Annotated in this window: 44 protein-coding genes, 1 tRNA gene, 1 other RNA gene and 2 pseudogenes; 19 read left to right on the top strand and 29 right to left on the bottom strand. The window is 47.2% G+C overall.

Annotated elements, in window-relative coordinates; all coding sequences use genetic code 11:
* Positions 1 to 413 precede the first annotated feature (413 nt).
* The gene (locus tag V2I46_02790) at positions 414 to 3506 is read right to left on the bottom strand and encodes a hypothetical protein (GenBank protein ID MEE4176416.1); all 3093 of its coding nucleotides are present in this window, start codon (positions 3504 to 3506) and stop codon (positions 414 to 416) included.
* Positions 3507 to 3777: 271 nt separating this feature from the next.
* Between V2I46_02790 and V2I46_02795 the strand changes: the two genes are divergently transcribed.
* Complete coding sequence (locus V2I46_02795; protein ID MEE4176417.1) at positions 3778 to 5253, top strand: aminotransferase class V-fold PLP-dependent enzyme; 1476 nt, start codon at positions 3778 to 3780, stop codon at positions 5251 to 5253.
* Between the two features lie 20 nt (positions 5254 to 5273).
* Here V2I46_02795 and V2I46_02800 read toward each other — a convergent pair whose 3' ends face one another.
* Positions 5274 to 5657, bottom strand: a complete 384-nt coding sequence (locus V2I46_02800) for an START-like domain-containing protein (protein ID MEE4176418.1) — start codon at positions 5655 to 5657, stop codon at positions 5274 to 5276.
* Between the two features lie 175 nt (positions 5658 to 5832).
* Between V2I46_02800 and V2I46_02805 the strand changes: the two genes are divergently transcribed.
* The 4 genes from V2I46_02805 (at position 5833) to V2I46_02820 (ending at position 9977) form a co-directional block, all read left to right on the top strand.
* Positions 5833 to 6747 (top strand): DMT family transporter, encoded by a 915-nt coding sequence (locus V2I46_02805; protein MEE4176419.1) that lies wholly within the window; start codon positions 5833 to 5835, stop codon positions 6745 to 6747.
* A gap of 80 nt (positions 6748 to 6827) precedes the next feature.
* Positions 6828 to 6901, top strand: a tRNA-Met gene (locus V2I46_02810).
* A 649-nt stretch (positions 6902 to 7550) separates the two neighbouring features.
* Positions 7551 to 8273: a hypothetical protein gene (locus V2I46_02815; protein ID MEE4176420.1), complete on the top strand. Its 723-nt coding sequence runs from the start codon at positions 7551 to 7553 to the stop codon at positions 8271 to 8273.
* Positions 8274 to 8360: 87 nt separating this feature from the next.
* The gene (locus tag V2I46_02820) at positions 8361 to 9977 is read left to right on the top strand and encodes a Smr/MutS family protein (GenBank protein MEE4176421.1); all 1617 of its coding nucleotides are present in this window, start codon (positions 8361 to 8363) and stop codon (positions 9975 to 9977) included.
* A gap of 11 nt (positions 9978 to 9988) precedes the next feature.
* Here V2I46_02820 and V2I46_02825 read toward each other — a convergent pair whose 3' ends face one another.
* Together V2I46_02825 and V2I46_02830 are read right to left on the bottom strand one after the other, a co-directional pair.
* Positions 9989 to 10249: a hypothetical protein gene (locus V2I46_02825; protein ID MEE4176422.1), complete on the bottom strand. Its 261-nt coding sequence runs from the start codon at positions 10247 to 10249 to the stop codon at positions 9989 to 9991.
* A 4-nt stretch (positions 10250 to 10253) separates the two neighbouring features.
* The gene (locus V2I46_02830) at positions 10254 to 11333 is read right to left on the bottom strand and encodes an endonuclease/exonuclease/phosphatase family protein (GenBank protein ID MEE4176423.1); all 1080 of its coding nucleotides are present in this window, start codon (positions 11331 to 11333) and stop codon (positions 10254 to 10256) included.
* A gap of 264 nt (positions 11334 to 11597) precedes the next feature.
* On the opposite strand from V2I46_02830, the gene V2I46_02835 reads away from it, so the two are divergent.
* Genes V2I46_02835 through V2I46_02845 form a run of 3 tightly spaced genes read left to right on the top strand, consistent with a single transcriptional unit; the run spans position 11598 to position 17205 of the window.
* The gene (locus V2I46_02835) at positions 11598 to 14171 is read left to right on the top strand and encodes a TonB-dependent receptor plug domain-containing protein (protein ID MEE4176424.1); all 2574 of its coding nucleotides are present in this window, start codon (positions 11598 to 11600) and stop codon (positions 14169 to 14171) included.
* A 26-nt stretch (positions 14172 to 14197) separates the two neighbouring features.
* Positions 14198 to 15559 (top strand): DUF5689 domain-containing protein, encoded by a 1362-nt coding sequence (locus V2I46_02840; GenBank protein ID MEE4176425.1) that lies wholly within the window; start codon positions 14198 to 14200, stop codon positions 15557 to 15559.
* A gap of 11 nt (positions 15560 to 15570) precedes the next feature.
* Positions 15571 to 17205: a DUF5689 domain-containing protein gene (locus V2I46_02845; GenBank protein MEE4176426.1), complete on the top strand. Its 1635-nt coding sequence runs from the start codon at positions 15571 to 15573 to the stop codon at positions 17203 to 17205.
* Between the two features lie 27 nt (positions 17206 to 17232).
* Here V2I46_02845 and V2I46_02850 read toward each other — a convergent pair whose 3' ends face one another.
* Complete coding sequence (locus V2I46_02850; protein ID MEE4176427.1) at positions 17233 to 18369, bottom strand: cysteine desulfurase family protein; 1137 nt, start codon at positions 18367 to 18369, stop codon at positions 17233 to 17235.
* A 186-nt stretch (positions 18370 to 18555) separates the two neighbouring features.
* Between V2I46_02850 and V2I46_02855 the strand changes: the two genes are divergently transcribed.
* The 3 genes from V2I46_02855 to V2I46_02865 are packed head-to-tail and all read left to right on the top strand — an operon-like array spanning position 18556 to position 21215.
* Positions 18556 to 19293 carry a polyprenol monophosphomannose synthase gene (locus V2I46_02855; protein MEE4176428.1) on the top strand — a complete coding sequence of 246 codons (738 nt, stop codon included), beginning with the start codon at positions 18556 to 18558 and terminating at the stop codon, positions 19291 to 19293.
* A gap of 43 nt (positions 19294 to 19336) precedes the next feature.
* Entirely contained in the window at positions 19337 to 20689 is a 1353-nt protein-coding gene (locus V2I46_02860) for a dihydroorotase (protein MEE4176429.1), read from the top strand.
* A gap of 55 nt (positions 20690 to 20744) precedes the next feature.
* The gene (locus tag V2I46_02865) at positions 20745 to 21215 is read left to right on the top strand and encodes a DUF4296 domain-containing protein (protein ID MEE4176430.1); all 471 of its coding nucleotides are present in this window, start codon (positions 20745 to 20747) and stop codon (positions 21213 to 21215) included.
* A gap of 9 nt (positions 21216 to 21224) precedes the next feature.
* Here V2I46_02865 and V2I46_02870 read toward each other — a convergent pair whose 3' ends face one another.
* From V2I46_02870 to V2I46_02945, 16 genes and pseudogenes are all read right to left on the bottom strand, one after another.
* On the bottom strand, positions 21225 to 21647 hold the full coding sequence (locus V2I46_02870) for a hypothetical protein (GenBank protein MEE4176431.1): 423 nt from the start codon (positions 21645 to 21647) through the stop codon (positions 21225 to 21227).
* Between the two features lie 56 nt (positions 21648 to 21703).
* Positions 21704 to 23716 (bottom strand): annotated as a pseudogene (locus tag V2I46_02875) (urocanate hydratase).
* Between the two features lie 69 nt (positions 23717 to 23785).
* Positions 23786 to 24205: a hypothetical protein gene (locus V2I46_02880; GenBank protein ID MEE4176432.1), complete on the bottom strand. Its 420-nt coding sequence runs from the start codon at positions 24203 to 24205 to the stop codon at positions 23786 to 23788.
* A 491-nt stretch (positions 24206 to 24696) separates the two neighbouring features.
* A complete protein-coding gene (locus V2I46_02885; GenBank protein ID MEE4176433.1) occupies positions 24697 to 25437 on the bottom strand; it encodes a hypothetical protein in 741 nt (246 codons plus the stop codon).
* A gap of 94 nt (positions 25438 to 25531) precedes the next feature.
* The gene (locus V2I46_02890) at positions 25532 to 26770 is read right to left on the bottom strand and encodes a hypothetical protein (GenBank protein MEE4176434.1); all 1239 of its coding nucleotides are present in this window, start codon (positions 26768 to 26770) and stop codon (positions 25532 to 25534) included.
* On the bottom strand, positions 26767 to 27324 hold the full coding sequence (locus tag V2I46_02895) for an RNA polymerase sigma factor (protein MEE4176435.1): 558 nt from the start codon (positions 27322 to 27324) through the stop codon (positions 26767 to 26769). Before V2I46_02895 ends, V2I46_02890 begins: the two co-directional genes overlap by 4 nt.
* A gap of 11 nt (positions 27325 to 27335) precedes the next feature.
* A complete protein-coding gene (locus V2I46_02900; GenBank protein ID MEE4176436.1) occupies positions 27336 to 28151 on the bottom strand; it encodes a hypothetical protein in 816 nt (271 codons plus the stop codon).
* 188 nt (positions 28152 to 28339) lie between these two features.
* Entirely contained in the window at positions 28340 to 28930 is a 591-nt protein-coding gene (locus tag V2I46_02905) for a DUF998 domain-containing protein (GenBank protein ID MEE4176437.1), read from the bottom strand.
* 19 nt (positions 28931 to 28949) lie between these two features.
* A complete protein-coding gene (locus tag V2I46_02910; GenBank protein ID MEE4176438.1) occupies positions 28950 to 30224 on the bottom strand; it encodes a cation:proton antiporter in 1275 nt (424 codons plus the stop codon).
* Between the two features lie 84 nt (positions 30225 to 30308).
* On the bottom strand, positions 30309 to 31016 hold the full coding sequence (locus tag V2I46_02915; protein MEE4176439.1) for an RluA family pseudouridine synthase: 708 nt from the start codon (positions 31014 to 31016) through the stop codon (positions 30309 to 30311).
* 80 nt (positions 31017 to 31096) lie between these two features.
* Positions 31097 to 32065 (bottom strand): nitroreductase family protein, encoded by a 969-nt coding sequence (locus V2I46_02920; GenBank protein ID MEE4176440.1) that lies wholly within the window; start codon positions 32063 to 32065, stop codon positions 31097 to 31099.
* Positions 32066 to 32433: 368 nt separating this feature from the next.
* Positions 32434 to 33708: a hypothetical protein gene (locus V2I46_02925; protein MEE4176441.1), complete on the bottom strand. Its 1275-nt coding sequence runs from the start codon at positions 33706 to 33708 to the stop codon at positions 32434 to 32436.
* A gap of 263 nt (positions 33709 to 33971) precedes the next feature.
* A complete protein-coding gene (locus V2I46_02930) occupies positions 33972 to 34757 on the bottom strand; it encodes a 2-oxo acid dehydrogenase subunit E2 (GenBank protein MEE4176442.1) in 786 nt (261 codons plus the stop codon).
* Positions 34758 to 35008: 251 nt separating this feature from the next.
* Entirely contained in the window at positions 35009 to 36073 is a 1065-nt protein-coding gene (locus V2I46_02935) for a CNNM domain-containing protein (protein ID MEE4176443.1), read from the bottom strand.
* A 572-nt stretch (positions 36074 to 36645) separates the two neighbouring features.
* Complete coding sequence (locus V2I46_02940; GenBank protein ID MEE4176444.1) at positions 36646 to 37251, bottom strand: sigma-70 family RNA polymerase sigma factor; 606 nt, start codon at positions 37249 to 37251, stop codon at positions 36646 to 36648.
* Positions 37242 to 38384 carry a glycosyltransferase gene (locus V2I46_02945; GenBank protein MEE4176445.1) on the bottom strand — a complete coding sequence of 381 codons (1143 nt, stop codon included), beginning with the start codon at positions 38382 to 38384 and terminating at the stop codon, positions 37242 to 37244. Before V2I46_02945 ends, V2I46_02940 begins: the two co-directional genes overlap by 10 nt.
* An 87-nt stretch (positions 38385 to 38471) precedes the next feature.
* Here V2I46_02945 and tgt point away from each other — a divergent pair, with 87 nt between their 5' ends.
* Both tgt and V2I46_02955 read left to right on the top strand, forming a co-directional pair.
* Positions 38472 to 39602 carry a tRNA guanosine(34) transglycosylase Tgt gene (tgt, locus tag V2I46_02950; protein ID MEE4176446.1) on the top strand — a complete coding sequence of 377 codons (1131 nt, stop codon included), beginning with the start codon at positions 38472 to 38474 and terminating at the stop codon, positions 39600 to 39602.
* A 69-nt stretch (positions 39603 to 39671) separates the two neighbouring features.
* Positions 39672 to 40748: an LptF/LptG family permease gene (locus tag V2I46_02955; GenBank protein ID MEE4176447.1), complete on the top strand. Its 1077-nt coding sequence runs from the start codon at positions 39672 to 39674 to the stop codon at positions 40746 to 40748.
* 11 nt (positions 40749 to 40759) lie between these two features.
* Here V2I46_02955 and V2I46_02960 read toward each other — a convergent pair whose 3' ends face one another.
* The 3 genes and pseudogenes from V2I46_02960 to trxA (V2I46_02970) all read right to left on the bottom strand — a co-directional run bounded on the left by V2I46_02960 (position 40760) and on the right by trxA (V2I46_02970) (position 41943).
* Complete coding sequence (locus tag V2I46_02960) at positions 40760 to 41020, bottom strand: hypothetical protein (GenBank protein MEE4176448.1); 261 nt, start codon at positions 41018 to 41020, stop codon at positions 40760 to 40762.
* A gap of 67 nt (positions 41021 to 41087) precedes the next feature.
* Positions 41088 to 41411 (bottom strand): annotated as a pseudogene (trxA, locus tag V2I46_02965) (thioredoxin).
* Positions 41412 to 41478: 67 nt separating this feature from the next.
* Complete coding sequence (gene trxA, locus V2I46_02970) at positions 41479 to 41943, bottom strand: thioredoxin (protein MEE4176449.1); 465 nt, start codon at positions 41941 to 41943, stop codon at positions 41479 to 41481.
* 244 nt (positions 41944 to 42187) lie between these two features.
* Between trxA (V2I46_02970) and V2I46_02975 the strand changes: the two genes are divergently transcribed.
* Positions 42188 to 42907 (top strand): DUF4197 domain-containing protein, encoded by a 720-nt coding sequence (locus V2I46_02975; protein MEE4176450.1) that lies wholly within the window; start codon positions 42188 to 42190, stop codon positions 42905 to 42907.
* A gap of 65 nt (positions 42908 to 42972) precedes the next feature.
* Here V2I46_02975 and V2I46_02980 read toward each other — a convergent pair whose 3' ends face one another.
* A complete protein-coding gene (locus tag V2I46_02980; protein ID MEE4176451.1) occupies positions 42973 to 43959 on the bottom strand; it encodes a dihydroorotate dehydrogenase-like protein in 987 nt (328 codons plus the stop codon).
* 229 nt (positions 43960 to 44188) lie between these two features.
* Here V2I46_02980 and V2I46_02985 point away from each other — a divergent pair, with 229 nt between their 5' ends.
* Positions 44189 to 45712, top strand: coding sequence for a hypothetical protein (locus V2I46_02985; protein ID MEE4176452.1), 1524 nt, complete (start codon positions 44189 to 44191; stop codon positions 45710 to 45712).
* A 23-nt stretch (positions 45713 to 45735) separates the two neighbouring features.
* Positions 45736 to 46293 (top strand): hypothetical protein, encoded by a 558-nt coding sequence (locus tag V2I46_02990; GenBank protein ID MEE4176453.1) that lies wholly within the window; start codon positions 45736 to 45738, stop codon positions 46291 to 46293.
* Between the two features lie 3 nt (positions 46294 to 46296).
* On the opposite strand, the gene V2I46_02995 is transcribed toward V2I46_02990, so the two are convergent.
* The 4 genes from V2I46_02995 to V2I46_03010 form a co-directional block, all read right to left on the bottom strand.
* Complete coding sequence (locus V2I46_02995) at positions 46297 to 47046, bottom strand: NADPH-dependent oxidoreductase (protein MEE4176454.1); 750 nt, start codon at positions 47044 to 47046, stop codon at positions 46297 to 46299.
* A gap of 90 nt (positions 47047 to 47136) precedes the next feature.
* Positions 47137 to 48579, bottom strand: a complete 1443-nt coding sequence (locus tag V2I46_03000) for an O-antigen ligase family protein (GenBank protein MEE4176455.1) — start codon at positions 48577 to 48579, stop codon at positions 47137 to 47139.
* A 1-nt stretch (position 48580) separates the two neighbouring features.
* Entirely contained in the window at positions 48581 to 49627 is a 1047-nt protein-coding gene (locus tag V2I46_03005) for a hypothetical protein (protein ID MEE4176456.1), read from the bottom strand.
* Between the two features lie 106 nt (positions 49628 to 49733).
* Entirely contained in the window at positions 49734 to 51236 is a 1503-nt protein-coding gene (locus V2I46_03010; protein MEE4176457.1) for an oligosaccharide flippase family protein, read from the bottom strand.
* 293 nt (positions 51237 to 51529) lie between these two features.
* On the opposite strand from V2I46_03010, the gene V2I46_03015 reads away from it, so the two are divergent.
* The 3 genes from V2I46_03015 to V2I46_03025 all read left to right on the top strand — a co-directional run.
* Positions 51530 to 52597: a DUF2027 domain-containing protein gene (locus tag V2I46_03015; GenBank protein ID MEE4176458.1), complete on the top strand. Its 1068-nt coding sequence runs from the start codon at positions 51530 to 51532 to the stop codon at positions 52595 to 52597.
* A 126-nt stretch (positions 52598 to 52723) separates the two neighbouring features.
* Positions 52724 to 53102, top strand: an RNA gene (gene rnpB, locus V2I46_03020) — RNase P RNA component class A.
* 55 nt (positions 53103 to 53157) lie between these two features.
* Positions 53158 to 54611, top strand: a 1454-nt coding sequence (locus V2I46_03025) for a tetratricopeptide repeat protein (protein MEE4176459.1), incomplete at its 3' end; no start/stop codon positions are given.

The raw sequence follows: 54611 nt of genomic DNA on the forward strand, positions 1-54611 counted from the left end.
AATTTCAAATTCTGGAATGTTCAGGGGGGGGGGAAATGCAATCCGCTCAGCGGGGCAATCCGCTTTTCTGTATTTGGCTCATCTCTAACGTCTCACCTCTCTCTGTCGCCGCTACGCGGCTTGTCGATCATGGGAGGGTGCTTTTTCTACAAAACTTTCGCCGCTATGCGGCTTAACCCATTGCTCCAAGCTCCAGGGGAAGCATCCGTGCCATCCGCCCAAATCAGTGGAATCATCATACCAAACTGCCACCGCTATGCGGCTTAGGGGGGAGAGGGGTTCCTGCATTTTCTACAATACGGTCGCCGCTACGCGGCTTAGCACCATGCCCCATGCCCCATGCCATTTCATCTGCTAATCTGCTAATTTGCGAATCTGCTCATTATCACATTTTCTCACTTCTCACTTCTCTTTTACCATCCCGGCAGGAAGTTAAATCCCCAGACGCCTTTGCTGATGCCTCCGGTCTGGAAAGGGAAGGCATAGAATGGTTCGAGGATTAAAGCGCCAAACAGGTTAATCCTAAGGGATGGTCCCATGGAGAAGTAGGGATAGCGTTTGTTTGGGTCAGTAACCTCATCCGGGTTCAGGGTGATGTTATTGGAATTAGTCCAGGCCACCCCGGCGTCGAAAAAGAAAGTCAGCTCGGTATAGAACAGGCCACTGGAGATGAGGGCAAGCCTTTCGGGGCCGGTGAGCGGGAAGCGGATCTCGGCACCAGCCAGAAGGGCTTTGCTGCCCAGCAGGCTCTCAAATGACCACTGTTCGTTGATCAGCGCAGAGCCCTGCAACTTATACAGGGAGTTGTAGTCGAGCCCCCTGACAAAGCCCGGATATCCAAGGTAAAGGGGGTAGAATATGCCCTGGTCGTCGGCTTCCTTCCCATAGCGGCCATAGTGCGTGCCCCTGAAAGCGAAGGTAAAGGGCTTCATGAAGAAATACCGGCGATAGTCGGCCGTTACGCTGGTCATATTGACCGAGCCAAAGATCTGTTCGGCGCCAAAGCGGTAACGCTGACCGGTAATGGGCGAAGCGATGCCAAAGTAAGAGTTGTCGCCGACGTAACTCAGGCCAATGCGCTGGAGGTTAAAACCCGGGGGCGCATCAAGGCGTTCACGGCTCTCACCGGCATAATAGCCCATGTAATAGTAATTGTTATAGGCGTCAATGCGGAAATAATACCACGACATGCTGGCGCTGGCCTCCAGGCGCCGGGTAGTGGAAATAGGATAAAAGGCAAAGGCCATGATCTGGTCTTCAAAGGTCCGGTATTGGATGATTTGCAAATTCTCGACCAGTATGGGACCCTCGCTTGATGAAAGCGTATCCAGGCGATAATTCATAAAGGCATAGGGATAGGGAATGTGCGACACCATTCCACCCCAGCGCACCCGGCTTTTCTGGTTCTGGTAACCTACCTGCCCCCCGAAATCATAGATCTCGCCATTAACGGCCAAAGCGGCAAACATCTGGTTGTCGCCGGTAATGTCGCTGAAAAGCATAGATACCCCTCCGGCCACGCCGGTACCAAAGCGGTTGGTGGCCATTCCCACACCCGAGCTGCCTATATACGAAAGGCTGAAACGCGGTTCAAAAGGCTTCTCGGCAAAGGAGTCGACCGGGAAAACCGGGGTTTCGGGTTCAACCTTCAGCTCGGCATCTACCAGTGGCTGGCTTACCCTTTCAAAAGGAGGAAGCGTGGAAGCCGTGAAATCGACCTCCATGGGGTCCACTTCCCTGTGCAGGAATTCATCGGGTTGAGCCCTGTAGAGGGTAAAATTGGTTTTCTGGTAATGGCTGTAAACCACTTCGCCCGTATGCCTTGCCACACTTATGGCAGGTGAGAGCTGGGTAATGCCGGCAATGGCGGTATAAAAGTCAGTCAACTGGAAAACCTTACCGCCTTCCAGCTGGTAAAAATACAGGTTACGATAGCCATCACGATTAGAGAGGAAGTAAAGCCCATCCTGCTCAGGGCTGAAGATGGGGTTTACATTATCGGCTTCCGGAAAGACATTGAGCACCCTCACGCTTTTTTTGGGGTCCTGCATGTCCATGATGCCCAGGTTGAAATTGAAGTTTACCTGCTTTTCCATCTGGCTTTCCTGGGGAATGTCGGTTGACAGGGCCAGGTAACGCCCGTCGGGCGACCAGTTGGCGTGGATGTATGAATAGCGGTCGTTGGTCAGGTTGGTGACTTCCCTGGTTTCAATTTCATAAAGGTAAAGGTCGGTACTTCCCCCTACCGTGCCGTTAAATACCAGGTATTTGCCATCGGGCGACCAGCTGGGGTTGTTGAAGGCAGGCACGCCGGGCACGACAATTTCCCGGGTGCGGCGTGGCCGGTTCACATCAACAATCATAAGCTGGTTACGACCTTTTTTGACAGCAACATAAACAAATTTTTTGCCATCAGGCGACCAGGCTCCAACCGATTCAAAAAAGTTAAAGCCATCGATATCGCGGTTACGCATAGAACTGGAAAGTTTGCGAACGATTTTTCCTGACTCGGTTTCGGCCAGGAAGAGGTCGAGTGTCACCAGATCGCGTTCCGAAAAGAAGGTGAAATATTTACCATCGGGGCTCAGAGATGGACTGAGGTTCATTTCCCCTGCATTATCGGGTGAGGCTAACACCCTGCCGATGGGGACATGACGGGCAGAGTCCTCCATCAGGGGCGTATAATGGTTCACCAAAGAATTCTTCCAAAGGTTCCCGACAGTTGTTTCACTAAGCCCGACAACCCTTTCCAGTGCGCGCTCATACCCAAACTTGGCCGTTTCGCTGTAGAGGACAGAGATCAGGGAATCGCCCCAGGTGCGCCCGAAAAAGGAAACAAAGCTATGGCCATAACGATAGGGGTTGAACTGGTAGTTGCGCGTCATTTCCTTCAGGGTGGGGAACTCATCCTGGTGAATGGCATCGCGCATGATCATGGAGGTGTTGGGATCAATGCTTCCAATGGAGAAATACTCAGCCATGCCCTCCACCAGCCACAGGGGCAGGTTGCGCATGTTGTTCATCGAAAGGCTGTCGTTTTCGAAGACAGCGCGGTAGTGAAAAACGTGGGTCAGCTCGTGCCCGATGACATGATCGGTTTGGGCGTTGGTCTCCAGCACCGGGATTACCACCCTGGTCTTCAGGGCTTCCGTAACCCCCTGGGTGCCAATGCTGATCTGGCCGCTTATAGCAGTGGTTTGCTGAAAATCGGGGTGGTTGGCGTAAATGATGATGGGGTTACGCTCCGGAAATGTGTCGCGAAAAAAGGCCTGGTGGCGAACATACCACTTCTCGAAAGAAGAAGCCAGTGCGTGGACAGTTGAATCGTTTTCGAAATAATGATACACCTCGAAATTAGGCGACTGATAAACCTTGAAATCGAATTTTCGGTAACTGGGCTTATTGCGGCCAAAATACTGGGCGTGGCTTGCAGGTAAAACCAAAAAGGACGCCAGCAGCCAGATTATTAAATAAAGAACCGGGAATGCAAAACGTTTATTTTTCATAGATCCCTGTTTTTTCTTTTGTTTTGAAAAGTAAAATGAATCAGGACACTTCCCTGGACAGCAAATTGTTCAACAGCAAAAATTATTCCCAATTTGCAAATTATTCCAAAAAAATAACAAAAGCCGCAGTAATTTTGTTTTTACGTAAGCAATATGATTCTGTTTCCGGGTGGTGAAGCCCCAAATATGTAAGATTCAACATAATTATTCAAAGGTAATGATTTTATGGTTTCGATAATTTTGTTCATTTTTGCAGAAATTCTGACAGCTGATGAAAACCTTGGAAGAATACTTTGCCCCTTTTCGAAAACAGGTCATTGGCGTTGACCAGAAATATGTAAGTCCCTATGGTGCACAGCGCATTGTTTACGGCGACTGGATTGCCAGCGGACGCTTGTACCGGCCCATAGAGCAGGCCATAACGGAAACCTTTGGCCCCTTCGTTGCCAATACACACACCGAAGCCAGTGAAACGGGCACCCTGATGACCAATGCTTATCACCTGGCACATAAATTGATCAAGCAGCACGTGAATGCAGGGCCCAATGACGTAATCATTACCGCCGGGAGTGGGATGACCACCGTGATCAATAAATTTCAGCGGATGCTCGGCTTGCGTATTTGCGGGCAGCTAAGCTACAAGGGTTGTCTGAAAGAGGCTGAAAAGCCCGTGGTCTTCATCAGCCATATGGAACACCACAGCAATCACACCTCCTGGTTTGAGACCATTGCCGATGTAGTAGTAATCCCCCCGGGCGAAGGCTTGCTGATCAATCCCGAGCATTTGCGCGCGGAACTTGAAAACTACAAGGACCGACTCCTGAAGATCGGATCTTTTACAGCTTGTTCGAATGTTACTGGCATTGAAACCCCTATCCATGCATTGGCGAAGATCATGCACGAATACAATGGGGTTTGCGTGGCTGACTATGCTGCCTCTGCCCCTTATGTAAATATCAACATGCATCCCGATGACCCAAAGGAAAAGCTGGATGCGGTGATGTTCTCGCCCCATAAGTTCCTGGGAGGCCCGGGCACTTCAGGGGTGCTGATTTTCGATTCGGCCTTTTACACCAGCAAGGTGCCCGATAATCCGGGAGGCGGCACCGTTGACTGGACCAACCCCTGGGGCGAATACAAATACGTGGATGACATAGAGGCACGTGAAGACGGGGGGACGCCCGGATTCTTACAAGCCATAAGGACTGCGCTGTGCCTGGAGCTAAAAAACCAGATGGGCATGGATAACATTCGCCGGCGCGAAGAGGAATTGCTGGAAAGGCTTTTTAAGGGACTGGACAAAATCCCCAACATTCGCATCCTTGCCGACAACATCAGGGAACGTCTGGCTGTGGTTTCATTTTATTTCACCAACATCCATTACAACCTGGTGGTTAAATTGCTCAGCGACCGCTTTGGCATCCAGGTCAGGGGAGGCTGTGCCTGTGCCGGCACTTACGGGCATTTCCTGCTGAATGTGGACTATGAGCACTCCAGGCTGATCACTCAAAAGATCAATACCGGCGACCTCTCAGATAAACCGGGCTGGGTGAGGCTTTCGATGCATCCTACCATGACGGATGCGGAAGTGGATCATATCCTGGATGCTTTGCAACAAATCGGGAAACACCATAAGGAATGGGAAAAGGACTACCATTATAACCGCAGGCAAAACGAATTCAGGCACAAAGAAGCGCCTGCCGACCTTTCTGAAAAAGTAACAGCCTGGTTCAAGCTCCCCTTGTAAAGAAATTACCGCTTGATTTCTCAGGTATTAAACAAGCGCTGAAGCTGTCCAACCTGGGCGTTCCAGAGGCGCTTCGACAAGTCCACATCCAAGGCTTCCGCATAATCTGAAATGACCAGGGTCAGGCCCCCAGTCTCGGCATCCGTTTCAATGCGCATCTCCAGGAAAAGATCCTGGTGATAATCTTCAAGCCACTGGAAAATCACGTATTCATTGTCCTTGGCCTGAACCAATCTGGCGCGCTGCTCGTTGCCTTCCCATTTAAAAAGAAAAACACCCTCTTCCTGCAAAATGGTGTGTGCAAACCATCGGGTCAGCCCTTCCGGGGTAGAGATCAGGGTGTACAGTAATCGGGGGGTTGTTTCTATATGAAAGTCCAGGCTGAACTTTTCCAAAGCACTCATGGCCAGATAATTTTGAAACCAGTTCCTGCAATATACAAAAAATAATCACATTCAGAATGATTTTTTATAACCGGTTTAAAAAGAGGGTATTTAGCGGGTTATATTCCAATGATAGAAACATTTAAACCCATGCCCAAATGGAATTTGGTTAATTTTGCCCATTCAAAAAAAACAAATGAACCAGGCAAGGCTTTCTGTTTATATTCGGGTGATTCTCGCTGTAACCTTTTGGGGGATATCCTATGTTTGGACCAAAATGGTCTTCGAGTTTTATTCGCCGGTCACCACCATGTTCCTGAGGCTCGCCATTTCTTCTGTCCTGTTGTTCGGAATATTCAGGAAACAACTGCAGCACATCGACCCAAAAGATTATACTGCCTTCTTCATCATGTCCTTTTTCTCCCCCTTTTGTTATTTTATCGGCGAAAGCTTTGGCTTGCTTCACGTCTCGCCCACGGTGGCCTCAGTGATCATAGCCACAATACCTGTTTTCACACCTATCCTGGGTTTCATCGCTTTCAGTGAAAGGCTTTCGTGGATCAACATCCTTGGATTTTTTATTTCTTTCACCGGGGTCATGGTCATGGTGCTGGATGCTGAGTTTAAGTTCAGCGCTTCTCCCCTGGGGATTGGCCTGTTATTTTTTGCTGTTTTATCAGCCCTGATCAACGTCATCTTTCTGAAAAAACTGACTGTTAAATATTCTTCGTTTACGATTATTTCGGTACAAAACCTGGTGGGGGCACTCCTTTTTTTACCCTTGTTCCTGATCTTCGATTTCAGTGACTTTCTCCAGATCAGGCCGTCAGGCAATGCCATCGCTTCCATAATAGCCCTTGCGGTATTCGGTTCCACCCTGGCCTTTATGTTTTACACCTCAGGGGTGAGGACCCTGGGGATAGCACGCTCTTCCATTTTTACAAACCTCATCCCGGTCGTTACGGCTGTCACTTCCTGGATGATCCTAAAGGAAAACATTGATGCTTCAAAAATGATTGGGATGGCCATTGTTATCTCGGGTTTGATGCTGACGCAATTGACCCGGCTTCAGGAGAAAAGAAGAATCAGGCCTCCGCTGCCACAAGCTTAAGGGCCCGCAAGCAAATTCAAAAAATCCCGTTTTTTATCTTGTATTTTAAAATAGTTTGCTAATTTTGCACCACTCAAAACGGCGGGGTAGCTCAGGTGGTTAGAGCGTCGGATTCATAACCCGAAGGTCACGAGTTCAACTCTCGTCCCCGCTACTAAAAAGAGGCTGTCTCCAGCGCAGGAGTCAGCCTCTTTTTTTTGCCAGGGGATTAAAATCAAGGGCTTTTTCTTCCACGCTCCCTCCTTCAATCCAGTTCATTCAGATTCGATTACCATACCAGCCAGGGAAAGGACATTGTTGAGTCCCATTCAGGCAGGGAGTATAAACGAAGTTGAAACGTATTTAAGACGTAGTTCAGACGTGCAAAACCGAATAAACTACGTCTTAACTACGTGTTAACTACGTCTGAAGTACGTCTGAACTCCGGTCCTGAAGCAGATATAAAAAAGCCCGGTGAGGGTTTTGTGGTTTAGGTTTTTACATACCAGGGAGGGCGCTCGGCTTCTATTGAAATGATTGAAAAGAGGCCTCACAGAACCAGGCATAAGAGGGAAAACCCTGAAAAGATTTTAGCGTTTGCCCATCGCCAGGATGAAGTTCGGGGGTTGCAGCCAATGCAGGATTTCGCTGGTTAATCTTCAGGTAAGGCAATCCTTATCACTGGGACCAATCGGGAGCTTAACCCGAAAAAAGTTTATTTTTCAACTCCTTTCATTTTTGAAGTGGGGCGTTCTTTTTTGTCAAATTTTGGCATAAAGGCCAAAAATGCATCCGGCATTATTACATTTGCAAAAAATATTGTTTTGATCTACCCTGCTGACCTGGAAGTAAAAATTGGTTTTGACCGCATCCGGACCTTGCTGACCGAGCGCTGCATGAGTTCGTTGGGACGCAGGCAGGTAGAGCGCATCCGGATGCTGACGCAAAAGGACCGGATAGAACTGCTGCTGAACCAGACGGAAGAGTTCCGGCAGATCCTGTTGCAAAACCTGCCTTTCCCCCAGTCAAACTATTACGACCCTGAAGAAGCTTTCCGCAGAATCAGGCCAGCGGATACGTTTCTGGAGCCGGAAGAATTGCTTGATCTGAAGCTTTCTTATGAAACGATCCTGCGCATCATTGCCTTTCTCAATTCCAGGTCAGAAGACGAGGCACCACCCTTTCCGGGGCTTGCAACATTGATCAGCGACCTGGAAACCGACCCCCGGCTCCCGAAAGACATCGACACCATTGTTGATGAACGGGCAGAGGTGCGCAGCCATGCTTCAGAGGCCCTTGCTGCCATCCGGAGAAAGAGGGTCAGGCTGGAAGGGGAAGCCAACCGCCGGATCGCACAGTTGCTTCAGCAGGCCAAACAGCAAGGGCTGGTGCCCCAGGATGTGGAGCTGGCCCTTAGGAATGGCCGCCAGGTAATACCCATTGGTGCGGCCCATAAACGAAAGATCCGGGGCATCGTCCACGATCAGTCAGCCACCGGGCAAACCGTTTACCTGGAGCCTGAAGAAGTGTTTGAGATCAACAATTAGATCATTGACCTGGAACTAGAAGAACGCCAGGAGATCATCAGGATACTAAAAGCCTTTACAGAACGTATCCGTCCAATGGTTCCCGGGATGCAAGCCTGTTACCGTATGCTGGGCATCATGGATGCTATCCGTGCCAAGGCCCTGGTAGCTATCGATCTGCTGGCGCAAAAGCCACGGCTGGAAGGTAAGCCGGGCATGCGATGGATCAAAGCCATGCACCCCCTGCTTTATTTATCGCACAAAGCCCAGGGCAAACACGTGGAGCCCCTTGATATTTCGCTTGACGACGACACACATATTCTTGTTATTTCCGGCCCTAATGCGGGTGGAAAATCGGTATGCCTGAAAACCTGCGGGCTGCTGCAGTATATGATACAATGCGGGTTGCTGGTGCCCATGGCTGATTATTCTGAAGCCGGGGTATTCGAGCAATTATTCATTGACATCGGCGACCAGCAATCGCTCGAAAATGACCTGAGCACCTACAGCTCGCACCTGCTCAACATGAAACACTTCATGGAGCAATGCAACGGGCAAACATTGTTCCTGATTGACGAATTTGGTGCAGGGACAGAGCCCCGCATCGGGGGTGCACTGGCAGAAGCCATCCTGGAAAAGCTAAACCGGAAAGGATCTTATGGCGTGGTAACCACCCACTATGCCAACCTGAAACTAATGGCTGGAAAGCACCCGGGCATTGGAAACGGGTCTATGTTGTTTGACACCCAGAACATGCGTCCCCTCTTTAAACTGAAAACCGGCAACCCTGGCAGCAGTTTCGCTTTTGAGATCGCTCACAACATAGGCTTGCCAGAAGATATCCTGGCAAAAGCAGCAGAATATGCAGGCACCCAGGAGTTGGACTTTGACCGGCAGTTGCAGGATCTGGATCTGAAAAAAACCGAATTGGAGGACAAGGAAAAACAACTGCGTTCTGCCGATCATTTTCTTTCAGAGATGATTGACAAATATGAAAAGCTGAGCGGAGACCTGGAGTCACGAAAATCGGATATCATGACACAGGCGCGTCTTGAAGCCAAAAGAGTGCTTGCAGAAGCCAACCGGATGGTTGAAAACACCATTCGCAAGATCAAGGAAGCACAGGCGGGCAAGGAGGAAACCCGGCAGGCGAGGCAGGAGCTGGAAGCTTTCACCAAACAACAGGAAGAGAAACTCAGGGATCAAAAGCCACCTGAACGTAAAGAGAAAAAGCCCCGGCCCGTCCCTGAAAAAGATGATACGCCCATTGCCATAGGAGATGCTGTTAGAATAGCGGGTCAGCAAAGCATTGGAGAAGTCATTGAAATATCGGGCAAAGAAGCTGTAGTAAGTTTTGGCAGCATAAAACTCAGGTCCAGACTCAGTGTGCTGGAAAAAATCAAAAAAAGCAGTCTTATGAAGCCCGAGGACCGTAAAGTCAGGGTAAAAGTGTCGTTCGACATCAACGAAAAGGCAGCCGAGTTTTACCCCCAGCTTGACATCAAGGGCTTACGTGTTGAAGAAGCTTTAAGAAAACTGCGGCATTACCTGGATGATGCGGTATTGCTTGGCGTAAAACAGGTTAAGATCCTTCACGGAAAAGGGGATGGCATTTTAAGGGAAGCGGTACGTGACCTTTTGCAAGGGGTGCCCGAGGTAAATCGCTACCGGGATGAACACCCCGACAGGGGTGGTGCCGGAGCAACCATTGTGGATTTCAGATAAGGAAAAAATCCCTAAAACAATTCGAGCTGATTCTCAGAAACCATGGGAGGTGGCGGAAGCTCCTGCTTGTAGCGTTCCACCTGCTTATTCACCAGCGTTTTTAAATACCTTACCGGGGTGGTGTCATACCGTCGGCAATAGGTCAAAAGGGCCCGGTACTGCATATCGGTGAGCTTAAAGGTCATTTTACGGAACTTGACCTTTTTCCGTTTGGGCCTCTTTGCGGGTTTTGCAGGGTGCTCAATAGATTTCAGCAAGTTGACTTTAGGCATAGTGTTATTTTTTTTCTCTGATCAAATAAACAAAGGTTGGAAAGTGATCGCTATATCCACCAAGGTAAACCCCGCTGCCATAAGTCCGAAAAGGGTAACCCTGGAATCTGCCGGAAGGCTGACGCAGGAAAGGAGGATTGAACACCTCGGCACGAAAATACTGGAACCTATCATAATCTCTTCCAACCAGCGAAGGCGTAAAAAGAATCTGATCGAAGAGGTTCCAGGAGTCTCTATAGGCCAAAGAGCCAATACCCTTGCGGTGCAATTCATAGAAAGGGTTGTACAATTCATCTTCCTTAACCCTGTTAATATTTCCATTGGACCTCAAATGTTTGCGAACACTTCGATCGGTGGGGTCATCATTCAGGTCACCCATGAGTATAACCCTGGCACCGGGTTCTGCATTCTGAATGGAGTCAATAATGGCACGGGCTACATCGGCAGCGGCAATACGCAGGGGCCTGCTGCCCTTTTCCCCACCACTGCGGCTGGGCCAGTGAGCAACAATAAAATGCATGCGCTCGCCAAGGAGTTCGCCCGTTAACAGCAACTGATACCTGGTCCGGAAGTCATCCCGTCCGGGAACTATGGTACGGTAAGGCTTGCTGCTGATATATTTGAAGTATTTTGGCTGAAAAAAGAAAGCAACATCGACTCCACGGCGATCGGGGCCATCATAATGGACTACCTGGTAGTTCCGGTCTTTTATGCTCTCCCTTGCGGCTAAATCAACCAGCACCTGGCGGTTTTCAATCTCTGAAACGCCGAGCACTGCTGGGCCATCCGGATTGAGATCCTGCCCGATCTGCTCAATGACCTCGGCCATGTTCTCCAATTTCTCAAAATACTTGGCCGCGTTCCATCGGTTGGGGCCCTCCGGGGTAAATTCAACGTCATTTACATCCGGAGTATCTATCGTATCAAAAAGGTTCTCGAGGTTGTAAAAGCCTATGACGGCATTGATAAACTCTTTGGTTTCATTGGACGTCTGAGCGTAGCTTTTGGGGGAAGATAAGAAGAGAAAAAAAGAAAAGAAAAGTAGAAAAAGGGTAAACTCAAGTCTGTTCTTAAAAAAATTCATATTTAAATCACTTTTAAATTTCCAAAACTAAACAAACCAAAATCACAAAGCCTTTAATTATCAAATAAATCCCCGATTTTACCATGTTAGACAAGGTAAATACAAAGGAATTGGTTAATTTTGGCCATTCAAAAATAATCATTTTAACTATTCAAGATTTTAAAATCCAACAATTGAGCCAGAGAACCTTCGGATAAGTGTTTAATTAATTAAAAAATATTCATTAGGCCGCGAGAATTCTGGTTTATCAACCCACAGAAACGTATGAGGAAGTTTTTTCTTTTGTTAACCATCCCGCTGTTATTTGGCCTTGGAAGGGCAACAGCGCAAGAGCCTGCCATTGAAGAAGCCCAGGGAGACACTACGGTGACTCAGCAAGCCCCACCAACGGATGTACCAGTCATTACCCTTTCCACTGCTGATATCGAAGGTGATGCCGATTCCCATGACATAAGCAGTCTTCTTCAGGGCTCTCGTGATATCTTCATGAACACGGCAGGCTATAATTTCGGTTCAGCGCGTTTCAGGGTCAGGGGCTATGATTCGGAGAACACCACGGTGATGATCAATGGCATTTCAGTTAACGACCCCGAGACCGGGCGAGCCTTTTACTCCACCTGGGGAGGGCTAAACGATGCTACCCGCAACACCGAAGGACATAATAACCTGGGCTTTTCCAGAAATACTTTCGGAGGTCTTGGGGGTGCTACCAATATCGTTACCCGCGCCTCACAATACAGCCCTAACATTCGCACCACCTACTCCAATTCGAACCGCAGCTATACACACCGGGCCATGTTCACCTATAGCACTGGCCTGCAGGAAAATGGCTGGGCATGGACCCTGAGCGGATCGCGACGGGCTGCTAATGAAGGTTATGTCACTGGTACTTTTTACGATGCCTGGGCTTACTTCCTTTCTGCTGAAAAGAAATTAAACAGCCAGCACAGCCTTGGGCTGATCTTTTTCGGTGCACCTTCAAAGACCGGGCGCCCGGGTGTTTCCACCCAGGAAGCTTATGATCTGACCGGCGACCCCTATTATAACCCCAACTGGGGATACCAGGATGGTGAAATTCGTAACGCCAGGGTCAACCACTACCATACCCCATGGACAATCCTGTCGCACTACTGGGACCCCACGGACAACACCAAGATCTCCACCAGTGCTGCCTATACATTTGGAAGGGGCGGCTCCACCGCATTAAACTGGTACGACAGCCACGCCTCCTACGATTATCCGGGATACAACCTCGCTGGTGACCCCAGGCCTGACTATTACCGCTGGATGCCCAGCTATTATAACAATGACCCGATAACCCAGAATCTCCTGAACGACCTCTGGCAAAACGATCCCTATTTCAGACAGATAAACTGGGACTGGCTTTACAATGCGAACTACGACAATCTTTTTACGGTTGAAAACATAAACGGAACCGAACAAGACCATACAGGATACCGTTCAAAATACATCATTGAGGAAAGACGCAACGACCGTAATCAATTTATCTTCAACTCCAATATCACCCACAAGGTTAAACCGACCCACACCCTTAGCGGTGGTGTCAATATTTCCCTGGCCAAGACTCACCAGTTTAAGGTCATTACCGACCTGCTGGGAGGTGAATACTGGTACGACATTGACCAGTTTGCTGAAAGAGACTTTGATGATCCGAACATGTCGCAGAACGACCTGCTTAATCCCAACAGGATTGTTGAGGAAGGTGATATATTTGGTTATAATTACACCGGTAACATCAATGAATACCAGGCCTTTGCCCAAAGCGACTGGGTATTGCCCCGCTGGGACTTTTATGTTGCGGGTTCGGTATCTCAAACCACCTTCTGGAGAACCGGCCACATGCAGAACGGCAGATTCCCTGAGAACTCCTATGGTGATGGCGAAAAGCAAAATTTCACCAACTTTGGGTTGAAGGGCGGAACAACCTTTAAAATTACCGGACGTCATTACGTCACCGGTAACGGAATGTTCATGACACGTGCCCCTTATTTCCGCGATGCCTATATTTCCTCCAGGGTGAGGGACGATGTTATTGAAGGATTGACCAGTGAAACCATCTTCTCAGGCGACATTAATTACATCATTCGTACCCCAAAAATTAAAACAAGACTTTCGGCATTTTACACTGAGTTTCGCGACCAAACATGGTCAAGAAGTTTTTACCATGAAGAGTTTCGTTCATTTGTTAACTACATTATGACTGGTGTAGACACACGCCACATGGGACTTGAATTTGGAATGGACATCAACCTTACCAGTACGCTGTCTGGATATGTGGTAGCAGGGACAGGCGATTACATTTATAACTCGCGTCCCAATGTGACCATCGCCCGCGATAACGACCGCGAGGTACTGGCCGATCAGCGTGAGGTCTATCTGCAGAACTATAAGATCGGGGGAATGACCCATACAGCCGGATCTGTGGGGCTGCGTTACAACGACCCAAAATTCTGGTTCGTGGGGGTTAACATGAACTACTTCGATGACATTTACATTGATATTAACCCCGACCGACGGACGGCTGATGCCGTAGCCAACCTAGTGGTCTCCGACCCGCAGTGGAAACAGATACTCGACCAGGAGAAAATGGAGAGCAGTTATACATTTGATGTTTTTGCCGGATATTCTTACCGGACAAAGAAAAGACATTACATTACCATTAACCTCAGTGTAAGCAATCTTTTTGATGTGACAGACTTCAGGATAGGCGGTTTTGAACAATTAAGGTACGACTCACAGGATCCTGATAAGTTTGCCTCTAAGTACTTCTACCTTTATGGCCGCACCTATTTCCTTAACCTTGCCTACCGCATCTGATTCGCTGAATAAAAAAGAAAAGACTCATGATAACATCAAGGAAAATATTTTCAATACTGATTCTTATTGCAGGGACTCTGTTTTTCAGCTCCTGCGTCAAGGATGAATTCGATGCTCCCGACAAGGTCGAAGTTCCTGTTGGGACGGTCATCACCATAGCTGAGTTACGCAACATGTTCCAGGGTGAGATTATCGAATTTGACCAGGATTTTTCTGTATATGCCACCGTCACCATGGATGACAAATCGGGCAACATTTACCGGAGTGCTTATGTAGAAGATGAAACTGGCGCCATCAACCTTCGCTTGCAGGCTCCCGGGGGAATTTACGAAGGGGATTCGGTAAGGATTTACCTGAAAGGAACCCTCCTTGGCTCCTATCAGCGTATGCTCCAACTGGACAATGTGAATGTGGACCGGAACATCATCAAACTGGCCACCCAACGAAGCGTCGAACCGGTGACAGTAAGCATCACTGATGTCCTTTCGGGAAATTACCAGGCAAGGCTGATCCGGCTTGAAGATGTTCAGTTTGCCCTTGCCGAACTGGGTAAAACCTTCGCTGACAAGGAAAACCAGATTACTGAAAACCGTCTGTTGGAAGACTGTTTTGGAAACCGCATCATTGTGCGCACCAGTGGTTATGCCGGGTTTGCCGATAAACCCATACCTGAAGGTCGTGGCCCCCTGGTTGCCATTGCTGCCACCTACGGCTCCGACATTCAACTTTACATCCGCAGCCTGAGTGAAGTGGAACTCACTGGGGAACGCTGCCCCATTCCCGGCGAAGACCTCAACCTTATGAGTATTTCAAATCTGCGTCAGAACTTCAGTGAAGGGGTAACAAACATCCCACCCAACACCCGTATTGAAGGCATTGTTATCTCTGATTTTGACAATGACAACCATCCTGGCCAAAACCTTTACCTGCAGGATGAGTCAGGTGCTGGCATTGCCCTGCGATTCTCAGACTTCCATAGTTTTCCAATGGGCACCAAGATCAGGGTAATCGTTTCAAACATGAGTATGAACCGATTCAACGGCCTGCTCCAAATCGAAAATATACCCCTGGGCAACGCCTATGATCTGGGTCCTGGAACCATGCCTCAGCCTGTTCAGGTCACCATTGCAAACATCAACAATATGCTGGAAATGTATGAATCGACCCTTGTGACCATTCCCAATGTTACCATCAGCGGGGGTACGACCTTCACGGGTAACCTGAACATATCGGATGGCACCGGACAGATGCTCCTTTACACTTATAGTTGGGCAAGCTTTGCAGGAACACCTGTACCCTCAGGAACAATAACCCTTACTGGCATTGTTTCCGTTTACAATTCACCCCAGTTCCTGATCAGGAACCTGAATGATATTTCAAGCAAGTAAATAAAAAGATGATGAGATTCAATTTAAAAAATATCAGTATCCCCGCATTTGTCGCGTTTCTGCTACTTGCTTTTGCAGGATGCCAGAAGGATGACGTTGATCATCCCCCATTGAATGAAATCGACCAAGACAAGATCCTGACCATTCAGGAACTGCGCGACCTCTATACTGGGCAGTCAGTTCATTTCGGGGAGGATTACAATGTATTTGGTGTCATAACCACTGACGAGGGCTCGGGGAATTTTTACCGCAGTCACTATATCCAGGATCAGACAGGCGCCATTAACATTCGCTTAGACAGCGGTGTCAGCTTAGCCATGGGCGATTCTGTAAGGCTTTCTCTTAAAGGCACCATCCTGAGCGCCTACAACAATATGCTGCAGGTTGACTCTGTGATCTATGGAAAAAATCTGATCACGCAGGAGCGAGGCATTGTTGTTGAACCTCGCATTGTTACCATCCCCGAGATTCTGTCCGGAGGGATGCAAGGGCAGCTGATCAAACTCGAAAATGTTCAGTTTGCCTCAGGTGAGTTAAACAATACTTATGCCAATGCCCTCGACCAGCTCAGTGAAAACCGGGATCTGGAAGATTGCAATGGAAACCGCATCATTGTTCGCACCAGTGGTTTTGCCACCTTTGCAGGCACCCAGGTAGCTCAGGGCAATGGAAGCCTCATTGCCATCGTATCTGTTTTTGGGACTACCTGGCAGTTGCTAATCCGGGGAGTGGAAGAAGTGGTGATGGAAGGCGAACGCTGCCAGACGGGTGGAAATCCGGAAGGTTCTGGAACATTTGATGACCCTTATAACGTGGCATCCGGCATTGCCGTCAATTCAGGCGTGAATAAATGGGTGGAAGGATATATTGTTGGTGTGATGGAAACCGATGTGGACCCCTTTGCAGCAAACTTCGAGGGACCCTGGCGTACCACCTCAAACATGATTATTTCCGACAACCCTGATGAGACCAACCTCAACAACTGCCTCATCGTCCAGTTACCTATTGGCCCAATCAGGGAAGCTCTCAACCTGAATGCAAACCCCGAAAACAAAGGGAAGCTGGTGAAAGTATTGGGTAATCTTGAGTCTTATTTCAGCCAGCCAGGCATAAAAACCCTTGCGGGTTACTGGATGGATGGAGAAGGCATTGTACCCGTTATCAGTTTCTTTGAAGAAAACTTCGCCTCAGGTCTGGGTTCATTTACCGCATATAGCATCACCGGCGACCAGGAATGGGGGCATGATATTTATGATGGAGGCTGTGCCGTGATGAGCGGCTATGCCAACGATACCGACAATGAAAACGAGGACTGGTTGGTATCACCAGCCATTGATCTAGCCGGGAAAGTAAATGTGCATCTTCAGATCCGGGAAGCAATCAATTATATAACCAGTTACGATGACCTGAAGGTCCTTGTATCGAGCGATTATGCTCAAGGCGATCCCAGTGCAAATGGCACCTGGACCGAACTAAGCGGTTTCAGCAGGCCTCCCGGGAATACCTGGACCTTCCAGGACAGCGGCAACATTGACCTGTCAGAATACGATGGCCAAACCATCCACATCGCTTTGAAATATAACAGTACTCCTTCGGGCTCATCTACATGGGAGGTTAGCAAGGTCAGCCTTGCTGAAGCAAATTAATAAAAAAAATAAGGGGGCAATGCCCCCTTATTTTTTACACAATTCCTTCAACACCTCAACAAGCCTTTGGGCTTCTTCCAGGGTGTTGAACCGGCTGAAGGACAAGCGCAGATTGGGTATTTTCTGGTCAACCCCCAGGGCTGTCAGCACATGCGATGGCTTATTACTTCCTGACGAACAGGCACTGCCCGTCGAAACACAGATGCCCTCCAGGTCAATCATCGGAAGAAGCATATCAGCATCCATTCCCTCCGGCAATGAGACGTTCAGGATGGTATGAATGGCCTGGCCAAAAGGATCTCCGTTGAATTTTAGACCTTCTATTTCCCGTGGCAGAGTATCGAGAAGAAAATGCCTGACTTTTTGTATTTTCCGTTCCACAACATTCCTTTCTGTCAGGGCCATTTCCAGTGCTTTTGCCATGCCAGCAATGCCAGGAACATTTTCAGTACCCGCCCGCATATTCCTTTCCTGGGCACCCCCACTGACAAATGGGCCTATTCCAGTACCAGAACGAATATACATCGCCCCTACCCCTTTGGGTCCGTGAAATTTGTGGGCGCTCACCACTGCAAAATCAAAAGGAGAATTATCCAGATCCAAATCGAGTTTGCCAATGGCTTGCACGGTGTCGCTGTGAAAAAGGGCCCCGTATTTTTTGCATAAGGCTCCGACTTCCTCGATAGGTAAAATATTTCCAATCTCATTATTGACGTGCATAAGCGTCACCACGGCAGGATCACCCACGGTCAGCAAATTTTCAAGATGCCCCATATCGGGCACACCCTTCTGGTCCACCTGCACATGCTCCACAACACATCCCATATGTTCTTTTAATGATTCAAGGGTCTGAAGCACTGATGGATGCTCAAGGGGTGTGGTGATAAATCGTTTCCGCTTTAAATCCTTGCAGCAACCCCAAAGAATGGCATTATTGGCCTCAGTTCCTCCTGAAGTAAAATAAATCTCACCTGCTTGCGCACGAAGCAAACGGGCAATCTCCCTGCGTGCTCGCTCCACTTCTACCCTCGCCTTTCGGCCAACCTCATGGGTGCTTGATGCATTGCCATAATTTCCCAGAACGATTTGGTGCATAAAATCTGCCACTTCCTGAAAAACAGGCGTGGTGGCTGCATTATCGAAATAGATTACAGGACGCTTCATGATTCAAAATTAGCCATTCTGTTGTTGGGAAAATGCCCAATGCCCCCTAAAAATGCATTTTTTTTTAATTATTCAGTTCAAAACACTAATTTTGACTTTTCTACTGAAAAGGGAGATTCGTCAATTCCAGCAGAATAAAAGTTTTCCCGGATTCTATATCCCGGGGCCAAAAACCTGAGAGAAACGGTGGCCGACAGTTTGATTATTATTCCCACTTACAAGGAAAAGGAGAACATCGAAAAGATGATCCGGAAGGTTTTTAGCCTTCCCAAAGAATTCCACATCCTTGTAATTGACGATAACTCACCCGACGGGACAGCAAACATCGTAAAGTCCCTGATATCTGCCTTTGAAGGGAAGTTATTCCTTGAAAACCGAAAGGGTAAACAAGGGCTAGGCACCGCTTATATTCATGGTTTCAAGTGGGCCTTACAGAGAGAATATCAGTATATTTTTGAGATGGATGCCGATTTCTCCCACAACCCCGATGACTTGCTGCGCCTGTATAAAGCCTGCGCAGTGGAAGGCTATGACCTGGCCATTGGTTCAAGGTACATCAACGGGGTCAATGTAGTCAACTGGCCTATGGGCAGGGTGCTGATGTCCTATTATGCCTCGGCCTATGTGCGCCTGATTACGGGCATGGGCATTCGCGACACCACCGCAGGATTTAAATGTTACCGGCGTGAAGTACTAAAGGCAATCGATCTGAATAAAATCCAGTTTACCGGCTATGCCTTTCAAATCGAAATGAAATTCCTTGCCTGGAAACTTGGTTTTAAAATCAAGGAGATCTCCATCATTTTCATGGATCGCTCAGAAGGTGTCTCCAAAATGAGCAAGGGAATCTTCAAGGAGGCCATACTCGGAGTTATTAAATTGCGCTGGCAGAGTTTTTTCAAAACCTACCAGCGCGCAGCCTGAAGCGTTTTTCTTTTCGCATTTTTCTGACCAAAACAATTACAACATGGCAGGCAATGCATTTTTTTTGAGAAATGCCACCATGGTCAACGAAGGTCAAACCTTCAGAGGGAGCCTGTTGATCATGGATGGTAAAATTGAGAAAGTCATTCCTGGTGATGCCCCCAAAAACATTGGAGACTATTACCACAGAATAAATCTGGAGGGCCTTCTGTTGTTGCCCGGCATAATAGACGACCAGGTCCATTTCCGTGAACCCGGTCTTACCCATAAAGGGCATATATACAGTGAAGCCAAAGCTGCGGTGGCAGGCGGTGTCACTAGTTTTATGGAAATGCCCAACACCCAGCCCCAAACCATTACCCAGAAATCCCTTGAAGAGAAGTTCAGACTGGGACAGGAAAAAAGCCTGGCCAACTATTCCTTTTTCATGGGCACCACCAACGACAATCTGGAGGAAGTCAAAGCCACTGACCCCAACTACGTTTGCGGCATAAAGATTTTTATGGGTGCCTCCACAGGCAATATGCTGGTTGATAAACCCGATTCCCTTTCGGGAATATTCAGGCACGCCCGCCTGCCCGTTGCCGTGCACTGTGAAGATGAAACCACCATCCAAAAGAATCTGGTCCTTGCCAAAGAAAGATTCGGTGATCAGATTCCTTTGGATCAACACCCCATCATCCGCAGCCACGAAGCCTGCATTAAATCCTCCCGCCTGGCTGTTGAGCTGGCAAAGAAATTCGGAACTCGCCTGCATCTGCTCCACCTGAGTACCGCTGACGAAATGAGCCTGCTTGATAACACGCAAGCAGTCAAAGACAAACAGATCACTGCGGAAGTCTGTATCCACCACCTCTGGTTTACCGATGCCGATTACGCCAACCGGGGCATGCTGATTAAATGGAACCCGGCCATAAAAACCGCTGCCGACCGAGATGCATTAAGGCAAGCCCTCAACAATGGACTGATCGATGTGGTGGCTACTGACCACGCCCCCCATACATTGGTGGAGAAACAGCAACCCTATCTCAAATGTCCGTCTGGCGGACCAATGGTGCAGCATTCCCTCCTTGCAATGCTTGAGTTGGTCAACCAGGGTGTGCTGACTCTCGAACAGATGGTGACCCTGATGTGTCATAACCCCGCCACCTGCTTCCAGATAAAAAGTCGTGGCTTTATTCGTGAAGGCTATGCTGCAGATTTAGTAGTAATCGATCCCCACAGGAAACAAACCATAACGAAAGATAATATCCTTTACCATTGCGGATGGTCGCCTATGGAAGGCGTTACGTTCGATTCCTCAGTAATTTATACCTTTGTCAATGGGATACCCGTTTATGAAAAGGGGAACTTTCACGAAAGCGTCAAAGGACAAGCCCTTGAGTTCAGCCGTTAAACCCAATTTTTAGTTCCACCAGGAACGAAAGAGGACTTCTTAATCTTTGTTTTATATGCCCTTCAAGACATTGCAACGTTTTTCCTTATTTATCATCCTTGCCTTGATGCTAGGTTCATGTGACTTCTTCAAGTCGCCCGACCGGGAACCCTGCCATAAGATTCTACCCATTGAAAAAATGACAGATATCCTTACCGATATTTACCTAATGGATGGCTACCTGTCGAATCGGCAAAACAACTTGCATCAAACCCGTGACTCGGTCGAATATTTCTTTGCTGGGGTTTTCGCCAAACACGAAATTACCTATGAAGAATTCAAGGAGGCAATGGACTGTTACCTGTTGCACCGGGAGGACATGGACAAGATCCATGAAGAGATACTCAATCGTCTGAGTATTAAAATGTCGGAAGCAGATGCAGCCGTTGAACTCATGATCCAGCAACAACAAGAGGCTAGGGAAATGGCCGATAGCCTGAGGAATGATTCACTGAGTGCGGATTCGGTTCCGCTGATGCTCGATTGATATTAAGGCTTACCTGCGGGTAAAAACGGCAGTCACGTAATCCAGGTCTGCACCATCCAAGGCAGTATAAGTCAGCTCAATTTTTTCAGTAACAAACTTGCCTCTCCCCTCAATAGTGATGGTACCGTCGCATATGGTCTGCTCAACGATGGTCAACGTATTACCAGTGACCAGGGCTTTTGCCCTTTCCTGAACCCCCTGCATATAAAAGTTTGAGATCAGAATCTCTACACTGTTTGAGGTATTGCGCGTAATGGTCACATCATACACGTATCCCGGACCATAAAGGGTGCTGGTCTCAGTGGCTTTCCAATTGCCCAAAAACTTCTCTACGGGGTCGGCAAAAGGGTCTTCAATTTCATCAATACAACTGGTAAAAAAACCGGCAGCAAGGATGAAAAGCAGGTATAGAAGGGCCTTATTCAATTTCATGACAAAGTGTTTTTGTGGTTGCATACCTTCACCATGTCAAAATTCTTGCCAAACTTTTATTTTTTGAACAGACTATCAATCATTTTTTCATCAGCCAGATTGGGAAGAGTGACCTTCAGTCTGGGATCCGCCACCATCGCGCGCTTTATGGCAAACATAGCCCCTTCGTTTCTCGCCCAACTCCTTCGGGCGATACCGTTGTTAACGTCCCAGAACAGCATCGACTCAAGCCGCCGGTCAGCTTCGTCGCTGCCATCCAGCAGCATCCCAAAACCGCCATTGATGACCTCGCCCCAGCCAACGCCGCCTCCGTTGTGGATGCTGACCCAGGTGGCCCCGCGGAAACTGTCGCCGATGACATTCTGCACGGCCATGTCAGCCGTATATTGTGAACCGTCATAAATATTCGAAGTCTCCCGGTAAGGGCTGTCGGTGCCACTCACGTCGTGGTGGTCGCGCCCAAGCACTACAGGTCCCTTTAAGCGATTGTCTCGAATGGCATCGTTAAATGCCCTGGCAATCCGGATGCGCCCTTCACTGTCGGCGTAAAGGATACGCGCCTGCGAACCCACCACCAGATTGTTTTCTTCGGCCTGCCTGATCCACAAAAGATTGTCTGCCAGCTGCTGCCTTATCTCCTCCGGAGCTTCTTTCATCATTGATTCAAGTACTTCTGCAGCAATCTGGTCAGTGATATGAAGGTCCCGGGAATCAGAAGATGCACATACCCACCTGAAAGGTCCGAAGCCATAATCGAAACACATCGGGCCCATAATATCCTGCACATAGGAGGGGTAAATAAAGGTGCCGTCGTCCTTAAACACATCGGCCCCTGCCCTTCCGGCCTCCAGCAGAAAAGCATTGCCATAGTCCCAGAAATACATCCCTCGTTCGGTCATCTTCCTGATGGCATTCACCTGCCGGATCAGCGAGGCCCGCACCTGCTCCTTAAAGGCTTCTGGATCCCGGGCCATCATTTCATTCGATTCCTCAAAACTCAAACCCACCGGATAATAACCACCTGACCATGGATTGTGCAAGGAAGTCTGATCCGATCCGAGTTCAATGTGGACATTTTCTTCCGCCAGTTTTTCCCATAGGTCAACGATATTGCCCTGGAATGCCAGACTTACCGCCTCTTTATGGCGTTTCGCTTCTTTGATGCGGTTCATCAGGGTGTTCAGGTCGTGATAAACCTCATCGACCCAGCCCTGCTCGTGCCTGATTTTGGTCACCTTGGGGTTGATCTCAGCTAAAACGCCAATAGCACCTGCGATCACGGCAGCTTTGGCCTGAGCCCCGGACATACCCCCCAACCCACTGGTCACAAAAACTTTCCCTGCAAGGCTGCCATCGCTGCCAGGCAAACGGCGCCCTGCATTCAGCACGGTGATAGTGGTGCCGTGCACGATGCCCTGAGGCCCGATATACATAAACGATCCTGCCGTCATCTGCCCGTACTGGGTCACCCCCAAAGCATTAAAGCGTTCCTAATCGTCTGGCTTTGAATAGTTGGGAATCATCATCCCGTTGGTGACCACCACACGGGGAGCCTCTTTATGGGAAGGAAACAAGCCCATCGGATGCCCGCTATAGAGCACCAGCGTCTGCTCATCGGTCATCTCTGCCAAGTATTGCATCGTCAGCAGATACTGAGCCCAGTTCTGAAAAACCGCCCCGTTGCCGCCATAGGTGATCAGCTCATGAGGGTGCTGTGCCACTGTATAATCCAGGTTATTGCTCAGCATCAGCATGATAGCTCCAGCTTGCCTGCTCCGGTGAGGAAAAGCATCAATATCCCTGGCCGTAATGGGATAATCCGGCCGGAAACGGTACATGTAAATCCGTCCATAATCCTCCAGCTCTTTGGCAAACTCAGGTGCCAGCAAAGCGTGATGCTTCTCGGGAAAGTAACGCAATGCATTCCTTACAGCCAGCTTCCTCTCAGCCAAGCACAGGATGTCTTTTCGGCGGGGAGCATGATTTACGCCAGCATCATAATGTTTGGGAGAAGGCAATTCCCCAGGAATACCCTGGAGAATGGCACGATGAAAATCAGACAGGATCATATCTACTTTTTCTTGCAAAATTAATCATTTTGCAGGGGGAAAGTCAGCCCAAAAGAGTCAAAAACCTGATTATTTACAGCCCGAAACCTCCTCTACGGCAATTTCTGCGACTTCCCACGAGAACCATTCCTCACGGATATCGTTTAGCGTTATGCCTTCGGCCACAAAGCGCATCCCAGCCAAGGCACCCCTAAGGCTTTGCCCGGCTTCAAGACAATATACATTTTCCCGGCTCTCAAAAAGCTCCTGATGATCTCGATAAAAGGAAATATCGAGCACCACCCTTACCGGGTAATCGTGGGTGTTGGTCAAACGCAGCGAAAGAGCCGCATTACCCTCTGCCTTGGTTATCTTTTCCCGGCCCCAACTGTATTGGATGCGAATGCCTTCCTCTGTGCCGTAGTCTTCATAGCCTCGCTGGGCAAAAGTCGGATTCGAAAACCCCAGCGCTGCAGCCAGGAATATCATCAAGGTGATCAGCTTTTTCATCATTTCAGGATTTTGGGTGTGTGATCCTTTTAATTACAGAGGCAAAAGTACAATGGAAAACAATACGGCACAAAGGCCTGTAAGAGCCAAAACCTTCTTTACATGAGAGAAAATCATAAAAAAATAAAAAAATACTTTTTATATCGATTTCGTCATAAAACCAGACATAAGGAAAAAGGTGAGCCCCGTTAATGATGACATAAGCCATAATGAAATAGTCCGGATACCTTATCAGGATAAATATCAGGAAGGGGAAATAGATCAGTTGGGCAAAATTCTGCCAAAACCCTAGCGCCTGCAAAATTAAAAAACCAAAGAAATCAAAACGGATTTAAAAACATTTACAATGTTTGCTACCTGGCGAGATGTCTATTGTTTGCAATAAAAAATCTTTTCAGAAAAGCATAAAAGGGAAATTCCTTTATTACTGAACAAAAAAGGTCCGGAATTAATTTCCGAACCTTTTTTTAATCAGTTTTTCAGAACTTATGCTAGTCGTCATATTCTTCTTCAAAGGCTTCAATAATATCTTCAATCTTTTCTGAGATCAAATCTGCCAGTTCGGCATTACCATCAGGATCTTCCGAATAGATTTCAATGATTCCATCCCCGTTTCCGTCGGCAGCCTGCCCAAGGTCAACACCACCTGCTTCAGGACTAAATAAGGTGCCTAAGTCAAACGAAACGGTTAAAATCGCATTGCTTGCATCATCAATAAACACAGGCTCCTCAAACTCAACTTCAACTTCAACTTCCTCATCCGACCAAAAAACAAAGGGCGTGCCATCAATGTTGCCCCTTATTAAAATGGATTTGCCATACATCTCAGAACCTGGGGTTTCATTCTCATCAAACTCAAACTCTATCTCATCATAAGCTGCCAAAGGTAATTCCACGTTGTTCAATATGAAAGCTTCCAATGGATTACCATCCTCCATGAGGTTAATTAGAAAGGGCCCGTCAAACTCATAATCTGAGTAAACTGAATCAGACTCAAACATTGGGTCATCATCGTCAAACTCTATCTCAATTTCCTCAATATTAATCATGAAATCCTCAATGAAAACCTCTTCTGCAAGAGCACCATTTAAAGGCATCGATTTTGCTGTGTGGTAAGTTGACTCAAACTTTATGGCCGCATTAGAATCCAACCCATCATCCTTTTCGCAAGATGTCAAAAATACAGCCAGGCTTACTATCATTAGGACTTTAAAAAAATTCAGTGTTTTCATTTTAAAAAAAAATTAGTGAATAATTATTTTCTTGTCTCTATTAATAAGACGCAGGATTTTCAAAAGGTGGGAATCAAAAAAACTCTTTTTTTGATCATTCATTTGGAAACCTGTAAGAAAAGGAAATATTAAAACTGGCCGACAGGTTTCTTGTTTTCTTAAAGCGTCCTGGGGTGATATCATCTCCCTCGAAAATGTTCACCAAATTATAATTCACCCTAAACCCGGGATGGATATTGATGTTGTTTCTAAAAGAAACATTAAACTGATAGCCAGCAACCAAGCCGTAATCCAGTTTACGGTAGCTATTGTCAACGCTGATTACAGCAATTCCCTGCTGCTCCTCGGCTAAAGTTAATCTTGCAACGTATCCTCCCAACAAAACCTGGCCGGGGAATTTTGCTTGTGGATAAATATAAAATGCCTGAACCTTCCTGTAATCCAGCTGAATGTTTCTCTCAACAAAGCTCGCATTGATATACTGCTGATAATTCTGACCGGCTTCCGATTTCCAGAAAAACTCCAATCCAACCAAATGCTGGTTATTAAACTCTAGCATTGATGATGCGCCAATATCGTGATGAAAAGTAAAGCGCGTATTTCCCAACCTGTCGGGATCCAGTCCGTTAAAGGTTTCGTAATTTAACAGCCAGGTATTCTTTAATCCATACACCAAACCCAGTTCCACAATCCTGAAAGCGGCACCTGAAGCATCGTCAGGCCCGGAAAAACGAGCGTTGTGTTTACCTGACCAGTTTTGCAACATGTCAACATTGCTGGCCAAAAGATTATCGACATCAAACGAGGGTATTTTAATTTTTTCAAATACAAACTTTTCGCTAGTGAAAACTGTTTCTTCAAAATCCTTGCTTTCAACTAATCCATTGAGATGAGCGGCTGATAAAAAATTGAATGACTCTTGAAAGGAGGGATCAACAGGCGTTACCTTAGTTTCCGCACCATTTGCTAAATCCGTATTCGTCTCTACTTTTCTTAAAGGGGGTTCTTCATCTCGTATTATTTTAATTTGTTGGTCCCCTTCATTATTTTGTTCTGCAACAATATCAGGTTGAATCACCTGCTCAACCAAGTTTTTTACTGGCAAAACCATAAGCAGGATTACAGCAGCTGCCGCTGCAATATACTTCAGAAATTTCATTGGAATCACTCTGGCTTTTGGGGGCTTAATTTTATCCAGTTGCCCCGCAATATGATCCCAGGTTTCAATAAAATCCAACTCGTCCTGTATCCCGTTCCATACAGCATCATCCTCCTCAACATCAAGCTGACGAAGCCATTTATTGTATTCTATGTCGAACTTGCTTAATGTCATTGCTTGCTGAGTTCATATTCATAAAGCCATTTCTTCAGCAGGTTCCTTGCCCTTTTGTATTGCGATTTCGAGGTCCCCTCGGTGATGCCTAGCTTCTTTCCAATTTCCTTATGGGGCAAACCCTCCACTGCAAACAGGTTAAATACTAATCTTGCCCCGTCGGGCAGCTGCTTGATGTAATGAAGGATGATGTCGCTGGTAAGGTATTCGTAAGAGAAACCGCCCCTTTCATCATCATCTGGCTCATCCTGGAATTCATTCTGGAAAACAAGCCGGTCAGCCTTTCTGAAGTAATCGATGGCTGTATTGGTGACAATCCGCCTGATCCAGCCTCCCAGGGAATTTTTTGGATTAAAATGCTCCAGATTGGAAAATACCTTTATGAACGCCTCCTGCAAAATGTCTTTTGCCTCGTCCCGGTCGCCACTATATGAAAGGCAAATCTGAAACATAGCCTTAAAATATTTCCTGTAAAGCTCTTTCTGTTGCTTCCGGTCATTATCCAGGCAGCCCTTAAGCAACTCTAAATCTTCCTCACGTGAATCTTTAGCCATAGAGCATTTGCCTATTCATTGATTGTTAAAGTGGTCGACTCCTCCATTCTGTTATAAACAGCTCCATATATCTGACTGTTCACATACTTACTCAGAAAAATATACTCCACATCATCAATTACACCAATATGCGCATTGTCAAGCATCGAAGGCGTGATGGCCGAAAACCAGTAAGATGGATTGAGTTGCAGCTTGCCCACATTAACAATATTTTTATCAAGAACCACCACAGAGTCGCCGTTTCGGTTTTCCCCTATGATTTGAAAGCTCAGCGGATCATTCACCACGATAACAAAAGGCCTGGTTTTACTGTTGTGGGTGAAATTGCCTTTGACAATGATGCATGGATCGACATCCTCAAGGTAATCCTCAATGATTTCACCCAGATCATCCTCCAGTTCTTCAGGGTCTTCACCCTCTTCCATATCTTCAAGCCAGTCAAGAATATCATCAATCAACTCATTTTCCTCTGCATCGGGCTGAAATGTGAACAAAAACGAAATCGGGTCATAAGTGCCTTGGGGTATGTCAAACTCTTCAGAAACCGTAGTTGAAAATGGTTTAATTAAAAAAATCTTCCCCTGGTCAAAATCCCTGGTTAAAAAAACATCCTCGCCCTGCTCCCTATAGCCGCGGATATCGATGGAACGCAGGCCAATGCCAATCTCATCAATGGTGGTCGAGCCTCCCATGATTGGCTCATTATTTATGGAGAAATTCATGGTAAAGTCAACCGGAAGCGTAAAATCTTTCTTATCGCAGGCACCTAGAAAGAAAAGCAGGAAAAAAATTAAAAAAACCGGCCATTTTGTGTATTGATGCTTCATATAGTCTGTTATTTTACCTCATCACCCACATTCATCTATAAGACGAGGGGATGATGAAAAGGTTGTAAGTTTTTAAATGTATTTTTAAAGATTTTTTTACCCGGCGATTCCTTCTTTATCACCCGGGTGAATAACTCCGTAGTACTCCCATCTTTCCTGAACTTGCTATATTGGGCGTTGGTTTGTTTTCAGTTTTCTTTAGCCCCGGACCTTTTGATAAATTGATAAAGCTGAAACGAAATAAAGGACAGCCAGCCAAAAACAATTATTCCAAATAACCTTTGGGTCAGTCCACGCAAGTTTACCGGGTCTATTCTGGCGATCATCGACCATAAATAAAAAAACATCAAAAAACCAGCTGCAACAGATATCCAGTGAACAGATCTTTGGGGGATCAGATTTTTCAACTCATACAAAAAAACAAAAGGCAAAAGCATGATAAATAATCCAAAACCATATAACCCGTGCCAGGGAGAAGTGATTGGATAGATCGCCCCAAAAACAAAAGTCACCCCAAAGGCAAATACCAGAATAGAGGATAGTAAAAATTGAAATTTAAAATGAAGCAATAATCCAAAGGCCAAGAGAAACAGGGAAATACTGGTTAAAATAATTCCAAACTGGAATAGTACCACTGCGCTTTTGCTTGAATTGATCCCCAGTTCACTGGCATGTTGTCCCCAATGACTGTAATCATTTGCAAAAAATCCGGCAATAATCAAAAAGCAAAAATAAACTACGGGCAGAAAAATGGCCTGTTTAATCAACAATGTTTTCATGGTAATGAATTTAATGAATTTATTCCTGGTGTTTTGGGGTGATCCAGTTCATTACAGGACCCGCTGTTACCCCATGCACAACCACCGAAATGATTATTACCGACACCACCAATGCCCAAAGGTCCATGGCATTCGAAAAATCTGCATGATACACACCATAAGCAAGGTAATAAATGGAGCCAATGCCACGAATGCCAAAGAACGAGATTGCTAAACGCTCTTTCCGTTGGAGCCCGGTGCCAATCAAGCCAATCAAGCCTGCCAGGGGGCGTATAAAAAATACGATAACAATGGACACAACCCACATCAAGGGGGTCATAAGCGTCAACAGTCCGCTAACGGCATAAGCACCAATCAAGAACACCAGCACCATAATCAGGACCCGTTCTGCCTCCTCAGAAAAATCATGCAGGGTAACCTGGTATTCATGATCGCACTCCACATGGCGAAACATACAGGCGGCGATAAACACGGCAATAAACCCGTAGCTTGACAATAACTCGGCTAAGCCATAAGGCACCAGCGTCAGACTTAGCGCTGTGATACCGGTCATGGTTTTAGCCAGACGCCGGGTAGCCTTTAACTTCAGCAGCAGTTGGGCAATGAGCCAGCCACTAACGGCTCCTGTCAATCCACCGATGATGATCTTGTAAAAAACATCAACTGCCAGCCAGTTGCCCAGCCAGGCCGATGGTGCCAGGCCGCCCACCGCTACCGCAATGGCAAGATTGGTAAAAGGAAATGCCAAGCCATCGTTGAGCCCGGCTTCCGTGGTAAGGGCAAGCCGGGTTCTCGAAACATCAGGTTTCCCGGGGGGCGAGGTTTGTACATCGGAGGCCAATACGGGATCAGTAGGAGCAAGCACTGCGCCAAGCAAAAGAGCCATAGCTGGCATCAGCCCTGCAACCTCCCAGCCAAGCCAGGCTACTGCCACAATAGTCAACGGCATGGTGATGGCCAGCAGCCGCCAACTGATCTGCCACGTCTCGCGTGCAAACGGGCGGTTTAGTTTAAGACCGGCAGAGGTTAAGGCGATGATCACTCCCAACTCGGTAAGTCGTTTTGGCCAACAGGCATCCTCCACCAAGTGGGGCAATTCCGGTGCCCAAGGCAATAAAAAAATCAGCGCACCAGCCCCCATATAGAGCATCGGGGCAGCGATCATCTTGCGCGTCGACATCAGCCGGGGCAGAATAACAGCTACCAGGATGATCAGACCGACCACCAGCAGGGCAACATCATAAAGTTCAACAGACAGGGAAGATGAACCATCAATGGCGATTAAGCTTCCCATGATTGGCCCGTTTTCGAATGGAAAATTCATTGAAATCTTTTCATTTGCAGTTGTTATTTTTGTAAACATGCTGCGCTTTGTTGCCTATATTCTCGCCAGTGTTTTAAAATAAAGAGGAACCCCTGTCTCAAAATTCATTTCTTTTTTCGTGAACGGATGAGTTATGGTAAGCGAATAAGCGTGAAGGGCCAATCTTTTTATTCCTTTTTCAGAAGGGCCGTAAATTTTATCTCCCACCACAGGATGTCCCTCATCAGATAAGTGTACACGGATTTGGTTTTTCCTGCCCGTAAACAGATTGATCTCCACCAGGCTATACTTTTCCGACTCTTTGAGGACCTTAAAACCTGTTTTTGAAAACTTCCCTTTTTCAGGGTCATTTACAGAATACACTTTATAAGCCTTGCTTTCAAATAAATAAGAGGAAATCTCACCTTCTTTTTCCTCAAATTTTCCATGCACTACTGCATAATATTTTTTACTAAACCCCTTCCAGTTATCCTGTAAAAACCGTTTCGCGTGTTCATTTTTTGCAAAAATCAGAAGCCCCGAAGTGTCCCGATCCAGGCGATGTACAATAAATACCCGATTTCTTGATCGCTCATTCCCTTTCTTAACATACTCATTCAAAAGGTAATAAGCAGTTTTCTCCTTCTCCCTTTCCGTTCCCATTGTCAGCAGCCCATGCACCTTATCTACCACAAGAATATGCTGATCTTCATAAAGAATATTCAGTCCTTTGGGCTGGTGTTTCTTTGGGGGCATTTTAAATGATGATTCTTTTTCCTGCATGGTTATCCCCCTATTCATTCACTAAAGCATTGATTTTCCCCATCCTTTTTACCCTTTCAAAATAAACGAGAAAGTACCCTTTATTCCACGATAACCGCTTTGGCATCCCTTCTGAAAGAATATGGCATGGGGTCAGAATAGCCGAAACGAAGAATCAAAAGTGGGTGTTTATTCTCAAGTTCAAGATACCTGGCCAGTTTTTCCCGCACCTCTATTTCCTCACAAGGCATGTTCATGTGCGCATGGCTGATGCTTAACCGGGTGGCCGAAAGCCCAAATCTTTGCAATGCCCTCCCCAGGCACACCCAATGCCTGACATCATTTTCCTGGCTCACAAAAAGGGCCAGGCCTGCGGAAGCACGAATAAGACCTTCCCAACGTTTTGCTTCACTTTTGGCAGAAACTAAGTTTCCCATGATGAAGCCCCCAATCCAGCGCCCCACGCCCGGCATGCCCATGCTGGCGGCCCAAACGCCATCTTTCGCTTGCAATGCTTCTTTTCTTGAGAACCGGATCCAGGAAATCAACTCTTTCACAAATGCCCTGTTTTCAAATTGCCTGTTGCTTCCTTCAACGATAAGGGGGGTGAGTTTTTCTATTTCTTCCTTGTTCGTAATGGTCAACAGGCTGATCCCCTCAAAATCAAAGGAACGCCTGAGCTGATCCAGATCGTCATCTGGCACCTGCCTATCGGTATACTTATTTTTTGTCGACTGCCTTTTCTCAATCCAGTCAAAAAGCCCGTCTGGTTCAACGGATCCATTGGGCATGAAATCGATTGAGAGGTATTCGGTTCCCTCTTGGTCTTTAACAAATTCAAGCTTTGCATCCAGGCCTTCATGGGTGGATGCAATTAAAATATTTTCTGCAGCGCATCCCAAACTGATGTATAAAGCATGATGATCAGCATCCACCACTGGTAAGGATCTGGAAAAATCGGGGTGAATCTGGATGGTATTATCCACTATTTTGAACTTCCAGGGTTGCGTGTTATGGCCTGAAGGCGCCTTAATCGCCGATTCAATCAGTTTTTTCAGTTTGTTTTCCATAGTTGCATTCTTAAATCCTTTTTAATCATCAAGCAATCGGTGTTTTCACATCTTGCAATCCGCCTAACATTCAAGTATCAAAAAGTTGAACAGATTCTTCTTTAAAAGAAAAAATGTGATGCTTTTTAAGGTTTTCAGGCGAACAAATAATAATTCAAAGCTAAACTATTTCCTAAAATAAACCTTCAGGGATCATAAAAAGGAATATGAATTTCGCTGGTCTGGCAATATTATACCCGGTTTAGCGGGAAGGAAACACTAACAAAAATCAAAACCTTGAAAAGTAATAATTAGGGGGTGGTAGCACCCTTCGATAAAGTTCGGAGATCGTTTTCTCGAAATGTTTATGTTGCGGGGCTTTTTTTCACTTAAAACTTATACCCAAACAATAAATAATATCTTCTTGTTTTTGAGGCAAGGTCCTGTAATTCTGACATTCCATTTCCAGCCTCATAACGAAGCTCCAATGAAAACTTATCGTGTTTCACTCCCGTCCCAACGATATATCCTTGCTCGTGCATCCTTACATATTGAATAGCCTCTCCTTCGACGATCCGCTGGGTTGTGTAAAATTTAATTTCTTCCTTCCTGTAGTTCGTCTCACCAAAGGAAAAGCCGTTGGACATGCCCCCGCTCAAAAAGATGTACAATGAGCCTTTGGGGAATTCAAAACGAATCAGGTTATTCAGTTTTAGGTATGGGTAGCTTAACTCGGTGGTTATGATAGTCTGAATGTCTTCGCTTTCAATATCTTTAAACTTTCCCTCAAAGCGATAAGTCGTGAACTGAAGCTCATTGTAAATGGACCATTTCCCCTGGTTCCTCGGCAAAATAAAATCAACGAACATACCAAAAGTGGGGTTTAGGGAGGCCTTGAATTCTGTATTTACCTGGTAATTATAAAGGAGCGTTGGACCCAGGAAATTCAGGGTAGTTATTGAAACACCTGCCAGGGCACCAATCTCAATATTTATTTTATCGATTTCCTTTTGAAAATCCATTTCCTGTGGGGTGCATTCATAATAATTCTGAAAGAGTTTAATCAGACTTTTCTGGTTATATGAGGCTCCTTCCATCTTGAGTCGTAAAGTGGGACAATCTCTGAAGTAAAGCACCAATTGGTTTCTGTATCTATTGTTCTCATTGATTATCCTGGTGCCATTAAGGTCACTTAAGTATTTTTTGTACACCAATAATTCAAAACCATTGTCTTGCTGAATGTAGAAATTCGACTTGCCATCAGCACTTTTGTTATGATACAGGCTCTTTTCACCCCTAATAATGGCTTGCAGAAAGGTAGTATCCATTACTATTTTTAACTCAGGTTTATTGTCGAGCTTATCTGTGACAATTGGCGATACTTCAACCTCAACAATACCGCTAACGTAAATCTCATCTTCAACCCTGAATTCAATAATATCCAGTGGCCCAAAGGAAACCGGGTCATCCTCCCTGTTGATTTTGAACCTGATCTGGTCAGGGTTTTTTTCCCAGTTTCTATAGTCCACCAAGCCAACCAAGGTGTCATTGTCATTTTTTATTACAAACCCGGGAATATAATTCGCCTGGGAAAAGGCTGTTTGAAAAGAAAATACCGCCATGAGCATCAGCCCAAATCTAATAAATACGCTAGTCTTGTTCATAAAAATAAATTATGGAAGGGAAACCGCTTTAGTTATCAAATTTTTAAATACACAGAATCACAATGTTTCAATGCGTTATTAAATAACGTAAAACAATCGATGATTGCAAATAAACCACATATGTCCGCAAAAATAAATATTTCCAAACGGATTTCATAAATAATCACGCCAGGGAATAAAAAATTCAAAAACGAACCGCTTAATGGTGGGGCCAAACTTTTGGTGTCTTGATCAGGGAAAGATCAGCCTCTGACCAGGTAAGGTCACAATTCAACGCCTTGCTCAATATTATTTTTCAACCGCTTAATGAATTTTGCCATTTCCATGCCGTCCACCACATCGTGGTCCAGCAGCACGGTCATATTCAGCATCTCCCTGATCTCGATGCCGTCGTCGATAACAACGGCCTTTTTCACCACATCACCAATCCCAAAACAAACCGGATGGACTGATATCGGCTTAAACCAGGCATTTGCGCCGCCCAATCCCCCTACCGAGGTAATAGCCACGTTCCCCATTTTATTAAAGGCAAACTGGGGATGACTGGTTAAATAATGCCAAAACCATCGCCTGATGAAGCCCGGCAACACATAATAAACTTGCTCCCACTTGTTTGATTTGTTTTGCAGCACAATATCCTGGTCGGTCAATACCTGCTCCTTAGCCTGGCTGATTTCTGCAGTGATGGCCTCAATTGTTTTTTCACTGGCCTTTTCAATGACCAGCGGAATAGGCACTCTATTGCCGGCGATCTCTTTTTCTACGGCCACAGATACGTTGATATCATTGAAAACAATCAGCCGGCGTTTTCCTTTCAGGTAGGCTGCAACAGGCCTGTGATCCTTAATACTGACACTGATGGCCTTGGTCAGCCAGCCAAAAAACGAGATCCTTTCACGGCGTTTTCTATGCTCCCTTAATTTTATTCTGCTGTCCGTAACATCCATTTCAATCATGACCACTACATGATGTTTTTTCAACCCCATCGCTGAAACATCTAGGGTGGCAATCCTTGATCTGGGGAATATCTTGGCGGAAAAATTTTTCATGGCAGGGGGATTCAATCCTAACAATATTTCTTACCAAAACTAAACTAATTCTGAACTCAATACCCAAGGATAAGAAAAAGGGGATTCATTTACCCAGGGTTTTTTGCTTTCCTGTGGCTTGAAAGCTTGGTTGCCTGGGCTCCAGGTTCTAATATGCTTCCAGTGAACCCTCCAGAGAATAATTTGAAAAAAACCGAGATCAGATTTGAGGCTCCAGCCCTACAAAATGGCATCCCCTTCAGAAAAAGAAATTATCCTTCATCCTTATCCAACTTATCTATCTGCAGGTACTTGGCCTGTCTTTTCTCCCAGCGTTTCCGTGCGAAATCGCGCATATTGACTACCGTATCCTTTTCATCCACAATCTCAAGTCCCAGCATGGTCTCAATGATATCTTCCATGGTCACGATTCCTTCCAGTCCGCCATACTCATCAACAATAATAGCTATATGTTCCTTCTTTTCCAGGAGTTTTTCCCAAAGCGAGAACAACTCAACGGAATCAGGCACCACAACAATATCGCGCTTAATATCCTTTAACTTCAGATCATGCTGGTCCTCCGCCAGGTACTCCATGACATTTTGCCTCACGACGTAGCCCCTGATATTCTCATCATCTTCCGAATAAACCGGGATGCGCGAAAACTTTAAATACTCCTTGTTTTTCAAAAAATCACTCAGGAGCAGGTTTTCATCAGCAATAGACAATACCACCCTGGGGGTCATGATCTCTGTGGCTTTGACATTCCTCAACCGGAGAATGTTTTGAAGGATCTTATTTTCATTATTTGAGAACAAACCTTCAACCGCCCCAATGCTTGCAAGGGCGGCAATTTCTTCCCGGCTGGTGGTCTTCTTCATTTTACCGCTTGAAATAAATTTTGTGATGACCGACGACATCAACACCAGGGGATAAGCAATAAAAATCATCAACTTGAGGGAAACATATGCAAACCGGGTCAGTTTTCTCCAGTAAGTGGCCCCGATGGTCTTGGGAATGATCTCTGTGACCACCAGGATCAGGATGGTCAGAATGGCTGAAATAATGCCAAAATAGGCTTCCCCAAAAACCTTTACCGCCTGGGCGCCCACACCCGCAGCACCTACGGTATGGGCTACGGTATTTAACGACAAGATGGCCGATAGAGGTTTATCAACATTCAGCTTCAGGTCGATAAACGATTTGGCCCATTGGTGCCCTTCATTCTGCTTTACCATGAGAAAAGAAGGAGGAGTAGATAGCAATACCGCCTCCAGGATAGAACAAATAAAGGAAACGAAAAGGGCTAGAAAAAGGTAAGCAAAAAGTGCAAACATTTTTTTCTTTCAAATGTACAACAATCGTTTTAATTCAGATAAATGGAAACTGTTCAATTAACGGTGTCGTTTTTCTGAATTTAAAAACTAGCTTCGTGGGACTCCGGCGACAAGCTACAATCTTTGACTAACCGTGTTTATGTTCCTGGTGTTCCACCAGTCCCCTGGCCATTGCTTCCCCTGCCTTACAACAACCAAAAACAAAACATTCATTATCAATAACATAAAACAATATTCATATTTATGTATTATAAATTATTCTAAATTTTTATCTTTATTTTTTTTATTTTAATTTTTATTTTTTAATTATTCATTCAACCACGCTCGTACCATCCTCGTGTAAGCCTCGTGCCGGGTTCTTATGCGGCCTTGCCTGACACGACCATGGTAGGTCTTTGAACGGAATTTGGACCAGGGTCCTCTCCCTTTCAAGGCCCTTTCAAGGCCCATTTTTAAACGGTTTAAAACGGTCGAAAAAGGGCACGGGTAAGAACAGGAAAGGGCCAGCAAAGGATGGGCGGCCTTTTCGGGTAATCCCAGAAAAGAAAATGGATACGGCAGGTACGTTAGGTTTAGAAGTGGTCCCTGGAATTCTTGAGGATATTGTAAAGGAATTCGCGGGCGCGGAATAGCTGGGCCTTCACGGTACCCAGGGGCAGGTCAAGCTCTTCGCAGATCTCTTCGTAGGAAAGTTCCTGGAAGTAGCGCAGCTCGATGAGCTGGCGGTAGCGGGGCTTGAGGCCTTCGACCACCTCACGCATCAGTTTCACTTTCTGGCTTCGCAGCATCTTTTCTTCGGGGTCGCCGGTGTCGGAGGCCAGGTTGCTGGCCTTATGCGACTCGTTGAGTTCTTCGTTGGCCTCGTAATTGAGCACGTTTTTCTTCTTCTTGCGGATGAAGTCGATGCAGTTGTTGGAGGCGATCTTAAACAGCCAGGTGCTGAAAGCGTAATCTGGGGTGTATTGTTCAAGGTTTTTGAAGGCTTTGCCAAAGGCTTCGACGGTGAGATCTTCAGCGTCTTCGGGATTTCCGGCCATCTTCAGGAGCATGAAGTAAATGGTGTCCTTGTAACGGGCCATCAGCTCGGAATAGGCCCGCTGGTCGCCGTGGTCCACCGCCTCCCTAACCAGCAGGTAGTCTCTCTGCGCTTTTTCGGTAAGGTTGGTTTTTACTTCCATCGATTGCGTTTAAAAAAAATGGCTGAGAATGAAAACACAAGGTTCAGGCCCAGCATGATGATATCAAACAGCGGCGAATATAAAGATAATCGGCTTTGATTTAACTTTTTTCCCGCCCTGAAAAAAATTATTAACATGCTTATCATACGAATAACGAAGATTGCCGCAGCAATCAGCGCAATTGTTGAAAAAAAGCAAAAGATCAGAATGGCCGCCAGAAAGACATAAAACAATCCCTGTGAAAGGCTGAAAAGCCCCAGCAAAAATTTGAACTTCGGCCTGTAATGCTTGCCGGTGGTCATATGGCGGCGTTTCTGATGGAACCACTTTCCCAGGGTCTCCTTGGGCAGGGAAAGGGTGTGGGCATCGGGGTTGACCTCGATGCGGACATTGCGGCGGGTGGCGGTCTGGTTGATGAACAGGTCATCGTCGCCCGAGCTGACCAGGTAGTGAGAGGTGAAGCCCTTCACACGGTAGAACACTTCGCGGCGGTAGGCCAGGTTGCGTCCCACACCCATATAGGCCTGTCCTGCCAGGGCATACGACAGGTATTGCAGGGCAATGAAGAAGCTGTCGTAACGGATCAGTTTGTTGAGCAGGCCCGGGCGCTTACGGTAGGGCCCGTACCCCAGGACGATCTCGGTAGCGGGATCGAAACCCGAAACCATTTCGGCAATCCAGCGGGGACTGGCAGGCCGGCAGTCCGCATCGGACATCAGCAGCAGGTTATGCTTCGCTTCCCTGATGCCAATGGAGAGGGGGAACTTTTTGCCGGAAAAGAAATTGACGTTTTTTTGCAAATTGATGACTGTCAGCCTAGTGTGTTGGGCTTTCATACCGTGAAGAAGCAATTCGGTGTCGTCGTCTGAGCCATCATTTACCACCAGCACCTCGAAGTCGGGGTAATCCTGTTCCAGAAACAAGGGCAGGTTTTCTTCGAGGTTGAGGTATTCGTTTTTAGCACAGATGACGATGCTAACGGGGGGGGTGACCTCGTATTTCTTGCGGGGCTTGCCGAGGGCCAGCCGGCTGAAAAAGAACCAGTAGTAAAACAGCTGGATGAGTGCAGTGAGGCCAAAGGCATAAAGCAGCAACCAATCATACGTCAGCGGGACCTCCCTGAGCCACTCCATAGAACAATGCGGGGTTTAGGAAAGCTGCAAAATTACCATATCCTGTCGAATAGTTTCTATCTTTGCGGAAAATTTCAGAAAAGGATTATGGAGTTCAGCATCACCGCGCGCGACAAGGAAAGCAGTGCCCGCAGGGGTTATCTTATTACAGATCACGGCCGCATAGAAACCCCCATTTTCATGCCCGTGGGTACGGCTGGCACGGTGAAAGCGATGCATCACCGCGACCTGGAAGAGGTGGTGAAAGCACAGATCATCCTGGGCAACACCTATCATCTGTATCTGCGCCCGGGCCTGGAGGTGTTGGGACAGGCAGGCGGTCTGCACCGCTTCATGCACTGGGATAAGCCCATCCTGACCGACAGTGGCGGCTACCAGGTATATTCGCTGACCCACCGCCGCAAGCTTACAGAAGAGGGAGTGATGTTTCAGTCGCACATTGACGGCTCGCGCCACCTGTTTACACCCGAGCGGGTGATGGACATCCAGCGGGTGATCGGAGCCGACATCATGATGGCTTTCGATGAATGCACCCCCTACCCTTGTGAATACGACTACGCCAAAAAATCGATGCATATCACCCACACTTGGCTGAAGCGCTGCATTGATCATTTCGATGCCGGCGAGGGGCATTACGGTCACAGCCAAGCGTTATTTCCCATTGTTCAGGGCAGCACCTTTAAGGACCTTCGGGTGGAGTCGGCCCGCTTTGTAGCCGAGTGCGGACGGGAGGGTAACGCCATTGGAGGCCTGTCGGTGGGTGAACCCGCCGAGGATATGTACGAGATAACAGAACTGGTCTGCGGCATATTGCCCGATAACAAGCCCCGTTACCTGATGGGCGTGGGCACACCCGAGAACATCCTGGAGAGCATTGCCCTGGGCATAGATATGTTCGACTGCGTGATGCCTACCCGTAACGCGCGTAACGGGATGCTGTTTACCAGCGAAGGCATCATCAATATCCGCAACCAGAAATGGAAGGACGACTTCAGTTCTATTGATCCCAATGGCACCGCTTATGTAGATCAGCATTACAGCAAGTCATACCTGCGCCATCTGTTTGTAGGCAACGAAATGTTAGGGCCCATGGTGGCCACGATGCACAACCTGAGCTTCTACCTGGAACTGGTGGACCAGGCACGGCAGCACATCGAAGCGGGTGACTTCACCGCCTGGAAGAACGCTGCCGTGAAACGTCTCAGCCAACGATTGTAAAATAAGCTTAACTTTGAGCCGTTCAGAATAAAACACCAAACATCACTTAACCATACAGTCCAGATCAGGGTGAAGAAAATCGACTGGTATATCATCAAAAAATTCCTGGGGACCTTCTTTTTTGCGATGGCCCTCATCATCCTGATCGTGATCGTATTTGACTTCTCTGAAAAGATCGACGACTTCATTGAAAAACAAGCCCCGCTGCGCGAGATTATCTTTTCCTATTACCTGAATTTCATCCCCTATTTTGTCAACCTGTTCAGCCCCCTGTTTACCTTTATCGCGGTAATCTTTTTCACCTCGCGCCTGGCTACCAACACCGAAATTGTGGCGATGCTCAGCGCCGGCATCAGCTTCCGCCGGCTGATGGTTCCTTACCTGATCTCAGCCATATTGCTCGGGATGCTTTCGTTTTACCTTGCCAACATCATCATTCCCCCGGCAAACAAAAGACGCCTGGATTTTGAAGCCGTTTATGTGAAGAACCCGGCCACCTTCAGGGAGCGCAACATCCATATGCAGATCCGTCCCGGGGTCTTTATTTTCCTGGAATCCTACAACGACCGTAGCAATATGGGCTGGCGTTTCTCGCTGGAGAAAATAGAGGAAGGCGAGCTGGTGTATAAGCTTTCGGCCGACAACATTCGCTGGGACAGCATCAACGGGAGCTGGGGTATTGAGAATTATTATTTACGCACCATCGATGGGCTGCAGGAGGAGTTGCGGTTTGGCAACCGGCTCGACACCGTGCTGCCTTTTACCCCACGCGACTTCATTCAGAACCTGAAGGAGATGGAGACCATGAACTTTTCTGAACTCAGGGATTATATCCGCAATGAGCGGCTGAAAGGATCGGAGAATGTGAAGTTTTATGAAGTGGAGATGTATCGGCGAGCGGCCTTTCCCTTTGCCACGCTGGTGCTAACGCTGATTTGCGTAGCCCTTTCGAGCCGCAAGGTAAGGGGCGGCATCGGGCTTCACCTGGGGGCAGGCCTGGCGTTTAGTTTTGCCTTTATACTGTTTATGCAGATATCCACTACCTTTGCCACCAAGGGCAATCTGTCGCCTTTGCTCTCGGTGTGGATTCCCAACATTATCTTTGGGCTCGTGGGTATTTACCTCTATCAAAGGGCCCCGAAATAAAAAAACCGGGTTTATTCCCCGGCTTCTTTTTTTACAAAAAAATCTGGTATCAGGTATCCTACCATCCCGCCCCATACCATACTCATATATGGGCTTGAGGTTATAGCGCAACCTCCCGTCTTGCAGCCAACGAACCAGTAATAGGCAAATCCGCCAGCCACGCCAATCACCGTAAAGACGGCAATGATGGTCAGATAGCGTTTGGAGTTAACCCGAAAGGGAAATTTTTTCCGTTTCTGGGCTTGGGTATTCTTAACCGTATTTTGTTCCATAACAAGTGTGTATTAAAAAAGCCCGGCGCAGCCAGAGGCTGCACCAGGCTTACCACCAAACCAAAAACTATTTTTCAACGGCAAGCACTTCCTTGATGGCCTGCTCGAGTGCATTCTTGGGCAATGCGCCCTGTGCCATCTGGGGCTGGGCCTCCATGGGCACAAACAGGATGGAAGGAATGCTTCGTATGCCAAACAAGGCAGCCAAATCCTGTTCGGCTTCGGTATCGATTTTGTAAATATCCAGTTTGCCGTCGTATTCTTTTGAAAGTTCTTCCAGAACGGGGGCTACCATACGGCATGGTGCACACCAGTCGGCATAAAAGTCAATGATGCAAGGCTTGTCGCCTTCGAATTTCCAATCTTTGTTTTTCTCAAAGTTAAAAACTTTGGTTTTAAAAGTGTCTAATGTTAAATGTTCCATATGCTAAAAATGATTAATAATTCGTTACAAAAGTTTAAAGCAGTTCGTTGATGGCCTCGATGAGTGTTTCTTTCTGAGTCACCCCAATAAAACGTCGTGCGGGTTCACCATCCTTAAAGATGATCAGGGTAGGGATGTTGCGCACTTCGTACAAAGCGGCCAGGCGGTTATTCTGGTCTACATCGAGTTTCGCGATGCGGGCCTTATCGCCCATCTCGGCGGCTACTTCATTCACAATAGGACCCTGAATACGACATGGCGCACACCATGTAGCCCAGAAATCGACCAGGACAACACCACTGTCGGTCACTTCCTTAAAATTGCCTTCACTGAGCACAGTCACCAAGCTTTCTTCGGCTGTTGCAACGGCAACTTCCTCTTCCACCTCTTTACCGCTGTTGCTGAAAATAGCATATGCCCCAACGGCCATGGCAATGATTCCAAAAGCAACAAGCATGGGGCGCATGCTTTGTTTCTTGCTTTCCTGTTTTTTTGACATTTTAATCTTTAATTTGCTGTTTAAAAGTAATACTTATTAACAAAAAAAACGGTCAAATTGTTGACTCGCTATTAGTAACAAAAATTTTTTCGTTTTGTTTTAGAAGATATAAAAGTATGTAAATATCTGCTATTAGAAACGGGATAAATCGTTAAAAAAATTAAAATCCGGTTCCGGGAATAATGGGTAAATTTGGAAAGAATCATTTAACAGAAATCAAATTTAACTTTAAATACATATTCTTATGAAAACCTTGTACCGACGTCCGGTGATCCTGCTATTTGCGGTCATTGGATTTTTCGCAATGAGTATAAACAGTTGCGAGCAACTGCTGAGTGTTCCCATGAGTGAGGCGGAAGTTGCCAGCGGTTTGCGTGAAGCCCTGACCATAGGGGCTGTCAATGCAGTTCTTGCCACCAACAAGGAGAACGGTTATTTTGGCAACAATGCCATCAAGATCCCTTTTCCTCCCGAGGCAGCGGGAGCAATGCAATACATGCAGAACTCGGCCCTGCTGAGGCCGCTGCTTAATGAATTCGTATTGCGCCTGAACCGTGCAGCTGAAAATGCGGCGGTTCACGCCAAGCCCATTTTTACGAATGCCATCCGCGACATTAGCATTCAGGATGCCTGGGGCATCTTGCGTGGGGGGCAAAACGCCGCCACCAATTACCTGCACGATAGGACTTACTCGCAACTCTACAATGCCTTTAAACCCGATATCATCAGTTCGCTAAATAATGTGGGCGCCCAGTCGGCATGGCAGGAACTGACCACTGCCTACAACACCATTGCCACCCTTTCGCCAAATCTTAACAACGTCAATACTGACCTGGCCGATTATGCCACCAACAAGGCCCTCGATGGTCTCTTTCACCTATTGGCTGAAGAAGAAGCCAAGATCAGGCGTGACCCGGCAGCACGGGTCACCGAGTTGCTGAAAAGGGTTTTTGCACAACAGTAGCGGGCAAAAAAAAGGCCGGGAGAAAACCCGGCCATTTTTTTTAGAATTTTTCACTTTTCTGTTCATCAGTCTATTCCAGCGAAGTGCTTCATAAACTGCACGCGCTGATAGGCGCCCGGGTGGTCACCCTTCTTGAAGCTCATCTTCCCGTCAAAGTCGCTGATCTTACTGAAGTTGTTCTTCGCCATCCATTCCCTGACTTCCTCATTGATGCGTTCGATTTGCCCGAAGCCGTTTTTGTATAGGGTAGAACACACCTGGACGGCTTTAGCACCCGCAAGCAATTGTTTGATGACCCCTTTGCCATCGTGCACGCCTGTAGAGGCACAAAGGTCAGTCTGAACGCGGCCTGCCAGGATGCCAATCCAGCGCAGGGAGGTAGTAATTTCCTCGGGGGTGCTGTAAATATTTCCTGCGCCCATCCTCATCTTTTCAATATCAATATCGGGATTGAAGAAACGATTGAACAGCACGATGCCCTTCACCCCAGTCCATGAGAGTTTATTCACCAGGTTTCCCAGTCCAGAAAAATGGGATGAGATTTTCAGGGCCAGGGGGATTTTGATCTCTTTCTTGACTTTCTCAACAATGTCGAAGTACAGTTTCTCGTATTGACTACCTTCCAAATCCACATCGGATGGGATAACAAAAACGTTCAATTCGAGGGCATCGGCACCAGCTTCTTCAATATTTTTGGCAAAGCTGGTCCATTCCTCAGCACTTACACAGTTGATGCTTGCAATGACCGGGATGGTGATGGCTTTTTTGGCCTCCCGGATCAGGTTGAGATACTCATCGAGGGCGTGGGTACGGGCATAGTTCCTGATGTAGTCGTCGGCCTCGGTGTAAGCGCTCACCATATCATCATAGGAGAATACCTTGCGGATCTCATATTTGATCTGTTCCTCGAAAAGCGATTTGAGCACCACGGCTCCGGCCCCTCGGGCCTCAATTTCCTTCAGGTTTTCGATGCTGCGTGTCAGGCCTGAGCTGCCTGCAATGACCGGGCTGCGCAGCGTAAGGCCCATGTAAGTGGTGGATAAATCGATCATATTCGATGCATTTGGGTAAGTGATTGTTTCCGGAATTACAACCGACAAATTTAAAGAACCATTTTCAAAAACCTAAACAAACCCGAGGAATTATTTGTCTTTTTGCGCAAGAGACTTCCCTGCAGCGTTTTGTTCTCGGCAAACCGCCCCGAATGCATTATATTTGTATGCGGTTTTTTCGGGGAATTTCTCTTTAAAAGCCAATCGGACATTAATTGTTTTCCCTCATATGACACAAGCTGAAACACAGGTCCATACCCTTCCCGGATATTTCAAACTCTCGTTTCGCAACCTGATGGAACCCTTGCTGGTGCTGTTCAATGTGGCTGTATCAGAAACCCTGAAGGAAGAACCTTATTACATTGCCTACAGTATTCCGGGTGGTGTTTACGGGTATTTCAAACATTACTCCCCTTCCGATGAAGACCTGCTTCAGATCAAAGCCAGGATACACTGCTTGATCAGGGAAAAGGTAATTTTCACGCAGGAAATGCTGCCCTCTGAAAAGATCTATCATTATTTTAAAGCGAACCATCGCCCCGATATCACTCATCTGCTTGAGTCGAGGGGAAGCTATCCTGACGCGATGGAGGGCCTTCGCCTTGCACACATCAACGGCATGGGCGAACTATACGTAAACCAGGTAAGGGAGAATTATGACAAGCTGGAAGATTTCAGGCTGTTTCGCTTCAAGGATGGGTTCTTCCTGGTGGCTGATCCCGATTTCTTCGACCGTGTGATGCCCCAGAAACTGGATCATAGCAAATACTTCAGGCGCTTTGATGAAACCGAGGAGGCCATGATGCAGCTGGGCATTTCAAGCGTGGCAGAGCTGAACGATGTGATTGGACGCAGGGAGCTTTCGGAATTCATTAAAATTGCTGAAGTTTATCAGGCCAGGCGTATTTCGCGTATTGCCGACAACATCGTCTCCCATCCCCTGAAGCCACGTGTCATTTTCCTGGCAGGGCCCACTTCTTCGGGGAAAACAACATCTGCCAACCGATTAGCCATTGAATTGAAGGTCCTTGGAAAAAGTGTCCTGATCCTTTCACTCGACAATTATTACCTGCCACATGCTGCCATTCCGGATGACCCGGTGACGGGCATCAAGAATTTCGAGCTCATCACCGCGCTCGACACAACACTTTTCCGGCAAAACATCAATGACCTGATCGCAGGCGAACCGGTAAATTTGCCCAGGTATCTGTTTGATGGCAAGGGCGCAGTAGCAGAAACGGAATCCACAGTGATTGGCCCCGACACTTATGTGATCGTGGAGGGAATCCACGGACAAAACCCCCAACTGTGGAAGGACGTAATGGATTTGGAATCCTACCGTTTGTATGTTTCGGCGCTGAGCACGCTGAACATTCACGATCATTTGCCCTTTTCCACCTCCGACCATCGCTTGCTGCGCCGCCTGGTGCGCGACCACCTCTTCAGGGGCTATGACTTCAATGAAACCATCAAGCGCTGGCCTGATGTGATGCAAAATGAATACAAAAGCATTTTCCCTTTTCAGGAAAGCGCCCATGCCATTTTCAACTCAGCCTTGATCTATGAGATTGCGGTTTTTTCTCATTATGCCCCCGCCATCCTCAAGGCCGATAAGGCTGAAAATGATCAGATCCGTGAGGAGGTATTGCGCCTGAACCGACTTTTATCGCTTTTCAGGCCCATTGACCCCGGCGACATACCCCCCACTTCCATTTTGCGGGAATTCATCGGGGGCAGCAGCTTCAAGTATTAACCCTTACGAATAATTGCCATCCTATGGAACAAGATCTTTTTGCAATAGGTGCCAAAGTGGAACATCCGCAATTTGGCACCGGTGTGATTACCAATGCTAACCTCACCACCCTTACGGTGTTTTTCATGAACCGCGGCGACAAGGAAATTGCCCGCAGCTTCCAGGGCTTTAAGCTGGTGGAGCCCTCCAAGGCCACTGAGCAGGGGAGTGGTGGACCTGCCATCAGCCTAGCTGACCTGGAAAAAGTATTTACCTCGGTCTTGCGACGCTACGTCGATTTCCCCGAAACGGTGGAGATGGGCGACCGCTGGAAAAAAGGCACCCTGATCCTTAAGCCGGGATCAGCCGAACTGAAGCCCAAGGAAATTCCCATTGACAATTTTTTTCATAAGATTGTGCTTGTGCGCGACCGTCTGCGGGTACTCGAACAGCGGATCAACAGCAACGAAAAACTTGAAGATGAGGAAAAGGTGAACCTGCAGCAATACATCACCCGTATCTATGGCTCAATGACAACCTTCAACGTGCTCTTTAAGCACAAGGAGCAATATTTCGTGGGTGACAGGGGAACAGAAGAATAGCACCTATTCTTCGTTATTCATAAAGCCCTGATCGGTAATGGCATCGAGGAATACCTTGCTGAAATGCAGGTTGTCCTTTTTGCTGTAACGCTTGTAAGCGAAGATTTGGGCCAGGTTATCCAGTTTATTTTCCCGGATGAGCTGGGCTGTTTCTGGAAGATTCTCCTTCTCATGGTAAATGCGGTCGATATCTTCGGCTGAATAATCCTTATAGGTTTCATAATGCACGATCCCTTCAGCGGGAAGCCTGTCGGCCTGCTGAGGATCTTCCTTCGGATAGCCTACCACCACTGTTGTAATAGGCACCACCCCCTCAGGCAAATTAAAAAACTCAATCAGCTTATCGGCTTGATAGGTCGTTGTGCCAAGGTAGCAAATCCCCAGCCCGAAGGATTCGGCTGCGGCACATGCATTTTGGGCCACCAACAGGGCATCGATGGCTGCCGTAAAGAACGACAGGAAATTGTCGTAACCCGGTTCTGCCTCACGCTGACGACACCATTTGTTGAACCGGTTGAAGTCGGCGCAAAAGGTCAGTAATACAGGGGCCTGCTCTACCATTTTCTGTCCGAAATGTAACTTGCACAATTCCTTGCGTTTCTCCTCATCGCGGGTGACGATTACGCTGTAGACCTGCATATTGCCCGTAGTGGAAGCGCGGAAGCCTGCCTCAAGGACCTGGTTAAGGATGCTCTCGTCAATGGGATCACTTTTGTAATTCCGTATGGTTTTATGGGAAAGAAGTGTTCTCAGGGTATGATTCATGGCATTGGTGTTTTGGGCCGTAAAATTACGGTTTTATGCCGGGCTGCCCAAATGACAAGCTGGTGTTTTTAAGAAAAATCAGGCTGAGGTGACTGGATTTTTGCTGTTTTCTCTTGAATAAAATGCATCGAGCGAAACAAGCATAGCCATCATCCCCCAGAAGGGCACCGAGGCCTTATCGGTATCCAGAAAATTGTTGAGCACCCCGTGGGAAAAGTAAGTAATGAACCCCAGGGTAATACCCAGGGCCATCAACCGCATTTCCCGGGTAGGCGCTTTTTTCCAGAGGTCAACCCCTGTTTTGATCACCAGCAAAGCGAGGGTCAAAAACAGCAGCATGCCAGGCAGGCCGCTTTCGGCAAGCGGCCCGATGTATTCGCTGTGGGCATTGCCCAGATCGCCAAAGTTGGTGGTGATGATGGTAAAATCTTCCGAGCGCTGAAAGGGCGCATACACAAACTGATAGGTCCCAGGCCCCCAACCCACAACAGGGCGCTCTTCGAACATACGGAAAGCCGAACGCCAGCGGTTTATTCGTTCGAGGTTGGAAGCATCGGAGGAAATATTGGAAATGGAGCGTATGTGTTCGGTGAAGTTACCGGATGATTCCTGGGTGTTGCGTTCAAGCTGCATAATGATCTGCGTCTGAAAGGTAAATACCGTGGCAAGCAGGAGGATTACACCGGCAAGGATAAAGCGGAAAGGAATCTTCAGCCCCAGGATGACGAGTCCACCGGCGGCAATCATCAAGCTCAGCCAGGCAGCACGGCTGTAGCTGAAAAGGATGCCCATACAAAAAACCAGGAAAAACAATACTGCGCCAGTTCTGCGCAAAGGGCTGAAGCCCTTGTTAAAAGCCATAACTAGAAAAAAAGGCGCCACAAGGGCGAGCGTAGAGGAGTAATTGGTATGGTCGTTGAAAAAGGGGTCAACAATCCAGGTGCCCACCATACGTTCAAAGCCAAAAGCCGAATGCTTCACGGTGATGACGATGACCACGAGAGCCAGGGCCGCTCCGAAATACCAAAGGAAACGCTTATATTTCTTGTAATCTTTGAACAACAGGATGGCAAGAAAATAAAAGGTGACCACAAACCAAAGGCGTGAAGCGAAATATTTAAAGGAAACGAGGGGTAGTTCGCTCGTCACCGAGGTCAGGAACATCCAAACCAGGTTAAGTGTCAGTACGATTGTAATGGGATGTCGCAGCACCCTACGGTCGTAGACAGGCTCATGAATCATCCGGAGAAAGAATAGCAGCATTGCAGCCACAATGAGTGGCTCAGTAGGCATATTGATGGTGATACCGAAATGTTCAAATTCATACTTGAACGTAAACGGCGTAAGCAATACGATGAACAACAGCAGTTTATCGAGGGAAAAGAAAAGCAGCAGCATGATGGCTATTGCGACGGGAATGGCAGTTAGCCAGTAAAACCCGTTGACCATCAGGACAATATTCAGCACTGTAAACCACAGGCCGAAGCGGTAAAGCATTTTTTGCTTCTTCTCCTGCTCCACGTTATTCAGATTTTTTCCTGGTGGTTTGTTTTTCGGTAATGATACCTTTCGACACGAGGTTTTCGTAAACCATCAGGCTAATGACCCCCATAAACACTGCCCCGAAAGCCGAAAGGAAAACAATGAGCCAGCGGGTTGGATAGACTTTCCGCTCAGCTTCAAAGGCAGGGTCCAGAATAAATTTGAAGTTCAGGAAGTTGTCAAGATCGGTTTTTGCTTCCTGCATGCGGCGCTGCAAAGCTACGAGGTTACTGCTGATGGCCTGCAGATTTGTTGAAAGGAAAAGGTAGGCGCCACCCCCTTCACTAAGTGCATCGAGGCGTTCTTCGATGGCCCTGACACCCCGCTGGTTGCCGGTGGAAAGATCAATGGCCAATTGCTGGGTAAGCATGGCCGACTGTCCTTCGAAGTCGTATACCCCACCTTGCATCACCTTTCGCAAGGAATCTTCGGTCATACGCAAATCTTCAAGTTGTTCCTCATAGTTGCTGCGGGCGACCTCATAGGCCTGGAGGGAGCGCTGATAACGCATCTCGTTCTGAACCGAATCGGCAAGCGCTGCGATGGCATTGGCAATGTCGGCAGCCATCACCGGGTCTTTATCTCGAACGGAGACTTCCACTGCACCAAATTGGGTGCGCCGCGAGGAGATATTTTCGGAATAGGTCCTGATAAGGCGGGTGCGCCTGAATTGCTCATCGGGGCTGATGCCATAATGGTCCATCAGGTTAAATCGTTCGGCTACCCGGTCGCGAATGGCCACTGACCCGAGCACCTGCAGCAGCCTTTCGGCATCATCCACACCCCCGTATTGCAGGAAGTCCTGACCGTATGCTCCGGGTCCTCCCAAAACCGCACGGGAGATACTGGAGGTGGATGTGGGGAACATGGTTACTGTTGACTCATACATCGGGGTGATGAAACGTGGGCCTGAGAAGATGGCCCCGGCAAATGCAGCCAAAAAACCAATGATTGCCAAATGCTTCCACCAGCGGATGATGAAAAGGAAAACATTGGTTGAATCAAAATCCTTCTTGCTTTGGTCCATTAGAATGTTGTTTGGGTCTGTTTAATAAAAAAACGAAAGGCAGGGAGATTTATTTATGCCCCGCCAAAGATAAATAAAAATGTAGTTTTTATCCGTTCGAAACCAGTCACCCTTTTTGCTGGGCCTCTGGCGGTTCACCATAACGCATGATACTGACAAATTGGCCTATGCGGAAAAACCTGATAGCCATTGCCAGCAGCAAACTGGCCCCTCCCATGATGACCAGATTGATGATCCAGGAAAATGGCAACTTCTGGCTAATCAGCCCTATGACCAGCGCACCAATAATCAGGGTAAGCAGGCGCCCGATAAACGATACGTTGGGTTTCATTTTGAAGATCCTAAAAACAATGATTACTTGGGCCATTGCGACCAGGCTTTGGGTTACCAGACTGGCAAAGGCCGATCCCACCGCCTGGTGCCTGGGAATCAGCAACAGGTTAAGGCCAACATTGATCACCATGCCCGAAAGGGAGATCAGATTAAGGGCTTTCAAGCTCCCATTGGCGGTTAGCAACGTCCCGAAAATATAATTGGTAGAGGTGCCGATAAAACAAAGCATCAACAGGGCAAAGATGCGACTCGAAGCTTCCATTCGGAAGGAAAAATCGAAGCTACTTTCACCGGAGTGAATGGGATAAAGCAGGTGCATGATCTCGCTTGAGTAAAGAAAAGATCCGATGGCAAGAATAACGGCAGGCGTGATTAACAGGGTAAATGCGAGCCTGACCATTCCCTGGACTTCCTGTTTATGTTTGATCATCCGTGAAAAGATGGGGAGCAGAAGCACGGAGAACAGGAATGAGAACTGGTTTACGGCATCTAGCAAACGGTAGGCAGAGGCATAAATGCCGCTGTATTTGGCTCCTTCGGGCAACATACGCTCGAGCATGACACTGTCGACGCGGTTATAAAAGGTCATAAGCAGCCCCAGTAATGCAAATGGCAAGCTCCGCCGGATGATCATCAGCATAAAGGGCGGATCCCAGGAAAGCTTGAATATCTTGGTGCCAGCCTTGCGCAGGACAATTATGAAAGTGATGCCGAAGGTTAGCAGATAGGAAAATGTCTGGGCGAAAACGAAATACTTGATCTTGAATTCATCAACCACATTGCCCCAAAGCAGCACCCCGACAATGATAATCATTAGCGTCCTGTCCAATACAGAAATCAGGCTGTCAGTGCGGAACAAATGCAACCCGCCCAGGTTTGAGCGCAGGTAAAGAATAAAGCTCAGCAAAAATTGGTTGAAGGCCAGCAGGCCCAGCATCAGCATTTGCTCACGGCTGTAACTGATAAAAAAGGCCCCACCAAAGGTAAAGATAAGGTAACCGGAAAATAGCAGCATTTTCAGCACAAAAATATTGGGCAGGTGTTTTCCAAGCAAATGGCTGTTTTGTGCAATGTTGCGGTTGTTGAAGTTGTTTATCCCGAAGTCGAGCAGAATGTTGAACAGGAAGGAAAAATTGAGGATGGCAAAATAAAAGCCATATTCAGTGGCCCCCACAGTGTTTTGCACCGCACGGTCTATGCCCAGTATCCAAAAAGGCTTTATCAACAGGTTGAGTACCAGCAGTAAAACCAGGTTTTTTAAAAACTTTCGCTGCATGCGGTTAGGGCGATATCATTTACAGGGTTTCGTGATGTAAAAGCACGAATGAACTGAAATTTCCCAAAATTATAAACTTTTGATTTGGGAAACTTCTTTTGACAAAAATTTATCGAACCTGACATCCTTAGTTTTTTGACTAGAGAAAGTCAATGCGTGTCAGGTAATTTGATAAAATACAAGCCCGACAAGCGCAATTAATGTTAATTTTGTATAATTTTTACAGGGAGTATATGGACAAGACCCCTAAGACGTTATAATGAAGAAGTTTGGGGAAAGTTTGAGGATACACTATGAAGTTTAAACCAGGCGACAGGGTTGCTTTTTTGAATGAAAAAGGAGGCGGGGTCATCACACGCATTGTGGATGAGCAGATTGTCTACGTCTCGATAGAAGAAGGGTTTGAGATCCCTTATGCGGTGACAGACCTGCTCAAAGTGGGCGATGCCGTAGCCGATATGACCCGGCATTTGGAGGAAAAAGCCGAGGCAGAGAATCCCGACCAGTCGCCTCTTTTTTCGGTACCCAATAAACTGGGGCAAATGGCTCAGGGAGCCTACCTGGCACTTGTGCCTGCCGAGCAGGAAAACATACTGCAGTGCCCCCTGGACTTTTTCCTGGTGAACCACACAGAAATGGAGATGCTCTTTGGTGTATACCTGAATCGCTCGGGCAACTTTCACGGAATTGAATACGGTTTTATTGAGTCTGATTCAAAACTTCTCATCCGCCAGGTGGAAAGAAACCAGATTGAGGACTGGCTGAATGGGCTGGTGCAGATAGTGTTTTTCGGCCCCGGTAAAACCTTACCGGTAAAGCCGGCTTCTTCAAACATCTCGTTCAAACCGGTTAAGATTTACAAGGAGGAAAGTTTTCATTATGAAAGCCTGCTGCGCAAAAAAGCTATTGTGTTACCCCTTGCCCTTTTGAATGACCTCGCGATGAAGGCGGAAGTCCCTAAAGTAACGGACGAAAACATCAAATTACTGAATGAGAAAATCAGCGCAGGCACTCGCAAGGCAGAGGCAGTCCCTAAAATTGAGAGTTTCCTCGACAAGCACAAGGTGGATGACCGCATAGCCGAAGTCGACCTTCACATCAACGAACTGATAGAAAGCACGGCCGGGCTTTCGAATGCAGACATGCTTAAGATCCAGATGGATTATTTCCGCCGATGCATGGAACAGGCAGAAGTTGAGAAAATGACAAAGATGATCTTTATTCATGGGGTGGGTAACGGCACCCTGAAGAATGAAATTTTAAGATATTTGCGTAACACTCCGGGCGTGGAGTTTTACGATGCAGCCTATGCCAGGTATGGCTTGGGCGCTACAGAAGTGTATTATTACAGAAATAAATAAGGCGTGTCGTCCGCGTTATTTATTCTGAATGGTCTGTTTTGTTAAAAAGTAATTGACCACTAACAACCAAGACTTTAGTAGAACCAGAAACAGCAAATATTACGAAACTTAATCTCGTTCATTGAAAAGGCAGGTTGTCCTGTCGCTTGCTGCAAAAGCAGCAGGAGGAAAGTCCGGGCAACACAGAGCAGTATACTTCCTAACGGGAAGCCGGTCAGTCTGAGGCTGACCGCGAGAGAGTGCCACAGAAAACAACCGCCTGCATTCCGCTAAGCGGGTCAGGCAAGGGTGAAAACGTGAGGTAAGAGCTCACGACCGCAGCAGGTGACTGCCGCGGGGGGTAAACCTTATGCGTTGAAAGGCCAAATATACCGGGGCCCGAGGGTGGCTCGCCCGATCCCGGAGGGTAGGCCGTTAGAGCTGTTGTGCAAACAACAGCCCAGACAAATGACAGGAAGTTCGCTTCGGCGAATTACAGAACCCGGCTTAAATGCCTGCCTTTTCTTTTTATTATTTTAGAAAACTATTTGAAAACTTCAACCATCAACCAGTCAAAAATTATGATCCGAAAGATCTTTCCGCTCCTGCTGATGCTGGCCCTCATTTCCCCTTTGGTCAGCTTTGCACAAAAGACACCAGTGCATTACGATCCGGATGCCACCTACCGTCTGGCCCTCGACCTTTTTGAAAAAGAGAAATTCGGGGCCGCGCGTGAATTGTTCGATCAGGTCATAAGCCAGATCAGTGACCCCCAGAACGAAGTACGTGTGAGTGCCCTGTATTATTCTGGGGTATGTGCTGCCGAGTTGTTCAACCCCGATGCGGAAGCCTTGCTGCTGACTTTTGTTGATCAGCACCCCTCGCATCCACAACAAAACCTGGCCCGTTTCCAGCTGGGAAATGTCAAATACCGTGACCGAAAATATCGGGACGCAGCCCGCTGGTTTGCCAGCGTTAAGGTTCGGGATCTGGACGCGTCCACCCGCGAAGAATATTATTTCAAGCGCGGGTACAGCATATTTATGACCAATGACAATGAAGGCGCACGTCAGATGCTCGGCCAGATACAAAACCCCAACTCGAGATATTACCCCCCGGCTTCTTATTACCGAGGGCATATGGACTATCTGGATGGCAACCTCACGGATGCGCTGGAGGCTTTTAAAAAACTCGAAAACGATGCGACTTTTGGCTCTGTGGTACCCTATTACATTACCCAGATTTACTATATGCAGGAAGAATATGACCTGATGCTGGAATATGCCGAACCCTTGCTTGAGGAAGCTACTGCGCGACGTGGACCCGAGATTGCCAAGCTAATGGGCGAAGCCTGGTTCAGGAAAGAGGATTACCAGCGGGCCCTCCCTTACCTTGAGACCTATTTCAAGGAATCGCCTCAACGCATTACACGCGACGACCAGTATCAGATGGGGTATGCATATTTCAGTGCCGGACGCTACAGCGAAGCCATCAGCCATTTTGACAAGGTGATCTCAGGCAATGATGCCATGGCTCAAAATGCCCATTATCACCTTGCTGATGCATACCTGAGAACTGATCAGAAGCGTTTTGCCCGCAATGCCTTCTTGGCTGCGTTTCAGAACAAGCACGATGAGACCATTGCAGAAGATGCCCTCTTCAATTATGCCAAGCTATCATATGAGCTTGCCATTGACCCTTACAACGAAGCAATTCTTTCTTTCCAGAGATATATTCAGGAATATCCGCGTTCAGAGCGAATAGAGGAAGCCTACCGTTTCCTAGTAAATATTTACCTCACTACGCGCAATTATCGCGATGCGATGGCATCCATTGAGAAGGTCCAGATCAACACCCCACAGTTGCGCTCTGCCTTTCAGCGTATTGCCTATTACCGTGGTGTAGAGCTCTTCAATAACGGCGATTTTGCCGGGTCAGTGAGTCATTTCGACAAATCTTCCAGGTATCCGGAGAGCCAGAATATTGCAGCCCAAACCCTATATTGGAAGGGTGAAGCGCTTTACCGCCAGGAGAA

Source organism: Bacteroides sp. (assembly GCA_036351255.1).
In the GTDB taxonomy this organism is placed as follows: domain Bacteria; phylum Bacteroidota; class Bacteroidia; order Bacteroidales; family UBA7960; genus UBA7960.

Excerpts from the sequence above, each read along its gene's own strand:
- V2I46_02870 (MEE4176431.1), bottom strand. The coding sequence starts at position 21,647 with ATGAAATTGAATAAGGCCCTTCTATACCTGCTTTTCATCCTTGCTGCC.
- V2I46_02795 (MEE4176417.1), top strand. The coding sequence starts at position 3,778 with ATGAAAACCTTGGAAGAATACTTTGCCCCTTTTCGAAAACAGGTCATT.
- V2I46_02850 (MEE4176427.1), bottom strand. The coding sequence starts at position 18,369 with ATGAAGCGTCCTGTAATCTATTTCGATAATGCAGCCACCACGCCTGTT.
- V2I46_02880 (MEE4176432.1), bottom strand. The coding sequence starts at position 24,205 with ATGAAAAAGCTGATCACCTTGATGATATTCCTGGCTGCAGCGCTGGGG.
- V2I46_03015 (MEE4176458.1), top strand. The coding sequence starts at position 51,530 with ATGAAGTTTAAACCAGGCGACAGGGTTGCTTTTTTGAATGAAAAAGGA.
- V2I46_02805 (MEE4176419.1), top strand. The coding sequence starts at position 5,833 with ATGAACCAGGCAAGGCTTTCTGTTTATATTCGGGTGATTCTCGCTGTA.
- V2I46_02900 (MEE4176436.1), bottom strand. The coding sequence starts at position 28,151 with ATGAAGCATCAATACACAAAATGGCCGGTTTTTTTAATTTTTTTCCTG.
- V2I46_02885 (MEE4176433.1), bottom strand. The coding sequence starts at position 25,437 with ATGAAAACACTGAATTTTTTTAAAGTCCTAATGATAGTAAGCCTGGCT.
- V2I46_02945 (MEE4176445.1), bottom strand. The coding sequence starts at position 38,384 with ATGGAGTGGCTCAGGGAGGTCCCGCTGACGTATGATTGGTTGCTGCTT.
- V2I46_03005 (MEE4176456.1), bottom strand. The coding sequence starts at position 49,627 with ATGGACCAAAGCAAGAAGGATTTTGATTCAACCAATGTTTTCCTTTTC.
- V2I46_02790 (MEE4176416.1), bottom strand. The coding sequence starts at position 3,506 with ATGAAAAATAAACGTTTTGCATTCCCGGTTCTTTATTTAATAATCTGG.
- V2I46_02800 (MEE4176418.1), bottom strand. The coding sequence starts at position 5,657 with ATGAGTGCTTTGGAAAAGTTCAGCCTGGACTTTCATATAGAAACAACC.
- V2I46_02920 (MEE4176440.1), bottom strand. The coding sequence starts at position 32,065 with ATGGAAAACAAACTGAAAAAACTGATTGAATCGGCGATTAAGGCGCCT.
- V2I46_02845 (MEE4176426.1), top strand. The coding sequence starts at position 15,571 with ATGAGATTCAATTTAAAAAATATCAGTATCCCCGCATTTGTCGCGTTT.
- V2I46_02940 (MEE4176444.1), bottom strand. The coding sequence starts at position 37,251 with ATGGAAGTAAAAACCAACCTTACCGAAAAAGCGCAGAGAGACTACCTG.
- V2I46_02910 (MEE4176438.1), bottom strand. The coding sequence starts at position 30,224 with ATGGGAAGCTTAATCGCCATTGATGGTTCATCTTCCCTGTCTGTTGAA.
- V2I46_02905 (MEE4176437.1), bottom strand. The coding sequence starts at position 28,930 with ATGAAAACATTGTTGATTAAACAGGCCATTTTTCTGCCCGTAGTTTAT.
- V2I46_02980 (MEE4176451.1), bottom strand. The coding sequence starts at position 43,959 with ATGATCGATTTATCCACCACTTACATGGGCCTTACGCTGCGCAGCCCG.
- V2I46_02930 (MEE4176442.1), bottom strand. The coding sequence starts at position 34,757 with ATGAAAAATTTTTCCGCCAAGATATTCCCCAGATCAAGGATTGCCACC.
- V2I46_02895 (MEE4176435.1), bottom strand. The coding sequence starts at position 27,324 with ATGGCTAAAGATTCACGTGAGGAAGATTTAGAGTTGCTTAAGGGCTGC.
- V2I46_02865 (MEE4176430.1), top strand. The coding sequence starts at position 20,745 with ATGCCCTTCAAGACATTGCAACGTTTTTCCTTATTTATCATCCTTGCC.
- V2I46_02835 (MEE4176424.1), top strand. The coding sequence starts at position 11,598 with ATGAGGAAGTTTTTTCTTTTGTTAACCATCCCGCTGTTATTTGGCCTT.
- V2I46_02820 (MEE4176421.1), top strand. The coding sequence starts at position 8,361 with ATGCAAGCCTGTTACCGTATGCTGGGCATCATGGATGCTATCCGTGCC.
- V2I46_03010 (MEE4176457.1), bottom strand. The coding sequence starts at position 51,236 with ATGCAGCGAAAGTTTTTAAAAAACCTGGTTTTACTGCTGGTACTCAAC.
- V2I46_02935 (MEE4176443.1), bottom strand. The coding sequence starts at position 36,073 with ATGTTTGCACTTTTTGCTTACCTTTTTCTAGCCCTTTTCGTTTCCTTT.
- V2I46_02975 (MEE4176450.1), top strand. The coding sequence starts at position 42,188 with ATGAAAACCTTGTACCGACGTCCGGTGATCCTGCTATTTGCGGTCATT.
- V2I46_02840 (MEE4176425.1), top strand. The coding sequence starts at position 14,198 with ATGATAACATCAAGGAAAATATTTTCAATACTGATTCTTATTGCAGGG.
- V2I46_02890 (MEE4176434.1), bottom strand. The coding sequence starts at position 26,770 with ATGACATTAAGCAAGTTCGACATAGAATACAATAAATGGCTTCGTCAG.
- V2I46_02830 (MEE4176423.1), bottom strand. The coding sequence starts at position 11,333 with ATGAATTTTTTTAAGAACAGACTTGAGTTTACCCTTTTTCTACTTTTC.
- V2I46_02960 (MEE4176448.1), bottom strand. The coding sequence starts at position 41,020 with ATGGAACAAAATACGGTTAAGAATACCCAAGCCCAGAAACGGAAAAAA.
- V2I46_02915 (MEE4176439.1), bottom strand. The coding sequence starts at position 31,016 with ATGCAGGAAAAAGAATCATCATTTAAAATGCCCCCAAAGAAACACCAG.
- trxA (MEE4176449.1), bottom strand. The coding sequence starts at position 41,943 with ATGTCAAAAAAACAGGAAAGCAAGAAACAAAGCATGCGCCCCATGCTT.
- V2I46_02985 (MEE4176452.1), top strand. The coding sequence starts at position 44,189 with ATGACACAAGCTGAAACACAGGTCCATACCCTTCCCGGATATTTCAAA.
- V2I46_02990 (MEE4176453.1), top strand. The coding sequence starts at position 45,736 with ATGGAACAAGATCTTTTTGCAATAGGTGCCAAAGTGGAACATCCGCAA.
- V2I46_02925 (MEE4176441.1), bottom strand. The coding sequence starts at position 33,708 with ATGAACAAGACTAGCGTATTTATTAGATTTGGGCTGATGCTCATGGCG.
- V2I46_02860 (MEE4176429.1), top strand. The coding sequence starts at position 19,337 with ATGGCAGGCAATGCATTTTTTTTGAGAAATGCCACCATGGTCAACGAA.
- V2I46_02825 (MEE4176422.1), bottom strand. The coding sequence starts at position 10,249 with ATGCCTAAAGTCAACTTGCTGAAATCTATTGAGCACCCTGCAAAACCC.
- tgt (MEE4176446.1), top strand. The coding sequence starts at position 38,472 with ATGGAGTTCAGCATCACCGCGCGCGACAAGGAAAGCAGTGCCCGCAGG.